Annotated in this window: 44 protein-coding genes and 4 tRNA genes (1 of these 48 running past the window's edge); 40 read left to right on the forward strand and 8 right to left on the reverse strand. The window is 68.3% G+C overall.

Going from position 1 to position 57,671, the window contains the following annotated elements:
• Positions 1 to 238: 238 nt before the first annotated feature.
• Positions 239 to 598, reverse strand: a complete 360-nt coding sequence (locus E1181_RS11045) for a hypothetical protein (RefSeq protein ID WP_132673901.1) — start codon at positions 596 to 598, stop codon at positions 239 to 241.
• Between the two features lie 595 nt (positions 599 to 1,193).
• Here E1181_RS11045 and E1181_RS11050 point away from each other — a divergent pair.
• Both E1181_RS11050 and E1181_RS32075 read left to right on the forward strand, forming a co-directional pair.
• Positions 1,194 to 1,820, forward strand: a complete 627-nt coding sequence (locus E1181_RS11050) for a maleylpyruvate isomerase family mycothiol-dependent enzyme (protein ID WP_132673902.1) — start codon at positions 1,194 to 1,196, stop codon at positions 1,818 to 1,820.
• Between the two features lie 437 nt (positions 1,821 to 2,257).
• Complete coding sequence (locus E1181_RS32075) at positions 2,258 to 2,644, forward strand: hypothetical protein (RefSeq protein ID WP_235876679.1); 387 nt, start codon at positions 2,258 to 2,260, stop codon at positions 2,642 to 2,644.
• Between the two features lie 450 nt (positions 2,645 to 3,094).
• Here the strand turns inward: E1181_RS32075 and E1181_RS11060 are convergent.
• Positions 3,095 to 3,176 (reverse strand) — tRNA-Tyr (locus tag E1181_RS11060).
• Between the two features lie 73 nt (positions 3,177 to 3,249).
• Positions 3,250 to 3,558 carry a hypothetical protein gene (locus tag E1181_RS11065; protein ID WP_235876680.1) on the reverse strand — a complete coding sequence of 103 codons (309 nt, stop codon included), beginning with the start codon at positions 3,556 to 3,558 and terminating at the stop codon, positions 3,250 to 3,252.
• A 73-nt stretch (positions 3,559 to 3,631) separates the two neighbouring features.
• Between E1181_RS11065 and E1181_RS11070 the strand changes: the two genes are divergently transcribed.
• From E1181_RS11070 to rplA, 13 genes are all read left to right on the forward strand, one after another.
• Positions 3,632 to 3,886, forward strand: coding sequence for a hypothetical protein (locus E1181_RS11070; RefSeq protein WP_132673904.1), 255 nt, complete (start codon positions 3,632 to 3,634; stop codon positions 3,884 to 3,886).
• A gap of 51 nt (positions 3,887 to 3,937) precedes the next feature.
• A complete protein-coding gene (locus tag E1181_RS11075; RefSeq protein WP_235876681.1) occupies positions 3,938 to 4,915 on the forward strand; it encodes an alpha/beta fold hydrolase in 978 nt (325 codons plus the stop codon).
• Between the two features lie 312 nt (positions 4,916 to 5,227).
• Complete coding sequence (locus E1181_RS11080; protein ID WP_132673906.1) at positions 5,228 to 7,855, forward strand: putative bifunctional diguanylate cyclase/phosphodiesterase; 2,628 nt, start codon at positions 5,228 to 5,230, stop codon at positions 7,853 to 7,855.
• A 132-nt stretch (positions 7,856 to 7,987) separates the two neighbouring features.
• Positions 7,988 to 8,060: transfer RNA gene (locus E1181_RS11085), tRNA-Thr, on the forward strand.
• Positions 8,061 to 8,162: 102 nt separating this feature from the next.
• Positions 8,163 to 8,238, forward strand: a tRNA-Met gene (locus tag E1181_RS11090).
• 64 nt (positions 8,239 to 8,302) lie between these two features.
• Positions 8,303 to 8,467, forward strand: a complete 165-nt coding sequence (gene rpmG / locus E1181_RS11095) for a 50S ribosomal protein L33 (RefSeq protein WP_132621563.1) — start codon at positions 8,303 to 8,305, stop codon at positions 8,465 to 8,467.
• A gap of 135 nt (positions 8,468 to 8,602) precedes the next feature.
• Positions 8,603 to 9,052, forward strand: coding sequence for a MaoC family dehydratase N-terminal domain-containing protein (locus E1181_RS11100; RefSeq protein WP_132673907.1), 450 nt, complete (start codon positions 8,603 to 8,605; stop codon positions 9,050 to 9,052).
• Positions 9,049 to 9,468 (forward strand): MaoC family dehydratase, encoded by a 420-nt coding sequence (locus E1181_RS11105; RefSeq protein ID WP_132673908.1) that lies wholly within the window; start codon positions 9,049 to 9,051, stop codon positions 9,466 to 9,468. Before E1181_RS11100 ends, E1181_RS11105 begins: the two co-directional genes overlap by 4 nt.
• Positions 9,469 to 9,645: 177 nt before the next feature.
• A tRNA-Trp gene (locus E1181_RS11110) sits at positions 9,646 to 9,718 on the forward strand.
• Positions 9,719 to 9,748: 30 nt separating this feature from the next.
• Positions 9,749 to 10,123, forward strand: coding sequence for a preprotein translocase subunit SecE (gene secE / locus E1181_RS11115; protein ID WP_132673909.1), 375 nt, complete (start codon positions 9,749 to 9,751; stop codon positions 10,121 to 10,123).
• A 79-nt stretch (positions 10,124 to 10,202) separates the two neighbouring features.
• A complete protein-coding gene (nusG, locus tag E1181_RS11120) occupies positions 10,203 to 11,090 on the forward strand; it encodes a transcription termination/antitermination protein NusG (RefSeq protein WP_132673910.1) in 888 nt (295 codons plus the stop codon).
• 154 nt (positions 11,091 to 11,244) lie between these two features.
• The gene (rplK, locus tag E1181_RS11125; RefSeq protein ID WP_132621571.1) at positions 11,245 to 11,679 is read left to right on the forward strand and encodes a 50S ribosomal protein L11; all 435 of its coding nucleotides are present in this window, start codon (positions 11,245 to 11,247) and stop codon (positions 11,677 to 11,679) included.
• 95 nt (positions 11,680 to 11,774) lie between these two features.
• Positions 11,775 to 12,482 (forward strand): 50S ribosomal protein L1, encoded by a 708-nt coding sequence (gene rplA, locus E1181_RS11130; RefSeq protein WP_132673911.1) that lies wholly within the window; start codon positions 11,775 to 11,777, stop codon positions 12,480 to 12,482.
• Between the two features lie 210 nt (positions 12,483 to 12,692).
• On the opposite strand, the gene E1181_RS11135 is transcribed toward rplA, so the two are convergent.
• Complete coding sequence (locus E1181_RS11135) at positions 12,693 to 13,454, reverse strand: hypothetical protein (RefSeq protein WP_132673912.1); 762 nt, start codon at positions 13,452 to 13,454, stop codon at positions 12,693 to 12,695.
• Between the two features lie 294 nt (positions 13,455 to 13,748).
• On the opposite strand from E1181_RS11135, the gene rplJ reads away from it, so the two are divergent.
• The 13 genes from rplJ to E1181_RS11200 all read left to right on the forward strand — a co-directional run bounded on the left by rplJ (position 13,749) and on the right by E1181_RS11200 (position 26,382).
• Positions 13,749 to 14,264 (forward strand): 50S ribosomal protein L10, encoded by a 516-nt coding sequence (gene rplJ / locus E1181_RS11140; protein ID WP_132673913.1) that lies wholly within the window; start codon positions 13,749 to 13,751, stop codon positions 14,262 to 14,264.
• A gap of 133 nt (positions 14,265 to 14,397) precedes the next feature.
• Positions 14,398 to 14,784, forward strand: a complete 387-nt coding sequence (gene rplL, locus E1181_RS11145) for a 50S ribosomal protein L7/L12 (RefSeq protein ID WP_132673914.1) — start codon at positions 14,398 to 14,400, stop codon at positions 14,782 to 14,784.
• A 359-nt stretch (positions 14,785 to 15,143) separates the two neighbouring features.
• On the forward strand, positions 15,144 to 16,385 hold the full coding sequence (locus E1181_RS11150; RefSeq protein WP_132673915.1) for an ABC transporter ATP-binding protein: 1,242 nt from the start codon (positions 15,144 to 15,146) through the stop codon (positions 16,383 to 16,385).
• Positions 16,382 to 17,170, forward strand: a complete 789-nt coding sequence (locus E1181_RS11155) for an MlaE family ABC transporter permease (protein WP_132673916.1) — start codon at positions 16,382 to 16,384, stop codon at positions 17,168 to 17,170. The genes E1181_RS11150 and E1181_RS11155 overlap by 4 nt, the downstream gene beginning before the upstream one ends.
• 22 nt (positions 17,171 to 17,192) lie before the next feature.
• Positions 17,193 to 18,032 carry an MlaE family ABC transporter permease gene (locus E1181_RS11160; protein ID WP_132673917.1) on the forward strand — a complete coding sequence of 280 codons (840 nt, stop codon included), beginning with the start codon at positions 17,193 to 17,195 and terminating at the stop codon, positions 18,030 to 18,032.
• Positions 18,029 to 19,372: an MCE family protein gene (locus E1181_RS11165; protein WP_132673918.1), complete on the forward strand. Its 1,344-nt coding sequence runs from the start codon at positions 18,029 to 18,031 to the stop codon at positions 19,370 to 19,372. Before E1181_RS11160 ends, E1181_RS11165 begins: the two co-directional genes overlap by 4 nt.
• Entirely contained in the window at positions 19,369 to 20,430 is a 1,062-nt protein-coding gene (locus E1181_RS11170) for an MCE family protein (protein ID WP_132673919.1), read from the forward strand. The genes E1181_RS11165 and E1181_RS11170 overlap by 4 nt, the downstream gene beginning before the upstream one ends.
• Entirely contained in the window at positions 20,427 to 21,407 is a 981-nt protein-coding gene (locus E1181_RS11175) for an MCE family protein (RefSeq protein ID WP_132673920.1), read from the forward strand. Before E1181_RS11170 ends, E1181_RS11175 begins: the two co-directional genes overlap by 4 nt.
• A complete protein-coding gene (locus E1181_RS11180) occupies positions 21,404 to 22,597 on the forward strand; it encodes an MCE family protein (protein WP_132673921.1) in 1,194 nt (397 codons plus the stop codon). Before E1181_RS11175 ends, E1181_RS11180 begins: the two co-directional genes overlap by 4 nt.
• A 23-nt stretch (positions 22,598 to 22,620) precedes the next feature.
• Positions 22,621 to 23,793 (forward strand): MCE family protein, encoded by a 1,173-nt coding sequence (locus E1181_RS11185; RefSeq protein ID WP_235876682.1) that lies wholly within the window; start codon positions 22,621 to 22,623, stop codon positions 23,791 to 23,793.
• Positions 23,793 to 24,896 carry an MlaD family protein gene (locus E1181_RS11190; protein WP_132673923.1) on the forward strand — a complete coding sequence of 368 codons (1,104 nt, stop codon included), beginning with the start codon at positions 23,793 to 23,795 and terminating at the stop codon, positions 24,894 to 24,896. The genes E1181_RS11185 and E1181_RS11190 overlap by 1 nt, the downstream gene beginning before the upstream one ends.
• A 12-nt stretch (positions 24,897 to 24,908) precedes the next feature.
• Positions 24,909 to 25,427 (forward strand): nuclear transport factor 2 family protein, encoded by a 519-nt coding sequence (locus E1181_RS11195; RefSeq protein ID WP_235876683.1) that lies wholly within the window; start codon positions 24,909 to 24,911, stop codon positions 25,425 to 25,427.
• Between the two features lie 37 nt (positions 25,428 to 25,464).
• Complete coding sequence (locus tag E1181_RS11200; protein WP_132673924.1) at positions 25,465 to 26,382, forward strand: hypothetical protein; 918 nt, start codon at positions 25,465 to 25,467, stop codon at positions 26,380 to 26,382.
• A 70-nt stretch (positions 26,383 to 26,452) separates the two neighbouring features.
• Here E1181_RS11200 and E1181_RS11205 read toward each other — a convergent pair whose 3' ends face one another.
• Positions 26,453 to 29,719: a CHAT domain-containing protein gene (locus E1181_RS11205; RefSeq protein WP_132673925.1), complete on the reverse strand. Its 3,267-nt coding sequence runs from the start codon at positions 29,717 to 29,719 to the stop codon at positions 26,453 to 26,455.
• A gap of 1,104 nt (positions 29,720 to 30,823) precedes the next feature.
• On the opposite strand from E1181_RS11205, the gene rpoB reads away from it, so the two are divergent.
• Together rpoB and E1181_RS11215 are read left to right on the forward strand one after the other, a co-directional pair.
• Positions 30,824 to 34,318 carry a DNA-directed RNA polymerase subunit beta gene (gene rpoB / locus E1181_RS11210; protein ID WP_132673926.1) on the forward strand — a complete coding sequence of 1,165 codons (3,495 nt, stop codon included), beginning with the start codon at positions 30,824 to 30,826 and terminating at the stop codon, positions 34,316 to 34,318.
• A gap of 116 nt (positions 34,319 to 34,434) precedes the next feature.
• Complete coding sequence (locus E1181_RS11215; RefSeq protein WP_132673927.1) at positions 34,435 to 38,346, forward strand: DNA-directed RNA polymerase subunit beta'; 3,912 nt, start codon at positions 34,435 to 34,437, stop codon at positions 38,344 to 38,346.
• A 100-nt stretch (positions 38,347 to 38,446) separates the two neighbouring features.
• On the opposite strand, the gene E1181_RS32545 is transcribed toward E1181_RS11215, so the two are convergent.
• From E1181_RS32545 to pdxR, 3 genes are all read right to left on the reverse strand, one after another.
• Positions 38,447 to 38,569, reverse strand: coding sequence for a hypothetical protein (locus E1181_RS32545; RefSeq protein ID WP_268952453.1), 123 nt, complete (start codon positions 38,567 to 38,569; stop codon positions 38,447 to 38,449).
• A 155-nt stretch (positions 38,570 to 38,724) separates the two neighbouring features.
• Positions 38,725 to 39,171 carry a DUF6319 family protein gene (locus tag E1181_RS11220; RefSeq protein WP_132673928.1) on the reverse strand — a complete coding sequence of 149 codons (447 nt, stop codon included), beginning with the start codon at positions 39,169 to 39,171 and terminating at the stop codon, positions 38,725 to 38,727.
• Between the two features lie 103 nt (positions 39,172 to 39,274).
• A complete protein-coding gene (pdxR, locus tag E1181_RS11225; protein WP_235876684.1) occupies positions 39,275 to 40,639 on the reverse strand; it encodes a MocR-like pyridoxine biosynthesis transcription factor PdxR in 1,365 nt (454 codons plus the stop codon).
• A gap of 167 nt (positions 40,640 to 40,806) precedes the next feature.
• Here pdxR and E1181_RS11230 point away from each other — a divergent pair, with 167 nt between their 5' ends.
• From E1181_RS11230 to fusA, 10 genes are all read left to right on the forward strand, one after another.
• Complete coding sequence (locus tag E1181_RS11230; RefSeq protein ID WP_207922108.1) at positions 40,807 to 41,340, forward strand: YbaB/EbfC family nucleoid-associated protein; 534 nt, start codon at positions 40,807 to 40,809, stop codon at positions 41,338 to 41,340.
• A gap of 14 nt (positions 41,341 to 41,354) precedes the next feature.
• Positions 41,355 to 41,663 (forward strand): ESX-1 secretion-associated protein, encoded by a 309-nt coding sequence (locus E1181_RS11235; protein ID WP_132673930.1) that lies wholly within the window; start codon positions 41,355 to 41,357, stop codon positions 41,661 to 41,663.
• Complete coding sequence (locus E1181_RS32550) at positions 41,660 to 46,642, forward strand: WXG100-like domain-containing protein (protein WP_132673931.1); 4,983 nt, start codon at positions 41,660 to 41,662, stop codon at positions 46,640 to 46,642. Before E1181_RS11235 ends, E1181_RS32550 begins: the two co-directional genes overlap by 4 nt.
• A 171-nt stretch (positions 46,643 to 46,813) precedes the next feature.
• Positions 46,814 to 48,052, forward strand: a complete 1,239-nt coding sequence (locus tag E1181_RS11245; protein WP_165944591.1) for an ADP-ribosylglycohydrolase family protein — start codon at positions 46,814 to 46,816, stop codon at positions 48,050 to 48,052.
• A gap of 398 nt (positions 48,053 to 48,450) precedes the next feature.
• The gene (locus E1181_RS11250; protein ID WP_132673933.1) at positions 48,451 to 50,460 is read left to right on the forward strand and encodes a type VII secretion system-associated protein; all 2,010 of its coding nucleotides are present in this window, start codon (positions 48,451 to 48,453) and stop codon (positions 50,458 to 50,460) included.
• A 17-nt stretch (positions 50,461 to 50,477) separates the two neighbouring features.
• Positions 50,478 to 54,371, forward strand: coding sequence for an ADP-ribosylglycohydrolase family protein (locus E1181_RS11255; protein WP_207922109.1), 3,894 nt, complete (start codon positions 50,478 to 50,480; stop codon positions 54,369 to 54,371).
• Positions 54,368 to 55,804, forward strand: a complete 1,437-nt coding sequence (locus E1181_RS11260) for a TNT domain-containing protein (RefSeq protein ID WP_132673934.1) — start codon at positions 54,368 to 54,370, stop codon at positions 55,802 to 55,804. The genes E1181_RS11255 and E1181_RS11260 overlap by 4 nt, the downstream gene beginning before the upstream one ends.
• Before the next feature lie 508 nt (positions 55,805 to 56,312).
• Positions 56,313 to 56,687 (forward strand): 30S ribosomal protein S12, encoded by a 375-nt coding sequence (rpsL, locus tag E1181_RS11265; protein WP_009948619.1) that lies wholly within the window; start codon positions 56,313 to 56,315, stop codon positions 56,685 to 56,687.
• Positions 56,687 to 57,157 carry a 30S ribosomal protein S7 gene (gene rpsG / locus E1181_RS11270; protein WP_132673935.1) on the forward strand — a complete coding sequence of 157 codons (471 nt, stop codon included), beginning with the start codon at positions 56,687 to 56,689 and terminating at the stop codon, positions 57,155 to 57,157. Before rpsL ends, rpsG begins: the two co-directional genes overlap by 1 nt.
• Positions 57,158 to 57,253: 96 nt before the next feature.
• Positions 57,254 to 57,671: the 5' portion of an elongation factor G gene (gene fusA, locus E1181_RS11275; protein ID WP_132673936.1), read on the forward strand. 1,685 nt of this gene lie beyond the right edge of the window; only the first 418 of its 2,103 coding nucleotides appear in the window; the start codon lies at positions 57,254 to 57,256; the stop codon falls past the right edge of the window.

Genomic DNA, 57,671 nt, shown 5'->3' on the forward strand with positions numbered 1-57,671 from the left:
CGACATCCCCCACCCGGACTGAAACCCCCGCGTTCGGCGCCACGTTGAATCCTCGGTGGAATTTCCTCCGGTTGAATCGCGTCGAGGCACACGGCGCATGGGCGACAATGTGCGCGTCCAGACATTGTCCAGAAGCTCTCGTAGCGAGCCTGGGGTTCCCTGTGATCCGAGTGATCAGGGACTCCACATGGCCGCTCGGCTTGACGAGCAGAGCCCGGCTCACCTTTCGGATGAAAGATCAGCGTTGGTAGCTGTAGCTGTAGTTGCCATACGGCGTGGTGCAGGTGGTGGTGTTGCCCTTCTGCACACAGCTGGTGCCCGGAGCCCGGTAGCTGAAGGATCCCTCGTCACGCGGGGTCTTCGAACTGGGCTTCTGCGTCGTGGACTTGTTCTTCTTCTTGGAGATCACGGGCTGCTCGGAGATCACCTCGCCGTCGCGGGTGATCACCAACTCCTTGGAGTTGATGGTGTAGACGTGGCCATCGTTCTCCTCGGTCTCGTACGTCCCGGCGGAGATGCGGTGGGCGGGCAGGGTGATCGACCCGGCCGCGCTAGAGCCGCGGTAGTAGACCTGCCCGGAGACCTTGCACAGCTTCACGCGCGACTGCTTGGTCCGATACGTCGCGAAGCAGTTGTCCCTTTTCTCTTGAACTGCCGAGCTATGTGACTGGGCAGGTTGAACCGAGGGGGCCGCAGCAGCGGCCGTAGCCCCGAGGCACAGGCATGAGCCCGCCAAGGCTAAAGCGACGAGAGCATTACGCATCGGTAATCACCTCGGGGTAATTCTTGGCAGATGGCGTCGGGGTGTGAAGAGTCGAAGGGCCTTGGGAGGGCCAACCAGCCGGGCGGGGCGCTTCGGGACCGCACCGAACGGTCGACATTGGACTCTTGGCCGCGCATTTGCCGTGGATCGTCGTGCACGCCCTGGCCGCACCGGACACGGCCGGACTGCAAAGCAAAGACCCCGTGACCGCATCTCTGCTGGTCACGGGGTGCTCACCTCCACATCCCGTCGGTGCAGAGATGAGGAGATGATGGCGCACGGCTTCCGGGGCCATGGCGGTCTGGACTGCACCGATCGAACTTGGCGGCTGGTACGTATCAGAAGCCGAGAAAGCAAGCTCTTGCGATGAGTTCCCGCGTTACCGCGAGTCTGCATCTGGCGGAGACGCTTGCCACCGAAGGAGGAGATCGTGGGCGATGATGTCTGGTCGATCGTGCACGCGGAGCGTGCGGCGCTGATCGACGACCTCGAGAACCTCAACGACGAACGGTGGAACGAGGCGTCGCTGTGCGAGGACTGGAGCGTGCACGACGTGGCCGCCCATCTGGTCAGCTCAGCCCGGACGACGCGGCTCGGTTTCGTGGTTAACCTCGCTCGGGCGCGATTCGACTTTCACCGCCAGAATGCCCGCGGAGTCGAACGTGAGCGCGGTGCCTCACCGCAGGAGACGCTGGAGCGGCTTCGTCAGGTGGCATCGCGGAGGTCGACCCCACCCGGGCCCGTCGACAGCCGGCTTGTCGAACAGGTCGTCCACGGCGAGGACATTCGCCGACCTCTGGGCCTCACCCGCTCCTACCCGAATGAGGCCGTCGTCAGATCGCTGCGCCTGCAGGCTCGCACCCCAGCCTTCTTCGGCGGCGCCAAGGAACTCGCGGCCCGCGCGCGGCTGACAGCAACGGACGCCGACGTGTCATGCGGCGATGGTCCGGAGGTGAGAGGCCCCACGCTGCCACTGCTCCTGGCCATTTCCGGGCGGCGGGTGGCATTGGACTACCTCGACGGACCGGGAGTCGACGAGCTAGCCGCCGCGATGTGACTATCCGCGCCGGCCACACCGCCCGGAGCGGGGACTGTGCGCGCTACGACATGTCCCGTTGGGGTAGCGAGCGTCATCTGGCCGAGGTGATGGTTCACAGACATCAGGCTCCAGAACAGCAGTCCGATCCCAAGCTGGTACCAGCCCGACCAACTGCGGGGGTGCACAGTAGATCACCGACGATCATGCTCGCCCCTGCCAACAGCAGGGCTAGAGTCAATGTCCGGCCTGGCATTCGCTTCACGGGGTTCTCCCAACATCGAGCTACTCCACTTAGCGGCAGGAACAGGCTCGCGAGCGGGCATGATTCAGGGCTGAATCGGCGATGAGAGCGTCTTTAGACGCTGATCGAGCGACCAGAAGGCGGTACGAGCGGCCTTGCGGCGCGGCTTGAACCCCAGTCGCCGAGATGAGGCGCATCCGGCCCAGGTTGAGCGATGGCTTCGTTGGGTGCAGGACAACAGCCGGCGTGGGCTGAGCTCGCTGAGCCAGATGTGCTTCGGGGGCTCCTGGGTGCGCTCGAGCTCAAGCTTGATGGCACGCGAGCGGCGGCCGACACGATCCGTCTGCGGCGGACGACGTTGGGGAATGCCTTGGAGTACGCCGTCGAGACGAAAGCCTTGGGCGAGAACCCGCTATCGGAGGTGCGGGTGAAGAAGCACCGGGCGAAGCTGCATCAGGTCGACCGTCGAAGCGTCGTCAACCCGGTGCAGGCTCGACAGCGGTCGGAGATCGGAGCCGAGTGGACCGACTCTCGAACCCGGAGCGAGCAGCGCTCTCTGAAGCACCGAGAAGACAGCAGAGCTGACGCAGTACTTGCATGACCACCTCACCAAGTTCGGGACATCACCGGACGGTCGTCTCTTCCGAGGACGACGCAACGGCGGCCGGATCTCCAGCACGGCCTACGGCAGGGCCTGGGCGAAGGCCCGAGAAGCAGCGTTCAGTCCGGAGCAGGTTCTGTCGCCGTTGGGGAAGCGTCCTTATGACCTTAGCCATGCTGCGGTGTCCACGTGGCTCAACGGCGGGGTCGAGGCGACTCGCGTCGCGGAGTGGGCTGGCCACAGCGTGGGGGTGCTGCTCCGCGTCTACGCGAAGTGTCTGGACGGCGGCGAGCAGGCAGCCCGCCAGCGGGTGGAACACGCGCTAAGCAGGGCCTGATTTTTGTCCGTGCATTTACCGTGGACCGTCGGACAGCACCGGACACAGCCGGACTGCAAAGCAAAGACCCCGTGACCGCTTTGGTGCTGGTCACGGGGTCTTTTTCCTGCTTGTGCCGGGTGGAGGATTCGAACCTCCGAAGGCAATGCCGGCTGATTTACAGTCAGCTCCCTTTGGCCGCTCGGGCAACCCGGCGTGCTCGCCAGCGTGCTGGCTTGCGAGAAAAGAATACAGACCAGTCGTCGCGGTTCCTCAGCGGGGGTGCGGCTCAGGCTTCTTCTGGGCGGAAGACCAGGTCGTCGGCCTTGGCCTCGCCCGCGCGCAGGATTTCGCGGGCCTCGTCGTCGAGGGTGGCGGGGAAGTCCGGGCCCGCTGCCTTGATCAGGACCATGAGGCGTTTCGCCAGGCCGCGGGCTTGGGTGAGGCGGATCTGGTCGGCCGTCAGCAGCTGGCGGGACTCGTCGAGCATCTTGCGGTAGCGGTGGTTGAGTTCCGCGCGGGAGTCGAGGAGTTCCAGGGCTCGCGTGAGATCCGCGAGTTCCGACGTTTCGACCTGGACGAAGTACGGATCGAGCACGCGCACGACCCTACTGGTGGCGGAACGACGTCGGCGGTGCTGCTCAGCGGCTTCGCCGGGTTAGCGTGGTGGCATGGCCATCGACCGCGCGGCACGCGCGAAGCGGCGCGAGGAGTTGCGGGCCGCCGCGCCCGCACCCGTTCCGGAGCGCTCCAGCGCGGGGAGCGCGGCGATGGAGGTCGAGGGGCTGTTCAACGTGGGGGTCAAGCACCAGCTCGACCACCTCGCCTGGGTCGAGGTGGCGAAGGAGGAGGAACGGGAGTCCGGAGCCGGCCCGCTCGACCTGGACTCCAACGTGGTGCGGCTCAAACCCGCGGATTCGGCCTAGACCAGCCCACGGCTGATGCGCGCGGTCGGCCCGACTCCGTATGTTCGAAGTGTGCCCTCGAGCGCTCCATCCACCCCAGGGTCCGCCACCGACGTCGGCCCCGGCTACCGCGACCACCTGCACTGGCAGCGTTACCAGGCGTTCTTCCCCGGCGCGCTGCGCCTGAGCGCCGACAACGCACCCGACGAGCAGTGGTGGCAGTGGCGCGGGCTGAAGGTGCACGTGGACCGCGTCGAGCGCGCCGGCGCTCCCGCCAAGGTCATCGCGCTGCACGGCGTCGGCACCTACGGGCGGATGCTCGCCCCCTACGGCAGGCTGCCCGCGCTGGCCGACCTCGACTACATCGCCCCCGACCTGCCCGGATTCGGCCTGACCGGGACACCGCTGCTCGGCGCGACCTACTCGGACTGGCTGAACTGCGCGCGCGACCTGGTGGAGCGCGAGAAGGCGCGCGATTCGCGTCCCGTCGTGCTGCTGGGCGTGAGCACCGGGGGCCGGCTCGCCTACGACGTCGCGGCGAGCACCGAGGTCGACGGCGTCATCGCCACTTGCCTGGCCGACCCGTGCCGCGACGAGGTCCGGCGGGTGCTGGCCGCGCGACCCGAGATGGCGCGCTGGGCCGGTCTGCTCTCGCTCGTGCGCGAACCGCTGTCGGCGGTGCGGCTGCCCGTGCACTGGCTGGTCAACATCGCTGCGGTGTCCAACCAGACCCAGTACGCCAACCTCGCTTGGGCCGACGAGCTCGCCGGTGGTGGTTGGATCTCGCTGCGCTTCGCCCGCAGCTGCCTGTCCACCGCACCGGCCCTGCCGCCCGAGCGCTTCAGCGGAACTCCGCTGCTGCTCGCGCACCCCGATGAGGACCGCTGGACGCCGCCGCTGCTGTCGGAGGAGTTCTTCGACCGGATCGCCGGGCCGACCCGCACGACCGCGCTGCGCGGGTCCGGCCACCTGCCCGTCGAGGAGTCCGGGCTGGCCGACCTGGACCGCGCTGTGCGTGACTTCCTGGACGAGTTCGATCTACAAGGATGACTTCTTGTGGTCATACCGAATACGTACCGTTACCTCTATCTGATGTTGTTGCGGTGATCCTCACAAAGTTGTGGGTGAGCCGCGAGAAGCCCAAGGGCTTCTTGCGCTCCACCGTGCTCGGCGAAATACCCGCAGGTCAGAGTGGCCTTGAAGGAAAGCGCTGCCGCGCCACCCGCCGGTTGAACTCATCTGATGCGTGCATCCGGAGTGTGCCGGGAGGGCCATTCGACCCTGGCCATCCGTGCTCTCGTGCGTCACGATCGGCGGACGGACACATATGGTACGGCCGTATCGCCAGCGGGAGGAGCGTGGATGATCGAGCGTCACCGCTCCCTCGGTCCGCATTCCGGTCTGGAACCATCCAGGCCACCGGTCAGAGCCGAAGTCGATCCGGTGCGCCGCCGGATGTTCGCGACCTTCTCCTTCGTGGTGCTCGCCGCGGGCGTGGGGGTCTCCCTGCTCACCGCGGGCGGTCTCGAAGCGCGCTACACCCCTGAACTGCTGTTCATCGGTCCGCTGCTGGCCGTCGGGTTCCTGCTCGCCGAGCAGCTGACCATCGACGTCGACGTCAAGCGCGTCGGCTGGACCATCTCCTTCACCGAGATCCCGCTGCTGCTCGGCCTGCTCACCGCGCCGTTCGAAGTGGTGCTCGCGGCGAACCTGCTGGCCGGGCTCGGCGCCCAGGTGGGAAGGCGCGCCGCCACCCACGTCGTCTACAACGCCGGTGTGCTGTGCCTGGAGATCGCGGTGCCGTTCGCGGTCGCCAACCTGGTCAACCAGGCCCTCATCGGCGTCGCCCCCGACTGGTTCGGTCCCGTCGTCGGCACCCTGACCTCGCCGCTGATCAGCTGCGGGTTCGCGCTGGCCGCGCTGACCGTGCTGGGCGGTGCGATGAAGGTCGCCGCGGGCGCGCGACTGGCCGCGCGCACGCTGGCCGTCGGCCTGCTCAACACCTCCGTGGGCCTCATCGGGTACGAGGTCGCCATCGGCACGCCGTGGGGATGGCTGCTGGTCGGGCTCGTCGCCGTCGCCGTGATCGGCCTCTACCGCGCCTACTCCGACCTGCTGCGCGAGCAGCGCGACCTGGAAGCGCTCAGCGACGTCAGCCTCAGCGTGGCCCGCTCCGGGCAGGGCGCGCAGACCTCGCCCGACCCCGTCGGCGAGCAGGCCGTGCCGGTCGGCGAGTGGGAACCCGTCGCCGAGCGGATCCGCGAGCAGCTCAACGCCACCCGGGTCGTGCTGCGGCTGCGGCTGGACCCGCGCGGCGAGGTCACCACGCTGGTCGCCGGTGAGGTCATGCCGGACGCCGCGGTCCAGGCAGCGCCGGACGCGCTGCGCGACGATCCGCTGCTGCAACTCCCCGGCAGCCACGTGCGGTCCTTCCGGACCCTCGAAGCGCCGGAGGAGGTCCGCCGCGCGCTGCGGCAGCGCGGTGCCTACGAGGCGCTCGTGGTCCCGCTCCGGGGCGCCAGCCAGCTGCTCGGCGCGGTGGAGGTCCACGACCGGGTCAGCCGCTGGCGCGGGTTCGGCCGCGCCGACGTGCGGCTCCTGCACACCCTGGCCAGTCACCTCGCCACCGCGATGGACAACCGCAGGCTGCTGGCCAGGCTGCGGCACGACGCCTACCACGATCCGCTGACCGGGCTGCTCAACCGCACCGGCTTCCGCGAGATCTCCGGAGACGAGCTCCGCGCCGGCCGCGCCGCCGTCGTGCTGCGGGTCGACCTGGACCTGCTCACCACGGTCAGCGAAGCCCTCGGCTACACCTGGGGTGACCGGATGGTGGTCGCCGCGGGGCAGCGGATGCGCGAAGCCCTCGGTGACGCACCGCTGGCGCGCCTGGAGGCCAACTCCTTCGCCGTGCTCCTGCTCGACCACACCGAGGAGCAGGCGCACCAGGTGGCGCTGCAGCTGTGCGACGTGATCGCCATGTCCTACCCGCTGGACCGGATAGTGGTGGAGGCCGCCGGGGTCGCCGGCTACGCCTCCTCGGCACCCGCCGACGGTGAGGCCGAGACCGACGTCGACACGCTGCTCCAGCACGCCGATGTGGCGGTGCGGGCCGCGCGCAACGGCGAGGACGGCGTGCGCTGCTACGCCCCGGCCATGGGCCAGGTGTTCCTGCGCCGCTTCCAGCTGGTCACCCAGTTCCGGCAGGCGCTGGACACCGGTCAGGTCGAGGTGCACTACCAGCCGAAGGTGGCGCTGCCGGAACGTCAGGTCGTCGGCGCCGAGGCCCTGGTGCGCTGGTCGCACCCCGAGTACGGGCGGCTGGACCCGGACGAGTTCGTGCCGCTGGTGGAGGCCACCGGGCTGGTCGACGCGCTCACCGCGTTCGTCCTGGAGTGCGCGCTGGTCAAGATCCGGCAGTGGCTGGACCGCGGGTTGCGGATGTCGGTGGCGGTGAACCTGTCGGTGCGCAACCTCGCCGACGAGACTTTCCCCGAGCGGGTCGCCGAGGCGCTCGAACGCCACGACATCCCGCCCGAGCTGCTCACCCTGGAGCTGACCGAGTCCAGCGTTATGGCCGACAAGGAGCGGTCGTTGCCGGTCCTGCGGAGGCTGCACGCGATGGGCGTGGTGCTCGCGGTGGACGACTTCGGAACCGGCTACTCGTCGCTGGCCTACCTGCGGCAGCTGCCGGTGGACGAGGTCAAGATCGACAAGAGCTTCGTGCTGGGCATGGGAACCGATCTCAGCGATCTGGCGGTGGTCCGCACGATCGTCGAGCTCGGCCACTCCCTGGACCTCGCCGTGGTCGCCGAGGGCGTCGAGGACGACGCCGCGCGCGATCAGCTGGTGGGCATGGGCTGCGACGTGGCCCAGGGCTACCTGATCTCCCGCCCGCTGTCCGAGGAGCGCTTCGAGGCGTGGCTGCAGGCCCGCACCAAGCGCGACCGGGGCAGCCGCGAGGAGACCGTGCTCACACTCCTGCACTGATGTCCGAATTCGCCCGTTCCGGTGGGGTGCCCTGCGAAAAGACGGCCGTGACCTGCGTTTTCGCAAAAAGGCACCCCCCTGTTTCGGGGGGTTCGGCAGGTGTGTAAAGTTCTAATCGCTCCGCAAGGGCACGCCCCAATAGCTCAGTCGGCAGAGCGTCTCCATGGTAAGGAGAAGGTCTACGGTTCGATTCCGTATTGGGGCTCGAAAGGCAGCCGCGGTGCTCGGTAAACTGGGTGCTGTGGCTGTTTTGCGTGGGATATCCTGCGTCGCTTGAGGCAACCGGTGCACACCGCGGCCTCGGCATGGCGGTGTAGCTCAGTCGGTAGAGCAAGCGGCTCATAATCGCTGTGTCGCCGGTTCAAGTCCGGCCACCGCTACCAGTCACGGGTTCGCAAGGATCTCTCCAGCGAACCGACCCGTTACGACCGAGAGAAAGGCACCCCCGTGGCCGCCACCGACGTTCGACCCAAGATCACGCTGGCGTGCGAGGAGTGCAAGAACCGCAACTACATCACCAACAAGAACCGGCGCAACAACCCGGACCGCTTGGAGATGAAGAAGTTCTGCATGAACTGCGGCACGCACAAGCTCCACAAGGAGACCCGCTGACCCCAGCGGTTCCTTCGGAACGCCTTCGAGAGCCCGTCCCCGGTTGATCCGGGGGCGGGCTCTTCTCGTTGCCCTGGCAGCTCGGAAGGTCAAAGCGGGTCCGCCGATCCGGGTCGGACCTAGTAACCTTCCCGCGTGCCGCTCGACCAGTCATTCATCGGACGTGAATACCCGCCCACCGAGCCCTACGAGGTGGGCCGGGAGAAGATCCGCGAGTTCGCCCGCGCGATCAAGGACGACTCCCCGCTGCACCGCGACGTGGAGGCCGCCAAGTCCGCCGGCTACCCGGACGTGATCGCGCCACCGACCTTCGCGGTGATCCTCTCGATGGCCGCGCAGGACCAGATCGTCGAGGACGACCAGCTCGGTGTGGACTACAGCCGGCTGGTGCACGGCCAGCAGGACTTCGTCCACCACCGGCCGATCCGCGCCGGTGACCGGCTGCTGACGGTCGCGCACGTCGACGACATCAAGACCCGCGCGGGCAACGACTTCCTGACCATCCGCGTGGAGATCACCACCACCGACGGGGAGCAGGTCTGCACCGCCACGTCGATGTTGGTCGTGAGGGGGCCTGAGGCGTGAAGCTGTCGGAGATCAACGTCGGGGACGAGCTGCCGCCGCTGAGCGTGCCGCTGGAGCGGTCCGATCTGGTCCGCTACGCGGGCGCCTCGGGCGACTTCAACCCCATCCACTGGAACGAGCGGTTCGCCAAGGAGGTCGGCCTCCCGGACGTGATCGCCCACGGGATGCTGACCATGGCGCTGGCCGGACGGCTGGTGAGCAGCTGGACGGGCGACCCGGGCGCGATCGTGCGCTACGGCGTGCGCTTCACCCGTCCGGTGGTCGTCCCGGACGACGGCAGCGGCGCCGTGGTGGAGCTCGGCGGCAAGGTCGCGAAGATCAACGACGACGGCACGATCAAGGTCAACATCACCGCGAAGTCCGCCGATCAGGGCGTGCTGGGCGGCGCTTCGGCCACGGTCCGCATCCCCGCGTGACGCACTGCGCTCACCAGCGGCGAAGTCGTCTTCTCGCCAACACGGGGGGTGCCGTTGGAGAAGCGTTCTCCACGTGCCGTACACTTTCGAACCTGGGATGCCTGAGCACCTTGAAACCACAGTTTCAGGGCTGGTGAAGGGCGTCCCGACTTTGCGGTCGGGCTTCACAGGCCGCAGAGGGGTGTAGCTCAATTGGCAGAGCAGCGGTCTCCAAAACCGCAGGTTGCAGGTTCAAGTCCTGTCACCCCTGCGTCGATGCGACGGTGAGCGGAGGATGGTCGTGAGCGAGGACCGCGAGCAGGGCCAGGACGGAGCGCGCGAGGGCGCACGTCCGTCCAGCGCCGCGGCGCGGCGCGAGCGTCGTGCTTCCGCCCGTTCCCAGTCGGGCTCCGGTCCGGCGCGCACAACTGAGTCGAAGGGTCGGCCCACTCCCTCGCGGGATGGCCGGCAGGGTCGGGTTTCGCTGTTCCGGAAGATCGGACGCTTCCTGCGCGAGGTCGTCGCCGAGCTGCGCAAGGTCATCTGGCCGACACGCAAGGCGCTGATGACCTACACGCTTGTGGTGCTGGTGTTCGTCAGCATCATGGTGGCGTTCGTCGCGGGCGTGGACGTGCTCTTCGCGAAGGGCGTGGGCTGGCTGTTCGGCACTGGCTGAACCTCCGGGCCCGCCTAAGTGGTGCCGGCGGCGAAACAACGACCCGGCACGCAACGCACGAGAGGAAGCGAGACCGACTGTGACCTCGCACGAGGAGACCTCCAAGGAAGCCACCGGCCTCACCGACGAGCAGGTGCAGCCCGAGGCTGCCGAAGCCGGGGCCGTGTCCGTCGAGGCTGAAGCGGCCGGCGCAGTCGATTCCTCGGAAACCGACTCCGCCGAAGAGGCCGACGACACCGCGGCCGACGACACCGAGGCCGCTGACGGTGAAGAGACCGCGTCCGAGGACGCGGAAGCCGACGAGACCGACGCCGAAGAAGCCGACGCTGACGAGGCGGAAGCCGAAGAGGTGGACCCGGTCGAGGAGCTGCGCGCCGCGCTGCGCCGCGCGCCCGGCGACTGGTACGTGATCCACTCCTACGCGGGTTACGAGAACAAGGTCAAGACCAACCTCGAGACCCGTGCTCAGACGCTCGACGTCGAGGACTACATCTTCCAGGTCGAGGTGCCGACCGAAGAGGTCACCGAGATCAAGAACGGCCAGCGTAAGATGGTGCAGCGCAAGGTGCTGCCCGGCTACATCCTGGTTCGGATGGATCTCAACGACCAGTCGTGGAGCGCCGTGCGCAACACGCCGGGTGTGACCGGATTCGTCGGTGCGACCTCCAAGCCTTCGCCGCTGACCATTGACGACGTGCTGAAGTTCCTCGCGCCGCAGGTCGAGGAGAAGAAGCCGGAAGCGGGCAAGAAGGCCGGCGCGGGTCAGACCGCCGCCGCGACCAAGACCGCGGTCGAGGTCGACTTCGAGGTCGGCGAGTCCGTCACCGTGATGGATGGCCCGTTCGCGACGCTGCCGGCCACCATCAACGAGGTCAACGCCGACGCCCAGAAGCTCAAGGTGCTGGTGTCGATCTTCGGCCGCGAGACCCCGGTCGAGCTTTCGTTCGACCAGGTCTCCAAGCTCTGACCGCTCTCCCGTCTGCGGGAGCGCGGCGGGCTGCGCGTGGATCTGGCAGGACCCGCGCAGCAGGGGCGATTCCACCGTCTCGTGGTCTCGCCAGATTCGGTGCCGCCTTCCGGCGGGATCGAGCAACCGGATAGCGAAGACACAGGAAGCAAACATGCCGCCCAAGAAGAAGAAGCTGGCAGGGATCATCAAGCTGCAGATCCAGGCCGGCCAAGCCAACCCGGCTCCGCCGGTCGGTCCGGCGCTGGGTCAGCACGGCGTCAACATCATGGAGTTCTGCAAGGCGTACAACGCGGCCACCGAGGCTCAGCGTGGCAACGTCGTGCCGGTTGAGATCTCCGTGTACGAGGACCGGTCCTTCGACTTCAAGCTGAAGACCCCGCCGGCCGCGAAGCTGCTGCTCAAGGCCGCTGGTGTGCAGAAGGGCTCCGGCGAGCCGCACAAGTCCAAGGTCGGCAAGGTCTCCATGGAGCAGGTCAAGGAGATCGCGCAGACCAAGATGGAAGACCTCAACGCCAACGACATCGACCAGGCCGCGAAGATCATCGCCGGTACTGCTCGTTCGATGGGCCTGACGGTCGAAGCCTGAGCCGCTGCCGGTTCCACCGGCGCGCACGGGTAGTGGGAGGGCTCATGCGCAGCCCGACCAACCACAACTGATCCAACCTGACTCTTAGGACAGAAATGGCACAGCGCAGCAAGGCATACCAGCAGGCGGCCGAGCTCGTCGACCGGGAGCGTCTCTACACCCCGTCGGAAGCCGCCGAGCTGGCGAAGAAGACCACCAAGGTCAAGTACGACGCCACCGTCGAGGTCGCTCTGCGGCTGGGCGTCGACCCCCGCAAGGCAGACCAGATGGTCCGCGGCACCGTGAACCTGCCGCACGGCACTGGTAAGACTGCCCGCGTCATCGTGTTCGCCACCGGCGACAAGGCCGCTGAGGCCGAGGCCGCCGGCGCGGACGCGGTTGGTTCCGAGGACCTGATCGAGCGCATTCAGGGCGGCTGGCTCGATTTCGACGCGGCGATCGCCACCCCGGACCAGATGGCCAAGGTCGGCAAGATCGCTCGGGTTCTCGGCCCGCGCGGCCTGATGCCGAACCCGAAGACCGGCACCGTCACCCCGAACGTCACCAAGGCGGTCGCGGACATCAAGGGCGGTAAGATCAACTTCCGCGTCGACAAGCAGGCCAACCTGCACTTCATCATCGGCAAGGCGTCGTTCGACACCGAGAAGCTGGTGGAGAACTACGCGGCGGCGCTGGACGAGATCCTGCGCGCCAAGCCGTCGGCGTCGAAGGGCCGGTACCTGAAGAAGGTCACCTTCACGACCACGATGGGCCCGGGCATCCCGGTGGACCCGGCCGCCACGCGCGTGTCGGCTTCCGCCTGACCCGATATCCCTTCGAAAGAGGGCGAGCGCTCCACGAGCGCTCGCCCTCTTTCGCATTCCACGACGATTCTTGTCAAACCAGCATGATCGATATCCCATTTGCTCCGGACGGTTTTGAACAAAACAGACCCGCTTCGGCGAAATGGTGACGGGGAGTGCCGAGGCCATCACTCCGGAACGACGATGGGGGCCGTTCCGACAATTGCGCGGTCAGGGGCAGGCGGAACTGGTCAGGGCGTAAGCGGAGATGGTCCAACCGCCTTGTGGTGTGCGGGTGAGTTTGAAAGTCCCGAGGCCCGGACCGCCGCTGACTCGGATCCGGCAACCCGGCACTTGGGCTTCCGGTCCCGCTTCCACGATGGCGTCGTGGGCGAATTTCGGATTCGCGTAGGCGTTGAGGTCGGTGATCTGGCCGTGCACCGCTCGCGCCGCGCCCGCGCAGTCGGGGGCGCCGTGGGCGGCGGCGAAGTCGGCCTTGCCCTGGTCGTCGAACAGCGCGCACGCCTGCTCCGGCGGTTCGGCCCGCAGGTAGTTGAAGACGCTGCGAATGGCCTGCTGCGGGTTCTGCGCGGTCATCGGCACCGAGTCGACCGGTGCGCTCCCGCCTGAGCCGTTGCCGCTCGACGAGCCGTCGCTGCCGCCGAAGTAGTGGTCGTAGGCGAGGTTCAGCAGGAGCAGCGCGACGAGGACGTAGAGGATCCGCCGCACCCACTTGCGGCGGAGCAGGCCGAGAGCCTTCTTCCACCACGGCTTCTCGGGCGCCGGGGTGGCCGTGCCGTCGCCCTGGGAAGCCTGCCACTCCTTGAACCGCTTGAACTCCAGGAACTCCTGGTACTCCGGGTCGTCGGCCGCCTTCACGGCGTCGCCGCGCGGAGCCGGTTCCGGGGGCCGGTCGTGCTCGGCGACGTCGACGACCTCGGCGTCGACGATCTCGGGCAGGTTGTCGGAGCGCGGTTCCCGCTGATCAGCCACGCACACATGATGCCGGGCGACGGGGGGCCGGTGGAAGCGCCCGTCCCGAGTCGAGTACTCTTGTTGAGGTTCCACCCAAGACCGCTGGTCTTCCTCCCGGCTCGGCAACGAGCGGGACGGAACGAAGGTCCCGTGAGATGCGGGCGGCCCGCGCAGGAGGGACGAGGCTGGTCACGCGTGTCTTGTCGCGCGCGCACCGATTTTCACGCCCCGTGCTGCCCTGCGCCGGGGCGTTTTGTCGTCTCAGGACCGACTGGATGGGTCAGCCACAGTCGGAAACAGAGAGGAGGCGACATGGCGAAGTCCGACAAGGTCGATGCGGTCAGCGAGATCTCGGAGAAGTTCAACAACTCCACCGCTGCCGTTGTGACCGAGTACCGCGGGCTCTCGATGGCTCAGCTGTCTGAGCTGCGCCGCGCGCTCGGTTCGAACGTGAGCTACCGTGTCGCGAAGAACACGCTGGTCAAGCGTGCCGCCGAGCAGTCGGGCGTCGAGGGTCTCGACGACCTGTTCGTCGGCCCGACCGCGATCGCCTTCGTCGAGGGCGAGCCGGTCGACGCAGCCAAGGCGATCAAGGAATTCGCCAAGGGCAACCAGAACCTGGTGGTCAAGGGCGGGTACATGGACGGCCGCGCGCTGTCCGTGTCCGAGGTCGACAGCATCGCCGACCTCGACTCGCGCGAAGTCACGCTGGGCAAGCTGGCCGGTGCCATGAAGGCCAAGATGAACCAGACCGCAGCGCTGTTCGTCGCACCTGCTTCGCAGGTCGCTCGCATGGCCGCCGCCCTTCAGGAGAAGAAGGGCGAGTAAGACTCTCCGCAGTCCGCAGTGGACGGTGCGTGAGAGCGCGCCGCCGATGCGGGTCCGCGGACCGTCTTTCGCGCGACAACCCCCCACCGGGATGCCGACGGCATCCGGGCTTTGAGCAGAAAGGAACGCCGACATGGCGAAGCTGAGCAACGACGAGCTGCTGGACGTCTTCAAGGAGATGACCCTCCTGGAGCTGTCGGAGTTCGTGAAGCAGTTCGAGGAGACCTTCGACGTCACCGCCGCCGCCCCGGCCGCGGTCGCCGTTGCCCCGGCCGCCGGTGGCGAGGCCGCCGCCGCTGAGGAGCAGGACGAGTTCGACGTCGTCCTCGAGGGCGCCGGCGACAAGAAGATCCAGGTCATCAAGGTGGTCCGCGAGATCGTCTCCGGCCTGGGCCTGAAGGAGGCCAAGGAGCTCGTCGAGGGCACCCCGAAGGCCATCCTGGAGAAGGTCGACAAGGAGAAGGCCGAAGAGGCCAAGGGCAAGCTGGAAGAAGCCGGCGCCTCCGTCTCCGTCAAGTGACCCTGCTTTCCTGATCCGGCGCTCCCGCTGCGCGGCGGCGCGGACTGCTCAGGCGGTCCCCGCGCTCGCACTGGGATTGAAACCGGTTCTGGGTCTCTGACTCACGGTAAGAGAACGGGCACTCGCTGTTGCGGGTGCCCGTTCTCTTTTCCTTTGCGCGGAAACAAGGGCCTTTTTTCGGACGAATCCGAGATGGCTCCTTGATTTGTAGTGAACTGATGAGTAACCCTGCTGCGTCGAGCTCGTTGCATAGGTGTGACGCCAACTACCTTCGTTAGGCGCGTCACGTGTGCAAGGGTGCTCCTTCGGGGATGGATTGCCTCCCCGAAATCGGTGTAATCGAGGACGCGGAGGTTCCGATGGGCGTCGAGGTGGTTGTCGACGGGCTCTCGAAGTCCTTCGGCCCGCAGACCATCTGGCGGGACGTCTCGCTGAATCTGCCCCAGGGCGAGATCAGCGTGCTGCTCGGGCCTTCCGGCACCGGTAAGTCGGTGTTCCTGAAGTCGCTGGTGGGTCTGCTCAAGCCGGATGAGGGCAAGGTCGTCATCAACGGGACGGACATCTGCACTTGCTCGGAAAAGGATCTCTACGAGGTCCGGAAGCTTTTCGGCGTGCTGTTCCAGGACGGCGCGCTGTTCGGTTCGATGAACCTCTACGACAACATCGCGTTCCCGCTCCGCGAGCACACGCGCAAGAGCGAGTCCGAGATCCGCAACGTCGTGCTCGAGAAGATGGAGATGGTCGGTCTCATCGGTGCGGAGGACAAGCTCCCCGGTGAGATCTCGGGCGGCATGAAGAAGCGAGCCGGTCTGGCCCGCGCCCTCGTGCTCGACCCGGAGATCCTCCTGTTCGACGAGCCCGACTCCGGTCTGGACCCCGTCCGGACCGCGGTGCAGAACCAGCTGATCGTCGATCTCAACGCGCAGATCGACGCGACGTTCCTGATCGTCACCCACGACATCAACACCGCGCGTACCGTGCCGGACAACATCGGCATGCTCTACCGCCGCAACCTGGTGATGTTCGGCCCGCGCGAGGTGCTGCTGACCTCCGACGAGCCCGTGGTGGTGCAGTTCCTCAACGGCCGCCCCGACGGCCCGATCGGCATGAGCGAGGAGAAGGACACCGCGCTGGTGGAGGCGGAGCTGGCCAAGCACGGCCGGCCCCAGGTGCCGCCGATGATGCCGCAGCTGGAGGTCAGCCCCGGACTGCCGGACCGCACCGCGGTGCACCGCCGCAAGGACCGCGTGCTGCGCCAGCTGCGCTCGCTGAACCCCTCCGCGCAGGAGGAGATCCTCAAGAGCCTGACGCCGGACGAGCTCGCCCTGTACGGGTTCGCTTCCCCTGCGACCGGTTCCTGGCCGCAGCAGCAGGCCGCCCCGCAGGCTCCCGCTCCGCAGGCGCCGCCGCAGCAGTTCCCGCCGCCGCAGCCGGCGCCGGCGCAGCAGCCCGCTCCTTCCCAGCCCCAGCAGCAGATGCGGCCCTCGCCGCACCCGCGCCAGCCGGAGGAGGAGCCGGCCTGGCCCGGTGGGCTGCAGGCCGAGGAGGAGACGGCGGGTTCTCGTCGTCGTTGGTTCGGCCGCAAGCGGGGTGAGCAGTGAGCGCGTCCCGGGCGCAGTTCCCCGGTGCCGGTGGGCTGCGCCAGACGGGTCGCCTGTTCGCGTTGGGGATGGACATCGTGCGGGCCATGCCCTCGCGACCGTTCCAGATCCGCGAGTTCATCCAGCAGTGCTGGTTCATCGCCAGCGTCACGATCCTGCCGACGGCGCTGGTCTCGATTCCCTTCGGCGCGGTCATCGCGCTTCAGCTGGGGTCGCTGACCAGGCAGATCGGTGCGCAGTCGTTCACCGGTGCCGCCAGCGTGCTGGCGATCATCCAGCAGGCCAGCCCGATCGTGACGGCGCTGCTGATCGCCGGTGCCGGTGGTTCGGCGATCTGCGCCGACCTGGGATCGCGCAAGATCCGCGACGAGATCGACGCGATGGAGGTGCTGGGCGTCTCGCCGATCCAGCGCCTCGTGGTGCCCCGGGTGCTGGCCGCGATGCTGGTCGCCGTGCTGCTCAACGGCATGGTCAGCGTCGTCGGCGTGGTCGGCGGTTACACCTTCAACGTGATCATGCAGGACGGTACGCCGGGCGCGTACATGGCCAGCTTCAACGCGCTGGCGCAGCTGCCGGACCTGTGGATCAGCGAGCTCAAGGCCCTGATCTTCGGCTTCTTGGCAGGCGTGGTGGCCGCCTTCCGGGGTTTGAACCCGCCACCAGGCCCGAAGGGCGTCGGGGACGCCGTGAACCAGTCGGTGGTGATCACCTTCCTGCTGCTGTTCGCGGTGAACTTCATCCTCACGACGCTGTACATGCAGCTGGTCCCGCCGAAGGGAATGTGATGGCCGCCAGGGGAATGGGAACATGGTGACGATCTCGCAGCGCGCCAAGCGCGCGGCCCGACGGCCGGTGGAGATGCTGGACGACCTGGGTGACCAGATGTCGTTCTACATCCGATCGCTGGCGTGGATTCCGCGGGCGATCCCGCGCTACGCCAAGGAAACGCTGCGCCTGCTGGCCGAGGTCAGCTTCGGCAGCGGCGCTCTGGCGGTCATCGGCGGCACGGTCGGCGTGATGATCGGTCTGACGCTGTTCACCGGAACGGTCGTCGGCCTGCAGGGCTTCGCGGCCCTCGACCAGCTGGGCACCTCCGCCTTCGCCGGCTTCATCTCGGCGTACTTCAACACGCGCGAGATCGCGCCTCTGGTGGCCGGTCTGGCCCTGTCGGCGACGGTCGGTTCCGGGTTCACCGCCCAGCTCGGCGCGATGCGGATCTCCGACGAGATCGACGCGCTCGAGGTCATGGGCGTGCCGAGCCTGCCCTACCTGGTGACCACCCGCGTGATGGCCGGCTTCGTCGCCGTCATCCCGCTGTACGTGCTGGGCCTGCTGACGTCCTACGTCGCGGCCCGGGGCGTCACGGTCTACCTCTACGGCCAGTCGGCGGGCACCTACGACCACTACTTCAACCTGTTCCTGCCTCCCGAGGACGTGCTGTGGTCCTTCGGGAAGGTCCTGATCTTCAGCGTGGTGGTGATCATGACGCACTGCTACTACGGATACCGCGCCAGCGGCGGCCCCGCCGGGGTCGGCGTCGCGGTGGGACGCGCGGTGCGGACCGCGATCGTGACCACTGCTCTGCTGGACTTCTTCCTCAGCCTCGCGATCTGGGGCACCACGACGACCGTTCGGATCACCGGATGAGCGCGCGGGGAGCGGTCACCACGGTCAAGCGCAGGGTGATGGGTCTGGCGCTGCTGATGAGCATGGTCATGTTCGTCGTGCTGTGCCTGGCGTTCTACAACAAGGCGTTCACGGCGTCCTCGGACGTCATCCTCAAGGCGGCCTCGACGGGCAACCAGCTGCTGCCGGACTCCGACGTCAAGGTGCGCGGCATGATCGTCGGCCGGGTCGTCGAGGTGAAGTCCGACGGCAAGGGCGCCGAGCTGCACCTGGCGCTGCAGCCGGACATGGCCGAGAAGATCCCGGCCAACGTCTCCGCGCAGCTGCTGCCGCGCACCCTGTTCGGCGAGCGCTACGTGGCGCTGGACATGCCGGACAAGCCATCGTCGAAGACGCTGGCCTCCGGCGGCGTGATCGAGCAGGACCGCACCCGCGCGGGCCTGGAGCTGGAAACCGTGCTGGCGGACACCATGCCGGTGCTGCAGGCGGTGAACCCCGACGACCTGTCGGCCACGCTCAACGCGCTGGACCAGGCGCTGTCGGGCCGCGGTGAGCAGGTCGGCGAAACGCTGTCCCAGCTCAACACCTACCTGGACGGGCTCAACCCGTCGGTGCCGGCCCTGCGGGACAACCTGCGGGAGCTGGTGGGCGTCGCGCAGACCTACGAGCAGGCCGCGCCGGACATCATCTCCGCGCTGGACAACTTCTCCACCACGGCGCGAACCCTGGTGGACCAGAAGCAGAACCTGCAGAAGATGACCGGGCAGCTCACCACCACGTCCGGTGACCTGACGACGTTCCTGGACGCCAACGGCCAGAACATCATCCAGCTCGCCGACGCCCAGCGCCCGACGCTCGACGTGCTGGCGAAGTACTCGCCGTCCTACCCGTGCTTCCTCGGCGAGATGGCGGAGTTCGTCCCGCGCATCCGCCAGGCGTTCGGCGAGGGCACCAACGAGCCCGGCCTGCACGTGACGCTGGAAGTCGCGCCGCACCGCGGCAAGTACCGCCCGAACCAGGACGAGCCGGAGTTCGGCGACACGCGCGGACCCCGTTGCTACAACTTCATGGAGCACCTGGACCCGATGCCGGAGTACCCGCCGGACGGCCCGTTCAAGGACGGTTCGGTTCCCCCGCCCGCATCGCGTCCGGCCAACGGCGGCCTGAACCCGCCGGCGGGCAGCACTCCCCAGTCGGCGCCGGCGGGCACCGCGGCCCAGTGGGTCAACTCGCCGGCTGAGCGCGACATGGTCGCCACCGTGCTGGCTCCCGCTCTGGGCCGTCCCTCCTCGGAGGTTCCCGGCTGGGGCAGCCTGCTGGTCGGCCCGGTCCTGCGAGGTGCGGAGGTGAGCTACCGATGAACGGGATCAGCATTCGCGGACCACTGGTCAAGTTCCTGGTCTTCGTGGTGATCACCTCGCTCGCGACCGGCCTGCTGATCATGACGATCGCCAACCAGGACCTGCGCTCGGCGAGCTCCTACACCGCGCGGTTCACCGATGTCACCGCCCTCAACGAGGGCGACGAGGTGCGCATCTCCGGTGTGAAGGTCGGTGAGGTCGAGAACATCGAGCTCGTCGACAACAAGGTCGCCGAGGTCAAGTTCAACGTCGCCGACCGGCGGCTGCCGTCCTCGGTGACCGCGACGATCAAGTACCGGAACCTGGTGGGGCAGCGCTACATCGCGCTGGAGCAGGGCGCCACGCCCACCTCCGGTTCCGGCGGCGCCTCCGGCCGCACCGTCCAAGGTGGGTACCTGCCGGTGGGCGGCACGATCCCGCTGGAGCGCACCAAGCCGGCGCTGGACCTGACCGTGCTGCTGGGCGGCTTCAAGCCGCTGTTCCAGGCGCTGTCGCCGGAGGACGTCAACAAGCTGTCGTACCAGATCATCCAGGTGCTGCAGGGCGAGGGCGGCACGGTGGAGAGCCTGCTGTCGCACACGGCTTCGCTGACGACCACCATCGCCTCCCGCGACCAGGTGATCGGCGAGGTCATCAACAACCTCAACGGCGTGCTGGACACCGTGAACACGCGTGACCAGCGGCTCTCCGAGCTGGTCGGCCAGCTGCGGCAGGTGGTGTCCGGACTCGCCGAGGACCGCGACTCCATCGGCAGCGCGATCACCGCGATGGACGGGCTGACCAACACCACCGCCGGGCTCCTGCAGGACGCCAGGCCCGGGTTGCAGCAGGACATCGCCGGCCTCGGCGAGGTGTCGAAGAACCTCAACGACCACGAGCAGCTGGTGGACCGGGTGCTGCGCAACATGCCGAACAAGCTGGAGAGCTTGAGCCGGACCGCCTCGCACGGGTCGTGGTTCAACTTCTTCCTGTGCAAGACCTCCGGCAACGTCGGCGTCGGCGACATCAACCTGCCGCTGCCGCTGATGCCGGTGACCCAGCCGAGGTGCCAGCCATGACATCCTTCTCCCAGCGCGACCCCCTCAAGATCGGTGTCGCCGGCATCCTGGTGCTGGTGCTCGCGTTCCTGCTGGTGGCCAACTACGAGCGGCTGCCGCTGATCAGCGGCACCACCTACACCGCGCAGTTCACCGAGGCCGCGGGACTGCGCGAGGACAACGAGGTCCGGATCGCCGGGGTCAAGGTCGGCACGGTCTCCGACGTCGAGCTCGAAGGCGACCACGTGCTGGTCAGCTTCCGGGTCTCCGACGCCGAGCTCGGTGACCACACCACCGCGGCGATCAAGGTCAAGACCCTGCTCGGCCAGAAGTACCTGGCGCTGGACTCGCAGGGCTCCAAGGAGCTCGACAACGACCAGCCGATCCCGCTGAGCCGGACCATGTCGCCCTACGACGTCATCGAGGCGTTCAGCGACCTGTCCAAGAACGTCGACCAGATCGACACGAGGCAGCTGGCGAAGAGCTTCGAGACGCTGTCGAGCACGTTCAAGGACACCCCGGGCGAGGTCAGCGGGGCCCTCAACGGGCTTTCGCAGCTGTCCAAGACCATCTCCTCGCGCGACGAGCAGATCGAGCACCTGCTGAACAACACCACGCAGGTCTCCCAGCAGCTCGCGGACCGCAACGAGGACTTCGAGAAGCTGCTCTCCGACGGCAACCTGCTGCTGCAGGAGCTGCGGGCGCGCCGCGACTCGATCTCGTCGCTGCTGACCGGGACCCAGGAGCTGTCGCAGCAGCTGACCGGGCTGGTCGACGACAACCAGGCGCAGCTCGGGCCGACGCTGCAACAGCTGGACAAGGTGACCAAGATGCTGCAGCGCAACCAGCAGAACCTGGACCGGAGCCTGAACACCTTCGCACCGTTCACCAGGCTGTTCTCCAACGTCCTCGGCAACGGGCGCTGGTTCGACACCTACATCTGCGGTCTGCTGCCGCCCGCCGTGGGACCGATCAACCAGGAGGGTTGCAAGCAATGACGAACGCACCCTCGAAGAGCTCGAACCTGGCCAAGGTCCTCACCATCGGGATCGTCGTCGTGCTGCTCGGCGCGGTCGGCGGCTGGTGGCTGTTCTACGGAGCGGCGGAGCGCAAGGTCACCGCCTACTTCGACGCCGCGGTCGGCCTGTACCCGGGCGGTGACGTGCGCGTCCTCGGCGTCCCGATCGGCACCATCGACGAGGTCACGCCGCAGGGCAAGCAGGTCAAGGTCACGCTGAGCGTGGACCGCGACACCGCGATCCCCGCCAACGCGAGCCTGGTGGCGGTCTCTCCCAGCATCGTCTCCGACCGGTACGTGCAGTTCGCGCCGGTCTACAAGGGAGGACCGAAGCTGGGCGACGACGCGGTGATCCCCGCCGAGCGCACCGCGACGCCCGTCGAGCTGGACAACATCTACCGCAGCCTCAACGACCTGACCAAGGCGCTGGGACCCGACGGGGCCAACAAGAACGGCGCGCTGACCGACCTGCTCAACACCGGTGCCGCCAACCTGGAGGGCAACGGCAAGGCGCTGTCGGAGACGCTGCGCAACCTCGGCGAGGCGGGGACGACGCTGTCGGGCAACAGCGACGAGCTGTTCAAGACGGTCGACAACCTGCAGCGCTTCACCGGGATGCTGGCCGAGAACGACGGCCAGATGCGCAGGTTCAACACGCAGATGCAAGAGGTCAGCAGCAACCTCGCCGGGGAGCGCAACGACATGAGCGCGGCCCTGGCCGAGCTGTCCGTGGCGCTGGGCAAGGTGGAGTCCTTCGTGCGGGACAACCGCTCCGAGGTGCAGTCCAACGTCAGCCAGCTCCACGACGTGGCCGCCGTGCTGGTCAAGCAGAAGGCGGCGCTCAACGAGTCGCTGACCACCGCGCCGCTGGCGATGAGCAACCTGAACAACTCCTACAACGGCGCTTCCGGAACGCTGGACCAGCGCGCGATGTTCAACGAGCTCAACCAGCCGCCGCTGGTGGCGGTGTGCAAGCTGCTCGACCAGTCCACGCCGCAGCAGGTCCCGCTCGAGGTCAGCAGCGCCTGCGACGCCCTGCGCCCGGTGCTGGCCGGCAGCGAGAAGCTGCCGACGCTGGCCGAATCGCTCAACGCGGTGCAGAACGGCAAGCTGCCGCCGTTGCCGCTGCCGCTGACCAACGGACTTCAGCCCGCTGGAGGTGGCCGGTGATGCGGTCCGGTTTGACTCGTCTGGTGCGATCCGTCTTCACCCGCTCCTCGGCCGTCAAGGTCGGCGCGGTCGCGACGGTCGGCCTGCTGGCGCTGTCGGGTTGTGCCTCCCGCGGCGTCTACGACATGCCGCTGCCGGGTGGCGCCGACGTCGGCAGCCGCCCCTACGACGTGAAGGTCCGCTTCGCCGACGTGCTGGACCTGGTGCCCAACGCGGGCGTCCGGGTCAACGACGTCGCGGTCGGCCGGGTCTCCAACATCGCCCTCGCGCCGGGGACGTGGGAGGCCGAGGTGACCGTCACCGTCAACGGCGACGTGAAGCTGCCGGCCAACGCCATCGCCCGGCTGCGCCAGTCCAGCCTGCTCGGTGAGAAGTACGTCGAGCTGGCCGCTCCGCCGCAGGCGGCCTCCGGGCGGCTGACCGACGGCGCGACCATCGGGCTCAACCGCTCCAACCGCAACCCCGAGGTGGAAGAGGTCCTCGGCGCGCTGTCGCTGCTGCTCAACGGCGGTGGTGTCGCGCAGCTGCAGAGCATCACCCAGGAGCTCAACAAGGCGATGAGCGGGCGCGAGTCCGACATCCGCGGCCTGCTGAACAACCTCGACGAGCTCGTCTCCGGGCTCGACGCGCAGCGCAACGACATCGTGCGCGCGCTGGACAGCATCAACCGGCTCTCGGCGAAGCTCAACGAGCAGCGCGGCAGCATCGACACCGCGCTGCGCGACCTCGGCCCCGGTCTGCAGGTGCTCAACGAGCAGCGCGGGCAGCTGGTGACCATGCTGCAGTCGCTGGACCGGCTCTCGGGCGTGGCCACCAACGTCGTCGACAAGTCGCACGACGACCTGGTGCACGACCTCAACCAGCTCGCGCCGACGCTGCACCAGCTCGCCGCCGCCGGTGACTCGCTGCCGAAGTCGCTGGAAACCCTGGTCACCTTCCCATTCCCGGACAACGCGGTGAACGGCATCGGGGGCAGCGACTACAACAACCTGTACCTCAAGGTCGACCTGAACCTGAGCACGATCGTGGAGAACCTCGGGCGCTCCCGCCAGCCGCTGCTGCCGGCGCCCGACGGACTCCCGCTGCCGCTGAACGGACAGACGCAGCAGCCCCAGCAACCCGCACCGCCCCAGCCGAAGCCGGAAGAGGAATCCGGTGGCGGACTGCTGGGCAGGCTGTTCGGAGGTGGCAACTGATGCTCACCCGTCGAGCCCGATTCCAGATCATCGGCTTCGTGCTGATCGCGCTGATCGGTTGCAGCTACGCAGGGTTCAAGTACGCGGGCCTGGACCGGCTGTTCGGCAACCGCGGCTACGAGGTGGCGCTCAACCTGGCCAGCACCGGTGGTGTCTTCGAGAACGCGGAGGTCACCTACCGGGGCGTGCCGATCGGCCGGGTCGGCGAGCTCAAGCTCACCGACGACGGCGTCCAGGTCCCGCTGGACATCGAGGAGAACGCCCCGGCCATCCCGGCCGACGTGGAGGCCGTGGTCACCAACCGGTCCGCGGTCGGTGAGCAGTACGTGGACCTGCGCCCCAAGCAGAACAAGGGCCCGTACCTCGAGGAGGGTTCGGTCATCGCCGAATCCCGCACCACCACGCCGCTTCCGGTCCAGGACCTGATGATGAACCTGGACTCGTTCGCCAACTCGGTGCCGCAGGACTCGCTGCGCACCGTCGTCAGCGAGCTGGGGACCGCGTTCCGCGACAACGGCGGTCACCTGCAGACGATCCTGGACACCTCGCGGGAGTTCACCGCGCAGGCGCAGAACCACCTGCCGCAGACGGTGCAGCTGCTGGAGGACGGCAAGACCGTGCTGGCCACGCAGAACGACCAGGGCTCGGCGATCAAGTCCTTCAGCAAGGACCTGAACTTGCTGTCGCAGTCGCTGGAACGCTCCGACGGCGACCTGCGCGGCGTCATCCAGAAGGCGCCGCCCGCCGCGGTGCAGCTGTCCGGCCTGATCAAGGACAACCCCCGGCTCGGGCCGCTGCTGGCGAACCTGACCACGACCTCGAGGCTGCTGTCGGCGCACACCGACGGCATGGAGCAGCTGTTCATCAGCTACCCGGCTCAGGTCGCGGTCTCCAACACCGTCGTCCCCGGGGATGGCACCGCTCACTTCGGACTGGTCCTCAACCTGTTCGACCCGATGCCGTGTACCAAGGGGTACGAGGGAACACCCGAGCGGACCGGTACCGACATGTCGCCGGCACCGCTCAACAAGAACGCGCACTGCGCGGAGCCTCCGGGCAGTCCGACCTCAGTGCGCGGCGCGCAGAACGCACCCGGGCAGTAAGAGAGGCAACACGTGACCGTTCAAGCCGACACCGCTCGCCGGCGGCCCAAGCTGTCGCTGGTGCTGTTCGTGGTGAGCCTGGTGTGCGCCCTGGTCCTCGGGGTGCTGTGGGTGCTGGCCATCAACAACTCCTCGGTGGCCTACGCCGGGACGCGTGACGAGGCGCTGCAGCAGGGTCAAGAAGCGATCGTCAACTTCAACAGCCTGGACCACAAGGACATCGACCGCGGTCTGCAGCGGTGGGAGGACAACTCCACCGGTGCGCTGCGGGACGAGGTCCGGAAGGGCCGCAAGGACTACGCCACCCGGATCCAGCAGGCCAAGAGCAGCACCACCGCTCGCGTGCTGGACGCGGGCATCGTCGAGCTCGACGAGAACGCGGGCAAGGCCCGGATGATCGCGGTCGTGCAGATCACGGTCACCGTGGAGGGCCAGCCCCCGGCCAACAAGCAGGATCGCTACCAGGCAGAACTCACGCGTGAGGGCGACGTCTGGAAGATCAGCGGCCTGGGCACCGTCCCGGTCGGCTGAACGGCGAGACCCGAAAGCGATTCGAGGAGTACAGCCAGTGCCTACCAACCGCCGTTCCGGCACGAACCGGCAGCCAGCGGCCCGCCGGCCGAAGGTGGCCGGCCTGCGCAAACGCCCCACTTCACCCGCCTCCTCCGAGGAGGCCGCGAAGGCGGAGGAAGAGGACCAGGTCAACGGCACTGCGGTGACCGAGCAGCCGGAGGCCGCCGAGCCCGAGGCCGTCGAAGCTGCGACCGCTGAGACTGCGACCGCTGAAACTTCGGCCGCCGAGCCGGAGACCGCCAAGAGCGAGACCGCTGAGACCGACACCGCTGAGCCGGAATCGCAGGTCAGCGAGGCTGTTTTGGCCGACGAACCGTCGTCCGCGCAGGACTCGCCCGCCGTCGAGCCGGAGAAGACCGAGACCGATGACGCCGAGCCCGAGAGCTCGAAGTCCGACGTCGCGGAGTCCGGCGACGCCGGCAAGCCCTGGGTGCTGTGGGGCGTGACGGCCCTGCTGTTCGCGCTGGCGATCTTCTTCGGCGTCTCGACCTACACGACCTACAACACCGGTCCCGCCGCGAACGAGGCGTTGACCTCGGCGGGTGCGACCAGCGAGGTCAACGGCCAGGTCAGCGACGGCATCGAGAAGCTCTTCTCCTACGACTTCAACGACACGGCCAAGACCGAGAATGCCGCCAAGGACCTCCTGGTCGGCCCTGCCGTGCAGAAGTACGACGAGCTGTTCGCCCTGGTCAAGCAGCAGGCCCCGCAGCAGCAGCTGATCGTCACCACCACGGTGAAGAACAGCGCGGTGACGCGCCTGGAAGGCGACCGGGCCGAGGTCCTCGTCTTCGTCGACCAGCACGCGATGCGCGCCAACACAGGCGAGTCCAACATCGGCCCCGCTCAGCTCTCGGTCAGCGCCGAGAAGCAGGGCGACAAGTGGAAGATCACCCAGCTCACGCTGCGCTGATCCGGTCTGCTGAACGACGAGGGCGGTTCTGGTCCGACCAGAACCGCCCTCGTCGTGCGTGACCGCTTCCTCAGGGCCCTACGTGGATGTGGGCGCTCCAGGTCGCGTGGTCGTTCGGACGCGCGTTGCGGAGCTCCCGGGCCGCGTTGTGCAGCGCGTAGGCGGCACCGTCGGTGCCGTACCCGCTCTGCCCGAACACCTCCGAGTAGAAGTCCGCGTGCGCCTCGATCGCGCTGTTCACGTCGACCTCCCACAGGGTGCCGATGACGTGCGTGAACCCGGCGAACCCCAGCGCCGAGGCCAGCGACAGCGCAGCCGCGCACGGCTGGTCGGCGGCGGTCGCGACCTGACCCAGGTAGCAGAACTCCGCCTTGTCCAGCGCGACCTGACCCAGCTCGACCAGGCCCAGCGGCCGCTGGCCGTCGCGGTCCAGCAGCATCCCGGCGGCGGGCTGGGCGGGGAACTGCGAGCTCGGCTCGCAGATGTGCACCCACGGGTAGTTCGGCAGCATCCGCAGCACGTCGGTGGCGCTGGCGCTCTCGGTGGAGATGATCTCCGCGCCCGGCCAGTGCTGGGCCAGCACCTGGTTCTGCGGCGGCAGCTCGCGCGAGACCTGCTCGGCGGATCCGGCCGCCACCAGCGCCTCGCCCTCCGGCACCGGCCGGGTGCGGGCGCGTAGCAGGCAGCCGAGCGTCGGCGTGTGCGACGAGACGACGCGGTCCAGCGCCGAGGCGCCGGCGTGCGCCGTCGCGGAGTGCAGCGGCAGGTAGGCCGGCGCGCCGAAAGCGCTCCACCAGACCCGGGGCCAGCGCGCACCCGCGGCCGGGGTGTTGAGGTATCCCATCCGGTCCAGCACCGGGCGCACCAGCCGCACCCACGTCCAGTCCAGCACCTCGGCCATCGAGGCGTGATCGTCCTGCTGCGCGGCGGTCAGCAGCGCGAGGGCCTGCTCGCCCGCCTTCTCCGGGGTGGCGTGCGGGATCGGCACGGTCAGCACGCGGCCGCCGAAGATCACCAGCACGTCCGAGCGGTACCGGCTGAGGTTGACGATCGCCACCGACCCGTCGCCGCCGACCCCGCTGAGCTCGGAGAACCGCTGGACCCGCAGGTGCGTCGGCTGGACCTCGCGGACCTCGTCGATCAGCGCCGCCCAGGCCTCGGCCAGCCGCATGCGGTCGTCGGCGTCGCCCAGGTCGGGATCTTCGGCCGGGCGGTCCAGCAACCGCCGCAGCCGCACGATCTCGTCGGCGAGCTCCGGGTGCTCGCGGTGCAGCGAGCCGAGCTCGCCGCCGCTGGGCAGGAAGTCCGCCAGGATCGCCGACCTGCCGTGCTCGATGAGCTCCACGGCCCTGTCCGGCTCGCCGGCCTCGATGGCGCTGGCCGCCGCATCGGCCACGATCGAGGCCCAGCGCTGCTGCGCGCTCGGCGAGGCCACGACCCGCTTGCCGCGGGTCATCAGCGGCAGCAGCTCGACGGCGGTGGTGAACGACTCCAGGGCCTCCGACCAGCGCTGCTCCTGAGCGCTGATGCGTCCGGCGAGCGCGGCCGCCCGAAGCCGCTGCTCGGCGGGCGCGTTGGCCTGGGTGGCCGCCTCGGTGAGCACCTTGCGCGCCCAGCGGTGGTACCGGCGGCGACCGGTGCGCTGGTGCAGCGCCTGCAGCGCCCGGCCGAGCTGGATGGACACCGCAGCCCGCCCGGGAGTGGTGTCCGGCATGCCGATGAGCGCCTGGTCGAACAGCTCGATCGCGGTCTCGACGTCCTGCGCGCGCCCGGCCCGCTGGAACCGGTGCGCGAGCACCGCGCCCAGCTGCACCCACGCGATGTGCTGGGTCTGGGAGTCCGAGGACTTCGCCGCCTCGCGTGCCAGTTCGCCCGCGCGGTCCAGGTCGTCGCGGTTCTCGACGTGCTCGTAGCGCACCAGCAGGCTCGTGTTGAGCGCGGTGATCATCCGCGCGCGCTGGGAGGGAGCGGCGGCCTCGACCGACGCTTCGCCCGCGGTGACCGCGGTGTCCAGCGCCTTGGCCTCGCCGCCGTGCATGAAGTGCCTGCGCAGCAGGATCGCGTAGCCGCCCAGCGCCAGCGCGCGGTGGGTGTCCTCGGTGGCCAGCGCCCGCACGGCGGGTGCGATCGGTCGCAGCACCCGGCGCAGCTGGCCGGCCTCGCCGGTGGCGTCGACGTGCTCGGCGGTGGCGGCGGACAGCTGCCAGACGGCCATTCCCAGCTGCGGGTTCCCGGCTTCGAGGACGCCGAGGACGCCGATCAGCTCGTTGATCGCGGAGTTGAGGTCGGTGAGGTCGCCGTTGCGCTGGAAGCGCAGCCGCAGCGCCTCGGCGTACCGGCACAGGCCGCCGCGGCGGGCGTCGCCGTCGGGCAGCGCACCCGATCCGGCGGACAGGTGCTTGATCGCCTCGTCGAGGTCGTCCTGGTCGCCGTTGCGCTGGTAGCGGCGCATCAGCGCGGCACCGAGGTTGATCAGCAGCTCGGAGGTGGTGGCGTCGCTGGCCGGGGAGATCCGCGCGGCTTCCCGGAACACCGCGATGGATTCCTCGTCGGATTCGGCCGAGTCCGCGAGCTGGGCGTGCAGCTTGAGCGCGTTGGCCAGCCGCAGCAGCACCATCGGGCGCCGCTGGTCGCGCTTGGGCGTCTTCTCGACGGCTTCGCGCGCGACCTGCGCGCTGTCGGCTGCGAACTGGGCCTGACCGGTCTTGCCCGCGAGGTCGGTCAGGGCCAGTGCGAGGTTGCAGTAGTAGAGGATGCGGTCGCGGTCGCCGGAGTGCGCGGAGTTCGTCGCCGCGCGGTAGTAGCCGATGGCGTCTTCGAGGTCGGCGAGCTCGCGGCTGCGCACGTAGGTCAGCTGGACGGCGCTGCCGAGGTTGTTGAGCACGCCCGCTCGGGCGGGGTCGTCCTCGCGCAGCACGCCCGCGGTGGTGCGGAAGACCTCGGTGACCCACTGCAGGTTGCTGAAGTCGAGCGTGGTGACGATCTGGTTCATCGCCGCGATGGCGTCCGCGTAGCGCTGCTCGGCGCTGCGGCGCTCGGTCCCCCCTGGTTTGGCGCCGACCGCGCTGTGCCCGCCGGTCGCGGGGCCCCCGGTGCCGGGGGGTCCGCTGCCGAAGCCGGGGTTGGTCCCGAACCCGGGGTTGGTCCCGGTGCCCGGGTTGGTGCCGGTGTGCGGACCGCCGGGTCGTGCGTCGGGGCCGTCCGCGGTGACTTCACCGTCGTCCTCCGGCGCGAACCAACTGGATTGAGGGGGTTGAGGGCCGCTCTGGTCCTTGCCTCCGGTCCAACGCTGCAGCCCGCGGAACCGCTCGCTCGCGCGGCTTGCATCGTCTGTCATCGGTCGTTTCTCCTGTGGCCTGCCGGGCACCGGTCGGGGAAGCCGGTGGTCGTCTCACGTTACCGGCGGAGGTATTTGTCGAGTAGCCCATGTGTTTACTAGGTGGGATCGCCACAGAGGTGACGCGTCCCCCCGTTGGATGTAATTGCTGAGCTTCGGTTGGTGAAACTACTAGCTCTGCGCGACGGCATCAGCCCCATAGGGGAAGGTTTGCGGCATCTTGGGGTCTCGATGTGGTCAAGCCGCGTCGATGGTCGCCCGGAGTCGATGTGGAGCCTCGGAGCGTTACGACGTTCGGGTGGCGGCCGTCCAGGTCACACCGCATGCCGCCACTCACAGTAGTTGTTCATGAACGGGCGTTTCCAGATTTCCCGATCCCGGCGAGTGGTCTCGGGTGGTCCCGCTAAATGGTCTGGGCCAATCTTTTCAAGATCGCGAAAGCGGGCCCTACGAAATTCGCGCACGAGTTCTGGGGTGATTCCACTCGGGGTGCGTGCGAAATGGTGCTCATGGGGCTCGTGGGAATTGTGTGGCGTGCGTCGCGGAAGGGGCAGGCGGACTGAGAATGACCACTTTCAGGTGGAGATCGCCCGGGTCGAGGTGGTCCCGGGTGGTCTCGCGGCGACCGCGGGCGGGCCGGAAGTGTGTTCCGGGTCCCTCCTCTGTGGTCCGAAAGGGGTTTCTGAACGGTTGTCAAGAGCCGATCGGAGGGGGTTCGCCGAGGGCGTGAAGGAACTGCCTCATGTGCTGATCAAAAGGCCCTGACCAGGTTAAAAGCACCCCTCGGTGGTCACGCGAGGTGATCGTGTTTTCCGCCACGAGAGTGATCGATCGGTGATCTCTTGACTGAGAGCGCGCGCGGGTTCACTCTGGTCCTCAACGCGGGGCTGGGCCGCCATCGGTGGGCCCCCTCGACAGCTGGCGTCCTTCCGGCTAGACTGCTACTTTGCGCTGCCCTCCTATAGGTCTGCCCGCACTGGACCGTAGGATGGTCGGCGCCATTGCACCCTTGACAGCTGTGCTAGTGATCTGCGCGCTTGCCTGACGCGCGCTTTTCGCCGTGAGCATGGCTGTAGCCAGTTCAGAGTCCCGGAAGGACGCATCTTGGCAGTCTCCCGCGCGACCAAGGTCTCTGCAGCTTCCAACTACACGTCGGGGATCCCTGGGGCACCCAAGCGGGTCTCGTTCGCGAACATCCGCGAACCGCTGAACGTGCCGAACCTGCTAGACCTGCAGATCCAGTCCTTCGAATGGCTTGTCGGTAACGAGGCCTGGTTCCAGCGCCGGGTCGACGCCGGCGAGGACAATCCGGTTGGTGGTCTTGAGGAGGTCCTCAGCGAGATCTCCCCGATCGAGGACTTCTCCGGATCGATGTCGCTGTCTTTCTCCGATCCGCGCTTCGACGAGGTCAAGGCCTCCGTCGGGGAGTGCACGGACAAGGACATGACCTACGCGGCGCCCCTGTTCGTCACCGCTGAATTCACCAACCACTCGACTGGCGAGATCAAGAGCCAGACGGTGTTCATGGGTGACTTCCCGATGATGACCGACAAGGGCACCTTCATCATCAACGGAACCGAGCGGGTCGTGGTCTCCCAGCTCGTGCGTTCCCCCGGTGTCTACTTCGACCAGTCGGTCGACAAGACCACTGACAAGGACGTCTTCAGCGTCAAGATCATCCCGAGCCGCGGTGCGTGGCTCGAGTTCGACGTCGACAAGCGCGACACCGTCGGTGTCCGCATCGACCGCAAGCGCCGTCAGCCGGTCACCGTGCTGCTCAAGGCGCTCGGCTGGTCCACCGAGGCCATCCGCGAGCGCTTCGGTCACTCCGAGACGCTGATGGCGACCCTGGAGAAGGACCACACCGGCGGCACCGATGAGGCGCTGCTGGACATCTACCGCAAGCTGCGCCCGGGCGAGCCGCCGACCAAGGAGAGCGCGCAGACCCTCCTGGAGAACCTGTTCTTCAAGGAGAAGCGCTACGACCTGGCTCGCGTCGGCCGCTACAAGGTCAACAAGAAGATCGGTCTCTCGCAGTCCTACGAGACCGGCGTGCTGACCGAAGAGGACATCGTCACCACGATCGAGTACCTGGTCCGCCTGCACGCAGGCGAGGTCGAGATGCCCGCTCGCGGTGAGGACGCCGGCGACACCATCCCGGTCGAGGTCGACGACATCGACCACTTCGGCAACCGCCGCCTGCGCACCGTCGGCGAACTGATCCAGAACCAGGTCCGCGTCGGCCTGTCGCGCATGGAGCGGGTCGTCCGCGAGCGGATGACCACCCAGGACGTCGAGGCGATCACGCCGCAGACCCTGATCAACATCCGCCCGATCACGGCGGCGATCCGGGAGTTCTTCGGCACCTCGCAGCTCTCGCAGTTCATGGACCAGACCAACCCGATCGCGGGTCTGACGCACAAGCGTCGTCTCTCCGCGCTCGGCCCGGGCGGTCTGTCCCGTGAGCGCGCGGGCATGGAAGTCCGAGACGTGCACCCCTCGCACTACGGCCGCATGTGTCCGATCGAGACGCCGGAAGGCCCGAACATCGGTCTGATCGGCTCGCTGGCCACGTTCGCGCGGGTCAACCCGTTCGGCTTCATCGAGACGCCGTACCGCAAGGTCGTCGACGGCCGGGTCACCGACCAGATCGACTACCTGACGGCCGACGAAGAGGACCGCTACGTCAAGGCCCAGGCCAACGCGGTGATCGACGACGACGGCAACTTCGTCGACGAGCGCGTCCTGGGTCGACGCAAGGGCGGTGAGGTCGAGCTGCTCGCCCCCACCGAGATCGACTACATGGACGTCTCGCCGCGGCAGATGGTCTCCGCCGCGACCGCGATGATCCCGTTCTTGGAGCACGACGACGCCAACCGCGCCCTGATGGGTGCGAACATGCAGCGTCAGGCGGTGCCGCTGCTGCGCAGCGAGTCCCCGCTGGTCGGCACCGGCATGGAGCTGCGCGCCGCGGTCGACGCCGGTGACGTGATCACCGCTGACAAGGCCGGAGTGGTCGAGGAGCTGACCGCCGACTTCGTCACGATCATGGCCGACGACGGCACCCGCCGCTCGTACCGGATGGAGAAGTTCTCCCGGTCCAACCACGGCACCTGCATCAACCAGAAGCCGATCGTCAACGAAGGCGACCGGATCGAGGCCGGGCAGGTCATCGCGGACGGACCGTGCACCGAGAACGGCGAGATGGCCCTGGGCAAGAACTTGCTCGTGGCGATCATGCCGTGGGAGGGGCACAACTACGAGGACGCGATCATCCTGAGCCAGCGCCTGGTGCAGGACGACGTGCTCACCTCGATCCACATCGAGGAGCACGAGGTCGACGCTCGCGACACCAAGCTCGGTGCCGAGGAGATCACCCGGGACATCCCAAACGTCTCCGACGACGTGCTGGCCGACCTCGACGAGCGCGGCATCATCCGCATCGGTGCCGAGGTCCAGGGCGGCGACATCCTGGTCGGCAAGGTCACGCCGAAGGGCGAGACCGAGCTGACCCCGGAGGAGCGGCTGCTGCGCGCCATCTTCGGCGAGAAGGCCCGCGAGGTCCGCGACACCTCCCTGAAGGTGCCGCACGGCGAGACCGGCAAGGTCATCGGCGTCCGCGTGTTCAACCGCGAGGACGACGACGAGCTGCCCCCGGGCGTCAACCAGCTGGTGCGGGTCTACGTCGCGCAGAAGCGCAAGATCCAGGACGGCGACAAGCTCGCCGGCCGCCACGGCAACAAGGGCGTCATCGGCAAGATCCTGCCCGCCGAGGACATGCCGTTCCTGTCCGACGGCACCCCGGTCGACATCATCCTGAACACCCACGGTGTTCCGCGACGGATGAACATCGGCCAGGTGCTGGAGACGCACCTCGGCTGGATCGCCTCGCGCGGTTGGACGATCGACCCCGATGCCGAGTGGGCCAAGCGCCTGCCGGAGGAGCTGCTCGACGTCGAGCCCGGGACCAACACCGCCAGCCCCGTCTTCGACGGTGTGCGGGAGGAGGAGATCACCGGTCTGCTCGGCTCGACCAAGCCGAACCGCGACGGCGACCGGATGGTCGGCGGAGACGGCAAGGCCCAGCTGTTCGACGGCCGCAGCGGTGAGCCGTACCCGTACCCGACCGCGGTCGGCTACATGTACATCCTCAAGCTGTCGCACCTGGTGGACGACAAGATCCACGCCCGTTCCACCGGCCCGTACTCGATGATCACCCAGCAGCCGCTGGGTGGTAAGGCGCAGTTCGGTGGTCAGCGCTTCGGTGAGATGGAGTGCTGGGCCATGCAGGCCTACGGCGCTGCTTACACGCTGCAGGAACTGCTGACGATCAAGTCCGACGACGTGGTGGGCCGCGTCAAGGTCTACGAAGCGATCGTCAAGGGCGAGAACATCCCCGAGCCGGGTATCCCGGAGTCGTTCAAGGTGCTGCTGAAGGAGCTTCAGTCGCTGTGCCTGAACGTCGAGGTGCTCTCCAGCGACGGCGCCGCGATCGAGATGCGCGACACCGAGGACGAGGACTTGGAGCGTGCCGCTGCCAACCTCGGCATCAACCTGTCCCGCAACGAGAACCCGTCGGTCGACGACATCGCGCACTGACCCTCGCCGCCGGCCCGCGGGCCTAGTCCCGCGGGCCGGCGACCGACCCAACCTGGCACTTGCTTCAACCGGTGGCACCGGGAGAGGCACCATTCGACCAAGGGAGAAGACCCGACGTGCTTGACGTCAACTTCTTCGATGAACTCCGCATCGGCCTCGCCACGGCCGACGACATCCGCCAGTGGTCGTACGGCGAGGTCAAGAAGCCCGAGACCATCAACTACCGAACCCTGAAGCCGGAGAAGGACGGGCTCTTCTGCGAGAAGATCTTCGGTCCGACCCGGGACTGGGAGTGCTACTGCGGTAAGTACAAGCGGGTCCGCTTCAAGGGCATCATCTGCGAGCGCTGCGGCGTCGAGGTCACCCGCGCCAAGGTGCGTCGTGAGCGGATGGGCCACATCGAGCTGGCCGCCGCGGTCACCCACATCTGGTACTTCAAGGGCGTTCCGTCGCGGCTGGGCTACCTGCTCGACCTGGCCCCGAAGGATCTCGAGAAGATCATCTACTTCGCGGCCTACGTGATCACCGGTGTGAACACCGAGCTGCGTCACAACGACCTGTCGACGCTCGAGAGCGAGATCAGCGTCGAGCGCAAGCGGACCGCTGACCAGCGCGACGCCGACCTGGAGGCCCGGGCCCAGAAGCTCGAGACCGACCTGGCCGCGCTCGAGGCCGAGGGCGCCAAGAGCGACCAGCGCCGCAAGGTCAAGGAAGGCGCCGAGCGCGAGATGAAGCAGCTGCGCGACCGCGCGCAGCGCGAGCTCGACAAGCTCGACGAGATCTGGGACACCTTCACCAAGCTGGAGCCCCGTCAGCTCATCGCCGACGAGGTCCTCTACCGCGAGCTCTACGACCGGTACGGCGAGTACTTCACCGGTGGCATGGGCGCGGAGGCGATCCAGACCCTGCTGTCGAACTTCGACATCGGCGCCGAGGCCGAGTCGCTGCGCGAGACCATCCGCAGCGGCAAGGGCCAGAAGAAGCTGCGCGCCCTCAAGCGGCTCAAGGTCGTGGCGGCCTTCCAGGCCACCGGCAACGACCCGAGCGGCATGGTGCTCAACTGCGTGCCGGTCATCCCGCCGGACCTGCGTCCGATGGTGCAGCTCGACGGTGGTCGCTTCGCGACCTCCGACCTCAACGACCTGTACCGCCGCGTGATCAACCGCAACAACCGCCTCAAGCGACTGATCGACCTCGGCGCCCCCGAGATCATCGTCAACAACGAGAAGCGGATGCTGCAGGAGTCCGTGGACGCGCTGTTCGACAACGGCCGTCGCGGGCGTCCGGTCACCGGCCCGGGCAACCGGCCGCTGAAGTCGCTGTCCGACCTGCTCAAGGGCAAGCAGGGTCGTTTCCGCCAGAACCTGCTGGGCAAGCGAGTCGACTACTCGGGCCGTTCGGTCATCGTCGTCGGCCCGCAGCTGAAGCTGCACCAGTGCGGTCTGCCGAAGGAAATGGCCGTCGAGCTGTTCAAGCCCTTCGTCATGAAGCGGCTGGTCGACCTCAACCACGCGCAGAACATCAAGTCCGCGAAGCGGATGGTGGAGCGCCAGCGCCCGCAGGTGTGGGACGTGCTGGAAGAGGTCATCGCCGAGCACCCCGTGCTGCTCAACCGTGCTCCCACGCTGCACCGCCTCGGCATCCAGGCCTTCGAGCCGCAGCTGGTGGAGGGCAAGGCCATCCAGCTGCACCCGCTGGTCTGCGAGGCGTTCAACGCGGACTTCGACGGTGACCAGATGGCGGTCCACCTGCCGCTGTCGGCCGAGGCCCAGGCCGAGGCCCGGGTCCTGATGCTGTCCAGCAACAACATCCTGTCGCCGGCCTCCGGTCGGCCGCTGGCGATGCCGCGTCTGGACATGGTCACGGGCCTGTACCACCTGACCCGTCTGGTCGAGGGCGCCAAGGGTGAAGGTCTGGCGTTCTCGTCGGTCGGCGAGGCGATCATGTCCTTCGACCGCGGTGTGCTGGACCTGCAGGCCAAGGTCAAGATCCGCCTGCGGGACCTGGTCCCGAACGCGCAGCAGATGCCGGAGGGCTGGGAGCCGGGTCAGGCGTGGATCGCCGAGACCACGCTGGGCCGCGTCTGGTTCAACGAGCTGCTGCCGGAGGACTACCCGTTCGTCGACGACCTGCTGCCGAAGAAGAAGCAGGCCGCGATCGTCAACGACCTCGCCGAGCGGTACCCGATGGTCACCGTCGCCCAGACGCTGGACAAGCTGAAGGACGCCGGTTTCCACTGGGCCACCCGTTCCGGTGTGACCGTGTCGATCACCGACGTGGTCGTGCCGCCGAACAAGACCGAGATCCTCGACGGCTACGAGGCCAAGGCCGACCAGGTCGAGAAGCGGTACCGCCGCGGTGCGCTGTCCTACCAGGAGCGCAACGCGGAGCTGGTCAAGGTCTGGACCGCGGCCAAGGACGAGGTCGCCGAGGCCATGGAGACCAACTTCCCCGAGGACAACTCGATCAGCACGATCGTGAAGTCCGGGGCGGCCGGTAACATGACCCAGGTCGTTCAGCTGGCCGGTATGCGTGGTCTGGTGTCGAACCCCAAGGGTGAGTACATCCCGCGCCCGATCAAGGCGAACTTCCGCGAGGGCCTGTCCGTGCTGGAGTACTTCATCTCCAACCACGGTGCCCGCAAGGGTCTGGCGGACACGGCGCTGCGTACGGCCGACTCGGGTTACCTGACCCGTCGTCTGGTCGACGTCTCGCAGGACGTCATCGTCCGCGAGACCGACTGCAGCACCGAGCGCGGCGTCAAGATGCCGATCGCGGAGCTGCTGCCGGACGGCAAGCTGCTGCGCGACCAGCACGTCGAGACCAGCGTCTACGCCCGCACGACCGCCGAGGACGTCACCGACTCCGACGGCAACATCGTGCTGGCCCGCGGGTCCGACCTGGGCGACCCGGCGATCGAGAAGCTGCTCGCCGCGAAGATCACGAAGGTCAAGGTCCGCAGCGTCCTGACCTGTGAGTCCGCGGTCGGCGTCTGCTCGGTCTGCTACGGCCGTTCGATGGCCACCGGCAAGCTGGTCGACGTCGGCGAGGCTGTCGGCATCGTCGCCGCCCAGTCCATCGGTGAGCCCGGCACGCAGCTGACGATGCGCACCTTCCACCAGGGCGGTGTCGCAGGTGACGACATCACCACCGGTCTGCCGCGTGTGCAGGAGCTGTTCGAGGCCCGCGTCCCGAAGGGCAAGGCCCCGATCGCCGACACCTCCGGCCGCATCCGGCTGGAGGACAACGACCGCTACTGGAAGATCACGATCATTCCGGACGACGGCGGCGAGGAGATCGTCTACGACAAGCTGTCCAAGCGTCAGCGGCTCGCGGCGATCTCGGTGGACGGCACCGAGCGGCAGATCTCCGACGGCGACCACGTCGAGGTCGGTCAGCAGCTGCTCGAAGGTGCGGTCGACCCGCACGAGGTGCTGCGCGTGATGGGCCCGCGCGAGGCCCAGCTGCACCTGGTGAACGAGGTGCAGGAGGTGTACCGGTCGCAGGGTGTGGGCATCCACGACAAGCACGTCGAGGTCATCGTCCGCCAGATGCTGCGCCGGGTCATCATCATCGACTCGGGTGCCACCGAGTTCCTGCCCGGTTCGCCGGTCGAGCGCTCGCAGTTCGAGGCGGAGAACCGCCGCGTCGTCGCCGAAGGCGGGGACCCGGCCTCCGGCCGTCCGGTGCTGATGGGCATCACCAAGGCGTCGCTGGCCACCGAGTCGTGGCTGTCGGCGGCTTCCTTCCAGGAGACGACCCGCATCCTCACCAACGCCGCTATCGAGGGCGCGAGTGACAAGCTGGTCGGCCTGAAGGAGAACGTGATCATCGGTAAGTTGATCCCGGCTGGTACGGGCATCAACCGGTACCGCAACATCCAGGTGCAGCCGACCGAGGAGGCACGGGCCGCGGCCTACGCGATCCCGTCCTACGACGACAGCTACTACACCCCGGATGTGTTCGGCGCCGGCACCGGTGCGGCCGTCCCGCTGGACGACTACGACTTCGGCCGCGACTACCGCTGAAGTCCGAAGTAACCAGGCGCCCCCTGCCCGACTCCTCCGGGCAGGGGGCGCTTTCTTCGCTTCAACCGATGTTCGTCGTGGGTGTTGTTGCGCGCTATTACTAGCGCTGGGTTTCGTCCGCGGTGGTGTCCGCGGGCGAGGACTGGGCGTCGTAGTGGTCGGCGAGGGCTTCCGCCTCGATCTTGGGCATGGGGAGCGTCTGTTCAGCGGGGGCTGGACTCATGTGACGGAAGTTAGTGCAGATCCATGGTCATGCGGAACCGCTGTTGATCATTTCGTTGACTTTCGAGCATGAAAAAGCCCCTGCTGGGCAGGGGCTTTTTCATGTCCAGGGGGCCATGCCTGGGAGGGGACCACGGCGCCCCGGGAGTCCTCGGGTCAGCCTTCGAGCTCGGCGAGGGCCTTGCGGACTCGCTCGACCTCGGCTTCGAGCTCGGCGAGCTTGGCCTCGTGCTGCTGGCGGGCTTCGTTGATGACGCCCTCGATTGTCTCGGAGATCTCCGGGTTGAGCTCGGCGGCGGCCTTGGACACGGCGGCGGCCGCGACCGGCAGGGCCTGCACGACGCGCTTGCCCTGGTGTAGCAGGTCGGCCTGCCACTCGCCGTCGGCGGTGCCGGTGACGGTGAGCGTGAGCTCGACGGTGCGGGTCTTCTTCGCGGTGCTCTTGCGGGTCTGGCGCTTCTTGGGCGCCTCAGCCTGAGCCTCGGAGGTCTCGGTGGCCGCCGGAGCCGGGGTTTCGGACGAGGGGGCCTCGGTCGCGACAGCGGAGGGCGCCGTGCTGTCCGCGCCGCTGGTCTCGGCCGGAGTGGTCTGCTCTTCGGTCAACTCTGTGCTCCTGTTTATCGCGGGAGGGGACACCAGAATAGAACAGGTGTTCCCCTTCTGTTGCAGTGGACACGCCGACGACGCGCAGTGTCGCCTGATCGGGTCACCGTTCGAGGACGGTGACCAGGGCTTGCAGTGCGGGACGGAACGCGCGGTCGGAGGGCGCCGCGTACCCGACGATCACGCCGGGTGGGTGCGATCCGGCGCTGAGCCAGTGCGGCCCCAGCACCTGGAGCTCCACCGACCGCCGCCGCGCCCTGTCGAGGACTTCGAGTTCCGTGGGTCCTTCCGGATCCAGCTGCAAGGTCACGTGCAGTCCCGCCGAGATCCCGGCCGGGTGGGGCCGGTGGTTCGCACGCATCCCGCGCAGCGCTTCACCGAGCTGCTCGCGGCGCTGACGGTAGGTGGCGCGCGATCGGCGGACGTGCTGATCGTAGGCCCCCGACAAGATCAACTCCGCCATGGCCAGCTGTTCGAACAGCGGGGCGTGCAATCCGCTGTGCCGCTTGAGCTCCCGGACCGGTTCCACCAGCCGCGAAGGCAGCGCCAACCAGGCCAAACGCAGCGCGGGCGCCAGGGTCTTGCTCGCCGTCCCGGCGTAGACGACGTTGTCCGGCGCCATCCCCTGCAACGAGCCCATCGGCTGCCGGTCGAAGCGGAACTCGCCGTCGTAGTCGTCGTCGATGACCAGCAGGTCCTCGTCCTTGGCGCGCCGCGCCAGCTCCGCCCGCCGCGCGGAGCTCATGCTGACGCCGAGCGGGAACTGGTGGGCCGGGGTGACCACCACCGCTCGGCTGCGCAGCAGCGACACGTCGAGGCCCTCGCCGTCGACCGGGATGCCGTGCACCGCCATCCCGAACCCGGCGGGGATGTCCCACAGGTGCGGCGCCGACGGGTCCTCGAAGTCGACGGAGGGCTCGCCTTGATCGGCAAGGGCATTGCTGAGCAGTGACAACGCCTGCGTGTAGCCGTTGCAGACGATGATGTTGGACGGTGTGGTGGCCACCGCCCGCTCGCGCGCGAGGTAGCCGGCGAGCGCCTCGCGCAAGCGCGGATGCCCCTGCGGATCGCCGTAGTCGAGGTCGTCGGTGGGCACGTCGCGCAGCGCGCGGCGGCTGGCCGCCAGCCAGTCCCGGCGCGGGAACGAGCTCAGGTTCGGCCGACCCGAGCGGAAGTCCCAGCGCGCGACGTCCGGTTGCGCGGGCTCGGGCGCGTCCGGCTGAGCGGGGGTCGCGAGCAGTTCGGCGACGACCGTGGGAGCGCCCTGCCGGGCCACCAGGAACCCCTCGGCGACCAGCTGGTCGTAGGCGCGGGTGACGGTGCCGCGCGCGATCCCGAGCTCCTGGGCGAGCGAGCGCGTCGAGGGAACCCGGCTGCCGGCCGCCAGCGACCCGTCCCGGACGGCGGACCTGAGGGCCTCGGTCAGCTGCCTGCTGTCCGGGTGAACCAGCCCAGCGAACCATCCCACCGTCACGGTCCAGACCTTAGTACCTGGAGCAGCGCTCGGTCCGCGCAGCGGTGCCTCCCGGCCCGTCGTGATTATCGCCTCGGTGGGAAAAATCCGATCGGCCCTGCCGGTGCACGATCGATTGATAACGTGCTCAGCCGCTGGACAGTTGATCGACGGGGAGTGTCGTGGCGGAGGATTTCGGCAGGGACATCGGTGCCGCCGAGCGGATGGTTCGCGAGTGGCAGGACCGGGCGGCGGAGAAGGCCGAGAAGTTCAACCGCCTGCAACAGCAGGTCGAGCAGATCTCGGTGACCGAAACCTCCCGCGATGGCGCGATTCGGGTGACCGTGGCGTCCACCGGGATGCTGCAGGACCTGCAGCTCGCCGACAACGCCAACAACCGGCCGATGCCCAGGCTCGGCGCGGAGATCATGCGGCTGGTGCAGCAGGCGCAGGCCAAGATCCCCGGTCAGATGCAGGAGGCCGTCGAAGGCACCGTCGGGCTCGCCGACTCGGCCGCGCAGCACGTGCTCGACCAGGCCCGCAAGCACTTCCCGGAGCCCCCGCCCGAGGAGGAGCCGCCGCGCGGCACCCGGTCGAACGAGATCCGCCCGGCCGTCGAGGACGACTACCAGCCGCCGCAACGCCGGCAGTCGCCCGGCCGCCGCAGGCCCGACGACTTCGACGACGACTTCGGCAACGGCTCCTTCCTGCGCTGACCTGGGGACTGCACATGCCTGACGAGATGAACGTCGCCATCGAGAACCTGCGCACCCACGCGTCCAAAGTGGACGGTGTGGTGGATCAGCTGAGCACGGCCGTCGACGCCTCGCAGCAGGTTTCGCTGAACAACGACGCCTACGGCATCCTGTGCCGCCCCTTCGCGTGGATGATCGACCCGGTCGAGCAGATCGGCGTCGAGGCGCTGCGCGGGGCCGTGACGTCGATGCAGAAGATCGCCGACGACGTCCGCGCCACCGCCGAGGACTACCAGCAGGTCGACGACTCCAACAGCGCGCTGATCCGCGGAGTGCAGCCGTGACGAACCCGCTCGTCGAGAAGCAGCCGGAGAGCAACGACGGCTTCATCACCCAGGGCAGCGGTGACGCGGGCTGGGCGAGCGGCATCGGCATCGCCGAGTCCGTCAACGACGTCTCCAGCCTCAACGAGGGCTCGAGCTGGGTCGAGTCCGGCCTCGCCTACGGCGGGCTCGCGATGGAGGGCATCAGCCTCGCCGTCGACCCCATCGGCACCCTGCTCTCCTACGGGTTGTCCTGGCTGATCGAGCACGTCCAGCCGCTCAAGGAAGCCCTCGACTGGTTCGCCGGAGACCCCGACGGCGTCGCCGCCTACGGCAAGACCTGGGAGAACGTCTCCAAGGCGGTCGAGCAAGCCGCGAGCCAGTACAAGGACGCCGTCAAGGCCGACACCGCGAGCTGGACCGGTGCCGCCGGCGACGCCTACCGCAGGACCGCCGCCGAGAAGGGCGAAGCCCTCGACGGAGCGGCGAAGCTCGCGGGGACCATCAGCTCGGTCGTGACGATCATGGGCGAGGTCGTCTCGTTCGTCCGCGAGTTCGTTCGCGACCTGGTCGCCGACTGCATCTCGCGCCTGATCACCTACGCGCTGGAAGCCCTGCTGCCGCCGATCGCCTCGCTGGCCTGGGTGATCCCGCAGGCGATCGCGTTCATCTCCAAGACGGTCACCAAGATCGCCGACATCGTCGGCAAGCTGACCAGGACGATCAGCAACGTCTCCCCGAAGCTCGCCAAGCTCGCCGAGGTCTTCGGCGACATCATGAAAACCCTCGGCGACAAGGGGAAGGCCGGTGCTGGGGCGATCGGCAAGGTCGCCGAGAAGCTCGACGTCGCCGAACACCTGGCGAAGAAGACGTGGCAGAAGGTCGACGACACCTTCGGCACCGACGTCGTCGGCAAGCACAACGCCAAGTTCGGCGGCGGCCCGGACGCCCCGAGTTCGGGGGACAGCGACTCGTCCTCGGGGGATTCGTCTTCCGGTGGTGGCGAGTCCGGCCCTCGACCGTCGAGCGGTGCTTCGGGGCAGGGGGAAGCGCCGTCGTCGGCGCGATCGGAATCCACTGGGGACACCGGTGCTCCGCGCCCCGGGTCCACTTCGGACGGTACTGGTTCAGGGAGTTCCGCTGGTGGCCGCGGCGACGTGGCCCCGGATTCGCGATCGAGCGCTGATCCGGGTGGATCGACGCGGACCGATTCCGGTTCGGGGTCGCAGGACGGCTCGAGCTCCGGAGATTCGGCTCGGTCCGACACCGGTTCCCAGTCGCAGGACGGTTCGGGCTCGGGCGGATCGAGCCGCACCGACTCCGGTTCTGGGACGCAGGATGCTTCGAGCTCGGGCGGTTCAACGCGATCCGACTCCGGTTCGGGAGCGCAACCGCATGCCGATCCCGGTCCGAGCTCGGGCTCTAAGCCGCACGCGGACTCCGGCGGACCGCAGGCTCGCCCCGATGCGGGGACGGGCTCCCAGCCGCACCCGGACTCGGGTGGATCGACTCGCGCCGACGCGGGGTCGAGCAACGCCGGCTCGGGCGGTTCGACGTCGGGGCCGCACACCTCCGACGTTCCGCGAGCCCCCGCCAGCACCTCGGCGGCCGCCGTCGACGCCCCGGCGAGGCCGGACGCGGCCGCGCCGCAGTCGACCCCCGCGGCCCCGCGCCCGGACCAGCCGTCGGGCAACGCCCCGGCCGGTGGCCCGGGTGCCCCGGCGAGCCCGTCGGCCCCCGGCAGCGCAACGCCGTCGCCGCGCGGTGGACGCCAGGGCCCGGGTGGCTGGACCGGTACCTCGGGACATCCGGGTGCTGTCCGCGACCTCCCCGGCAACGCGCCTCGGACTCCGCGTTCCCCGAGCCACCCCGCGGGCCCGCGCCCGGACGCCCCCGCGCACGCGCCCAGGGGCGGGATGCCGCCTCGCCAGGCCCCGCACGCGCCCGCGCCGATGCGGCCCGTCCGGTCCGGTGCGCCCCACGCTCCGGTCCGGCAGGGAACGCCGGTGCAGCGCCCGCAGAGCGCCCCGCCCCGATCGCCCCACCTGCGCACCGCGGATTCACCCCGCACGCCGATCCCCGCGCAGCGGCCCCCCGAAACGCCGAACAGCCTTCCTGAGCGGTCAAAACTCGATGAGCCGAAGGTTTCGACGGCGGAGTCGATGGCGGCCGAGACCCCGCCGAAGGACCAGTGGCAGGCCGGGCACCACATGGTCGACCACACCCCTCGCCTCAACATCTCGCCCGAGCTCCGGGACAAGCTCGGACCGTTCCGGCGCGACATCGAAGCCACCGGCGCAGGTCTGTCGTTCACCAAACCTCCGGTGAAGGACTACTTCGGGCGGGCCGAATGGGCGCACAAGCGGCCCAGGTGCTCGGTCGACCCCAACCGGTTCACGGTCGAGATGCACGGCGGCCCGAACGGAGTGAAGTTCAAGCACATCGATCTCGACGCGAAGGAACTCGCCGAGATCATCAGGGGCTCCTCGGGCTACAAGGAGGGCACGCCGATCCGCCTGGTCTCCTGCGAGACCGGCGCCGACGTTCCCGACGGCTCCAAGAACTTCGCCCAGCAGCTCTCCGAAGAGCTGGGCGTCGAGGTGCTGGCCCCGAACACCAACGCCTGGGTCGACAACCACGGCAACATCTACGCCAGCGAATCCAGCGCCAAGTTCGACAAGGACGAGTCAGGCTCCCCGAAGCCCCGCCTCGACTCCCCGGGCGAGTGGACCGCCTTCCGCCCCGACGGCACCAAAGCCGTCCACAGCAGCCCCTACCCCCCAGGCCACCAACCGGAATGGGTCCGCCACGGCGTCCAAGCCGAACGCGCCCAAATCCGAGGCATCTTCGGCCGACGCAAGGACGAAGACTTCTCCATCGACCCGGTCACCGGCCACAACTACAGCAACGCACCCCCACAAGGGCCGCTCAGCCCGACGCAGGGCCAACCATCACCTCATCCGGCCCCACCGCAACAGAGCCATCCCCAGCAAGGGTTCCCGCAGCAGGGCCACCCGCAGCAGCACGGCTTCCCGCCGCAGAACTACCCGCAGCAGCAGGGATTTCCGCAGCAGGGCTACGCGCCGAACCCGCAGCAGGGCTTCGGTCCTGCGGGCCACCAGGGCTTCGGCCCGACCGGCCAGCCCTCGCACGCACCGAACCAGGGCCAGTTCAACCCGCCTCAGCAGGCAGGTCCGTACCAGGCGCACCCGCAGCACAGCCCGTACCAGCAGCCGCACCCGCAACAGGGCTGGAACCAGCAGGCGACGGTCGCGAACAACCCGTACGCACAACCGCACCCCCAGGCAGGTCCTCCGCACCAACCGGGCCCGCCACACCACGGCGCTCCCCAGCAGCCGCACAACCAACCCCACCCGCAGCAAGGAGCCCCGCAGCAACCACCCCGCCAGCAGGCTCCGGCGCCGCCGCACGCCCAACACCGGCCCCACCCCCAGAAAGGACCCCAGTCACCAGCACAAACACCCCGGCCGCAGGCTCCGGAGACGCCGAGGCGAGTGCTGGAGGACTTCGACCCGGGTCCTCCCGTCAACAGACCGGCGCACCCCCATACCCCGAACCGGGTCGGGAACGACTTCGACCCGAGGAACCCGTCGAAGACGCACCAGAACGCACCCGAAACTGGATCTCACGCGGCAAGGGTCCGCTCCGACTTCGACCCACGTCCGAACACAGGACAGACACCGCCAGGGCCGGGCGTTCCAAGTGGTCATCCGCACCCGCAGACTCCGCTCGGATCACGAGCAGGAAACCCGCAGGACCCGTCCCACGGCGCGTTTCCCGGCGCACGCACCGACGGTGGTTTCGGCCCGCGAGGCTCGCAGGCGTTCGACCAGGGCGGAATGATCGGGCATCAGCAGAACGTGGGACCGCGAACCGACGGCGGCTTCGGGCCACGGGGATCACAGTCCTTCGACGAGCCGTTCAACCCCAGGCCCGTGGAACGGCCTGCTGCGGACACTGGTTTTGATCGCCATCGGGACACGTACCACCATGGCGAGCCAAGTTTCCTGGAAGATCCTGACTATCACGACTGGGATCCCGGTACTCGACGGGAGGAACCCGGCACTACTCGGCCCGAGCCTGAAGATCACGACTCGGCCCCCACCGATGACGGTCCGGGCGGCCTCAAGGACGATCAAGACGTTCCGGCAAGCGGCGAGCCAGACCCTCTGGTTGGCGAGCCTGTTCCGAGGGATATCCGCAAGTGGGATTGGCTTCGTCACCTCGATGACGAAAACATGCCCCAGGTCGGCATCACCGCGGGCGAAAGACGCTGGCTGGCGCAGGTCGAAGACCGGACCGACTACGTGTCCGAGGAGCTCAGTGAAGGGTCGACTCGTCCGAGGTATGTCAGGTTCCAAGACGGGACCGAGGGTGTTTACAAGCGGTACGAGGACAGGGCTTTCACTTTTGGTGACACCCCGAAGCGGGAAGTCGCTGGTTCACGTTTAGCTGAGGATCTCGGGTTTGGGCGGATGACGCCCAAGTCGGTTGAGTGGGATGGCCCAAAGGGGCAGGGCGTTCTGCAGGAATGGGTCGGAGATGCCGTTCCGTTCGACAAGTTGGAGAGAAGCGGCTCCGCCAGAATGTCAGAATTCCCCATCGACGATAGGCAGCGCGCTGCGATCTTCGATTATGTCTCGGGGAACGTCGACAGGAACATGGGGAACTTCATGCGACGCGATGGTTATAACGGCCTCGTGCTGATCGACCACGGGTACTGCTTCCCCTCGTCCGTCGACCGCGCCAACTATGCGCTTGACTCACCTTTCATCACGGAGTTCAAGGACAAGCCGCTTTCTGACGAAGTCCTTGCCGGCATCAGGAGCGTGGACACCGGGCGCATGGAGGAGAGGCTCCGGCTGTCCGGACTCAGCGACGATGAGATCAACGGCGCTCTCTCGCGGCTCCGAGAAGTTCAACAGAGCGGAATGATCACCGGTCAGGCGTGGGGCGGTGACATTCGTGGGCTGCGCTAGGCTGGGTTGCTGCGCTGCTGAGAATTCTCCGAATCGGTGTGGGCCTGCTGACGAAAGTGAGATGTGATGTGGGACGAGCGGATTCGCCCCAGGGGATGGCCTGCCGATAGCGATGGGCGGCGGAGCCGTAAAGCCCTCCTCTGGCACACGGAGTGGACAGAGCGGCTCGAGATGCGGAAGAGCTTTCCGGAGAACCTCGATCCTAATCTGGCCGCTGCGTTGGAGTTCGCCCCGAAGGCCCGGGAATTGCAATGGCTTGATCCCGAGACAAAAGAGCCGTTGACGGTCGCCAACACCTTCGAGCGACACCGCGGTGCCTTCCTCGCAGCTGCGATCGGTGATGCTTATGGTGCTGCGGTCAACGCCGGTGCGGCGCACCGATTTCCATGGCGGCCGATCATCATGCTGGAAGAGGACCTGCTCATCGAGTTCGTCCCGCACAACGTCCTGTTGCCCACTGCTGTCACGCAGCTGACCGCGTTCGGTCTTGAAGCAATCATCAGAGCGCAGCTGGCGAGCAGACTCCAAGGTGAGGACAGGCAGCCGTTGGCCGAGGTGCAGCACGCGTATCAGCGCTGGCTGTACACCCAGGTCGTTGGCTGGGGGCAGCAGGGCAGGTGGCCGGAATGCGGAGGTCCCTTCGCGGCCCAGACTGCAGAGCCGGACGGCTGGCTTGTCGGGGACCGGCGTCTTTACACGCGGCACCTGCCCAATCCCGGTGTCCTTGAGACGCTGACGAACTACGCCAGGACGGGTGCTCCCTCGACTCTTCAGAACCCTGTCGGGCGTGCTCGCGGTGGTGATGTGCTTCCCCGTGCCGGGCTCGGTGAACTGTGGGCGGAGCAGCCCAGGGAGGCTTTCTCGATCGGCGCTGGGCTTGCGGCGCTGACCCACGGGCACCCGGATGACTACCTGGCGGGTGGTGTTGTCGCGCAGATCCTGCGGCTGAAGGTCAAGGCGGTTCCGTTCACGATGTGTGTCGGAGTCGGGCTTCAGGAGCTGGAGCGCTGGCCTGGGCACGAACGCACGATGGCACTGGTCAAGCGGGCCATGGAGCTCATCGAGAGCGAGTACACGCCGATGCGGACAGCGCAGTTGCGGGACGAGCTCGGGGATGGATCCGACGGCGCCTCGGCGCTGGCTATCTCGGTCTACGTCGCATTGGCCAGTGACTATGTACGTGAGGCGATCCTGCTGGCGATGAACTACAGCCCGCATCGGTCGGTCGTGGGTGCGGTCAGCGGGATGTTCCTGGGAGCCGAACTCGGCGTGCAGGGAGTCCCTCGCAGCTTGCGTGCTCCCTTGCAGCTGGGGGAAGTCCTGGACACCCTGTTCGACGACTTCGAGCGCGAGGTCAACCCGGAACCCCCGAGGGATGACGAATGGATGCGCCGGTATCCGGGCTGGTGACAGGTGATTGAGAGTGCGCAGGGGTCGGTGACCGAGCTTGAGCAGGCGATCGAGCGGTAGGTCAACGATTCTGAGGCGATCTACCTGGAGTTCCTGGACGCCGAGTTGTTCCTTGTCAGCTGACAGAACGTGCCTGACCCCGTCATGGTGAGCGTGGAGGGTCAGGCGATCAACTACAGCCCGCACCGTTCGGCTCTGGATGCGATCAGCGGACTTATGTTGGGGGCAGAGCTCGGGGTTCAGGGGGTCCCGCGCAGCATGAGCGCTCCGTTGGATCTAGGCGACTTCCGCAGCGCCTTTTCAACGACGTGGAGATGGGATTCAGCGCCGACGTTCCGGCAGATGACGCTTGGCTGCGCCGGTATCCGGGTTGGTGATGCGTGAGTACGGAGGACCAGATGACCGCGCTGGAACAGGCCATTGAGCGGTATGCGAATGACCCCGAGGCGATTGGTGAGGTCTACAAGGAGTTCTTGAGGGCGCGGTTGTTCCTGGTGAGTTCGGAGGACGCGCAGGAGCCGGTCTTGGTGAGTGTTGAGGGCCAGGAGAAGAAGCAGATCTGGGTGTGCACGCGCAAGGACAACGTGCCGGACTTCGCTCCCGGCAGCACCTTGGTGATCGGGTACAAGCTGCTTCCGAGACTCGCTGACCTCAACGTGCACGTTGTCGCGTCACCCCACACGTCTGACGTGATGCTGATCGGTTCGCGGGCGATCATGCATTCGGCGCCCGACAGCACCGACGAGATGCGTGCGGCGGCCCGGCAAGCGCCGGGCACGTGGATCGGTGCTCCGGATGTGATGTATCAGGGACACCCGCGCGAGAGCATTCCCGGTTACGCGTTCGTCGGCGCGTACTGGGCGGACGAGGCGGGTGAGCTCACCACTCGGTACGGGCCGAACTCTGAATACCGCCCGTCGCCGCGAACCCTGGGGTATCCCGAGCCGGTCAGCGAGTTGGAGAAGGTGCTGCATCTGTACGCGACCGGCTACGTCTCGGCCGACGCGCTCGTGGCAGTGCTCTCCGGCAGCGACTTCGCGCTGGTCGTGGACGAAGAGGGCGTTGCTGCGGGCTTTCCTCTTGGAGAGCGGCCGGTGCTGGTCGCGGCTTCGGCTGTCAAGTACGTGCCCGACTTCGCCAAGGGAGCCAACAAAGCCAACCTGGGCTCGATCGAGCCGCTTCTGGACGATGTGGACCTCGTGATCGACCTGGGAACAGCACACCAGGCTCACATCGAGGGAACGGTGCTCAAGAAGGTGCTGGAGCAGCACCGAGCGGCCGCGCAGGCTCCGAAACCCGCCCCCGAACCCGCCAAGCCCATCGACGCCCACGAGCGGTTTCTCGGTTCAATGCTTGGTGGGGCGATGGGGGATGCGCTGGGGTATGCGGTCGAGTTCAGCGACATCGGGATGATTCGGCGGCATCACGGGGCTGATGGGGTGACCGGGCCGGTGTCGCGGGACGGGGTCGCTCAGATCTCTGATGACACCCAGATGATGCTGTTCACGCTCGAAGGGTTGATTCGGGCGCATGTGGCTCGGCGGATGAAGCCGACCGACAACGATCCGGTTCCTGAGGTGCAGCACGCGTATCAGCGCTGGTACCACACGCAGGGGCCGGAGTGGCGCACCGCTGGCGGGCCGTATGCGCAGCACCTGCAGCGGCCTGACGGGTGGTTGATCACCAACTGGGAGCTGTTCGCGAGTCGGGCTCCGGGCAGCACGTGCATGTCGGCGTTGGCGAACTTCGCGCAGACCGGGGTTTCGGCGACTCCGCACAACCGGATCAACGACTCCAAGGGGTGCGGCGGAGTGATGCGGGCTGCGCCGGTGGCGGCGTGGTCGAACGATCCGGCCGAGGTGTTCTACGCAGCTGTCGGGACTGCTGCGTTGACGCACAGCCATCCCAGCGGGTTCTTGTCCGCCGGTGTGTTGGCGGTGATCGTGCATCAGCTGATCCGGGAGGTTCCGCTGCGCGAGGCCGTGCGGTTGGCTCGGGAACTGCTGACGCGGTGGCGGGAGCACGAGGAGCAGCTGCGGATTCTCGACAAGGCGGTCGCGCTGGCCGAGCGCGGAGTCGTTTCTCCTGAGGAGATCGCGCAGGAGTTGAGTGGTGGCTGGGTCGGTGAGGAGGCTCTCGCCATCGGCCTCTACGCCGTGCTGGCCACCGACGACCTGCGGGAGGCACTGCTTCTTTCGGTGAATCACTCGGGGGACTCGGATTCCACCGGGATGGTGTGCGGCAACATTGGCGGGGCGCTCTACGGGACTCGGGCCATTCCGCCGGAGTGGCTGGAGACCCTCGAACTGCGCGGACTGGTCGAAACCGTGGCCGAGGACGCGCTGGCGGAGTTCAGCCCGGGACCACCGACGGACCCGGGGTGGGCGCAGCGCTACCCCGCCTGGTGAGCAACGAGGAGAAGGCGATGACCGACCCGCAACGGCAGCTGAGCTGGGCCGATCGTTTCCGAGGTGCGCTGCTCGGCGGCGCCGTGGGCGATGCCCTCGGTGCCGGGGTTCGGCACACCTCGACCGCCGAGATACAGCAGTGGTTCGGTCCGCGCGGCGTCGCCGACTACCTCCCCGTCTACGGGAGGCGCGGCGCCGTCACCGACCTGACGCAGCTCACCGTGTTCACCCTCGAAGGCCTGCTGCGCGCCAAGGCCGAGGGCTGCACCGGCTTACCCACCGAGTTCGTCTTCGCGAACCACCTGCGCTGGCTGCACACCCAGGGCGTGCCGTGGGAGTACGCGATGTCGGCGTTCGCGGCGACCGAACCCGCGCCCACCAGCTGGCTGCTGGAACGCCGCGAGCTGTACTCGACCCGCAACCCGGCCGGCAACGCCCTCGGACTGCTCGGGCGCATGGCGGCGCGGTCGCCGCTGGGACCCGACGGTCGTCTGCACCCGCCGGTGGACGTCGACGGTTCCGCCGACTACCCGGTGCTGGCAGCCCCGGCGATGGTGTGGTCCAACGTGCCCGAAGGCGTGTACGCGGCGGGCGCGGGCATCGCGAACCTCTTCACCTCCGGCGCCAACTCCGTTGCCGCGGCCGGTGTGCACGCCGACGTGCTGGCGCAGCTCATCCGCGGCATCCCGCTGTGGGACGCCGTCACCAGCTCCGATCAGCGCAGGCTCAACGCCGCCTACCGGGTGGCCGGGGTGCCCGCCGACGTGCGGCGGACCGTTCACGCGGCCATGTTCACCGGTCAGCGCGGCGGAACCCCCGGCCCGCTGGACATCGACATCGAGTTCGACGTCGTCGACAAGCCCGGTGAGCTCGGCATCGCGCTCGCCGCGGTCGGCAGCACCCGCACCTTCGCCGACGCCGTGCAGGTCGCGGTGAACAACTCCGCCGACAGCGCCGTCACGGGTGCGCTCGCCGGGCAGCTCGCCGGTGCGCTGCACGGTCCCGCCGCGATTCCCGCGCAGTGGCTGGACGAACTCGAACTCCGGCAGGTCATCGAGACCCTGTGCGGCGACGCGACCGAGGCGTTCGCGCCGCCGCCACCGCCGCAGTGGGCGCAGCGCTACACGCGCGGACCCCAGCAGACCGGACCTCGCCAGATCCCCGCCGGACCGGCGAAGACCGTCGAGGGCTCCGCCGAGCAGACGATGGTGATGCCGGCGATCACGGCCGACACCCCGCCGCCCTCCGCCCAGCCCGCCTCGCCGCAGCCGGTCGCACCGGAGCCGCCGGTCGCGCAGACCCCCGCGCCCGAACCGGTCGTCCAGCCGGAACCGCCTGCGCGGGAGGAGATTCCGCGGTTCGAGACGCGGAGCACCGGCCAGATCGGTGCCCCGACGTTCCCGGCCTCCGCGCCCGCTCCCGAGCCCGAGCGGGAAACCGAGACCACCGCGGTCTTCGCGGCCATCGGCTCCGAGCCGGAACCGGATCGAACCCCCGTCGACCTCGAACCGCGTCCCCGCACGCCCATCGACCTCGACCCGGGCGAAGCCGACGAGCCCGAACCGGAGATCGCCGAACCCGCGCCGATCCCCGAAACGCCCGTGGTCGACCTCGAACCCGAGCCGGAACCCGAGTCGGAGACCGAAACGACGCAGGTCGTCGAGGCCGTGTCGGACTCCGGTGAGCCCGCCGGCTCCACCGTCGTGGACGTGAGCGGCATCGGTTCGCCCTTCGACCTGATCGCCGTGCCCGCGCGCGACGACAACGAGCCCGAGCCGGACGCCCGCTTCACCCGCGACTCCGACCCCGAACTCCGCTTCGCCGACGCCGAGCCGGAACCGTCGCCGATCGACCTGAGACCGGACCCCGACGTGATCCCCGATGTGGTCCCGGCTCTCGCGAAGATCTCGTCGATCCAGCCGGAACCCGAACCGGTCGAGGTCGCCGAGGAAGCGGACGAGCCCACCGCCGAGCCGGAGGACTCCGACGCCGAGGCCGACGGACCGGAAGTTGAGGCCACCGAGCCGGAAGTTGCCGAAGCCGAGGCCACCGAGCCGGAAGACGCCGAAGCCGAGTTCGCGGAGTCGGAAGGCGCCGTAGCCGAGTTCGCCGCGCCGGAGGACGTCGATGCTGAGGGCAGCGCGCCGGAAGACCTCGAAACCGAAGTCGCCGACGACGTGGAGAACGAGGCGACGGAAGAACCGCAGGAAGCCGAACCGCGCGGAACCGAGCTGAGCGAAGTCGAACGGGACGAACCCGAGCTGCACGAACTCGCGCGGGACGAAACCGAGTCGGACGAGGCCGAGCGGGACGAGGTCGCCTTCACCGAGGAGCCGGAGGAAGTCGAGCCGGCCGCACTCGTCGAGGAGCGGGAGGAGGACGTCGCTCGCACCGTCGTCGAGGAGCTGGCAGAGGATGTTGCCTCCGACCTCGACGAACCCGAAGAGGTCGTCACTCCCGCCACTGAGGACACCGCCGCAAGCGCGGAAGACACCACGCCAGACGCCGAGGACACCACCGCGGACAACGCTGCGGACGCCGAGGACACCGCGGTCGACGACGCCGAGGACGTGCCCGCCGAGCCGGAACCGCAGGTGGTCGAGGCCCTTCCGATCTCGGCCGGCCGTCGCGTGCACGGCAAGACCGAGGGACCGGGCGATGCCGCCCCGTCGCTGACCGAGCGGGTCCTGGGCTGCTTCCTCGGAGGCGCTCTCGGCGACGCGCTGGGCGCCGACCTGGAGTTCATCACCGCCGCGCAGATCACCGAGCGCTTCGGCGCGACCGGCCCCAGCGGCCTGCGCGAGGCGTACGGCGTGCACGGGGCGATCACCGATGACACGCAGATGACGCTGTTCACCGCGGAGGGCCTGATCCGAGGCAGCGTCGCCGCGCGCACCCTCGGCGCCGCGGACCCGCTGCCCGAGGTGCAGCTGGCCTACCAGCGCTGGCTGCACACCCAGGGCGTCGAGTGGGACGCGGCGGCCGGTGAGTTCTTCGCCGACCACCCGGTGCCGGACGGTTGGCTGGTCGAGGTCCCGGGCCTGTTCCACACCCGCGCCCCCGGCAAGACCATCTTCCGGGCGCTGACCGCCTTCGGCGACGGCCACCGGGCCGGTTCGCTGACCGAGACGATCAACGACTCCAAGGGCTGCGGTGGCGCGATGCGCGCGGCACCGGTCGCGCTGACCTCGACCGATCCGGCCGAGGTGTTCGAGCTCGCGGCGCGCACCGCCGCGCTCACCCACAGCCACCCGGCCGGATACCACTCCGCGGGTGCGCTGGCGGTGATCGTGCAGCAGGCGCTGCTGGGTCGCAGCCTCGACGACGGCGTGTGGCTGGCCCTGCAGGTGCTGGAGACCTGGGACGACCACGAGGAGACCACCGCCGCGATCAAGGCCGCCGTGGACCTGGCCGCCGAGGGCGTGCCGACGCCGGAGCGCGTCGCCGAGGTCCTCGGCGGTGGCTGGGTCGGCGAGCAGGCCGTGGCGATCGCGGTGTGCGCGGCGCTGGTGGCCGGTGAGGACGTGGAGCTGGCGCTCAAGATCGCCGTGCACCACGACGGCGACAGCGACTCCACCGGCGCGATCTGCGGCAACATCGTCGGCGCGCTGCAGGGCGTGGGTGCGCTGCCGCTGGACTGGCTGGCCGAGCTGGAGCTGCGCGACGTCATCGAGCAGATGGCGCTGGACTGCGTCGCCGAGTTCGGCCGCGGCGGCTTCCAGCCCGGCCGCGCCGCCATCGACCCGCCGTCCGACCAGGACTGGGACGAGCGCTACCCGGTTCGGCCGCAGTGGTCGGCCGAACCGGCGACAGTCGGTGCCGACGCCGGGGGTTTCCCGTCGCCGAAGCCGGCACCCCGCCGCCGCCTCGACGGGGTGGCGAGCACCGAAACCGTTGAGGGGGACAGTTGATCAACGTCAGGCAGGGTGACCCGTTCCCGGTGCACCCGCCGTTCCCGGCGCCGGCCGCGTTCGGCGCGTTCCCGGACCGCACCGCGCAGCTGGCGGAACTGCTGCAGGCGCTGCGTGCGGCGGTGGGGTCCGCCGAGGTCCGCTGCACCGCGCTGGGGACCCGGTTCGAGACCGACGCGAGCGATGAGGTCTTCGAGCTGCTGCGCCGCATCCGCGACGTCGGCTACCGCCCGGAGACCGGCGCCTGGACCTCCGCGGTGTTCTCCGGAGGTGAGCTGCACACCTCCCACGCCGAGCCGCAGTGGCAGAACGCGCCCGAGGACGGACGCGCTCACCTGGACGAACTGCGGTTCTACCCGCGCCGCAACCCCGAGCAGTGGCTGCTCGCCCCGGCCTGGGACCACTTCGTCGACGCCGTCACCTACCCGGACGGGGCGACCGGCCCGCTGCGGATGCTGCCGGTGTTCGACGGCCGCGACGCGCAGGGCAGGCCGCAGGTGTTCCGGCCGGCGGTGCCGTGGATCGAGAAGCGCGAGGTGTTCAGCTACCTCAACGGCGGCGAGATCGTGCTGTCGGCGATGTCCACCGACGCCGACGAGCTCGACCCGGCGCGCGGCTCCGAGGTGCCCAAGCAGTTCCACACCGACGGCGTGTGGGTGTGGCCGCAGGCGATGGCCTACTACCTAGAAGAGCACGACATCGCCCCGCCGCCGGAGTTCCTCGACCACATCCGCCGCGCCCGCTACCAGGCGCCGACGACGGTCGCCGACGTGAAGTCGGCCGAGGCCAAGTCGCTGATCCTGGCCACCGACCCGGCCTCGATGCTGGCCCACCGGCCGGAGGACGCCTTCGTGGCGGTCGGCGCGCACCTGGCGGCCCAGGGCGTGAGCAGCCGGTTCTACAGCTTCGACGAGCCGGTCGGCGGCGGCTGGAGCATGCGGCCCGAGCCGGACGGCTGGTGGGCGGTGGAGGCCCACGACGACCGGCCGAACCCCAAGCACCGCTTCCCGGACCCGTGGACGGCGGGGTTCTTCCTGATCGGCGCGATGACCGTCGAGCGCGACCGCTACCTCCGGGAGCCGGACGAGGCGCTGCTGGACTTCGAGTGCCCGTGGCCGGAGATGGCCGACGAGCCGCCGCTGTCGTCCTACGACCAGAAGTTCGTGGTCCAGCTGCAGCCCGGCGACGAGATCGACCGCTTCGGCGAACCGGTCGGCAACACCGCGTTCGTCGCGGGCACCACGATCCCGCAGCGCAGCATGCCGCCGGGCCGCCAGCCGGGGCAGTACCGCCGCTACCGGGTGGTGAAGGCGTTCGACGCCATCACCGGCGTCGCCAAGCCCGAGCACGGCCAGGTCGGCGGCGGGACCGCCTACGTCCTGCCCAACTCCCTGAAGGTCCTGACCGAAGAGGGCTGGCTGGCCGAGGCCTGAGCCGTCGCCGGGAGAACGGGGTTGTCCGCGCGGACACCCCGTTCTCGGTTGGCGGGAGGGGCTTGTCACACGGGGTAGAATCTTGTGAGAAGTCGATGATTGCTCGCACCTCATCTGTGGCGCGGAGCCCGCGCCGGGTGATCGAGCAGGTCAAGGGGACCCCCGTTTTGACCCTCTGAGAACGGGGCGGGTATCTTTGTTTATCGGACCCGACGCCAATCGGGTCGATCCGCATGCCCGTGCATGACGTGGCCGCCCGAGTGGAGGGCCGCGGCAGCGCCGAGGATGTGTGGAACTCTTCCGAAAACCCTCTGGGGTCTACCTCGGTTTCGGCCGGAACGGGCGCTGTGAGGGCCGAGGAGCGGGCGACACGCCCGACCTCGTGTGCGGGGGAGTCCCGAAACACAGTGCCTGACAGGTGCTCGACGCCCAGGGCACGCCGAAGCTCGAACGAGCGGCTGCTTGGTCGAGTACCTAAAAGACGCGAACGCTGACAGAAAGCCGGTCCATGCCCACCATCCAGCAGCTGGTCCGTAAGGGCCGCCAGGACAAGGTCGCCAAGACCAAGACCGCGGCGCTCAAGGGGAGCCCGCAGCGGCGTGGCGTGTGCACCCGCGTGTACACGACCACCCCGAAGAAGCCCAACTCGGCCCTGCGCAAGGTCGCTCGTGTCAAGCTGACCAGCGGCATCGAGGTCACGGCCTACATCCCGGGTGAGGGCCACAACCTGCAGGAGCACTCGATCGTGCTCGTTCGTGGCGGCCGTGTGAAGGACCTGCCCGGCGTGCGCTACAAGATCATCCGTGGTTCCGCTGACACCCAGGGTGTGAAGAACCGCAAGCAGGCTCGCAGCCGCTACGGCGCGAAGAAGGAGAAGAGCTGATGCCCCGCAAGGGTCCGGCCCCGAAGCGGCCGCTGCACGCTGATCCCGTGTACGGCTCGCCGCTGGTCACGCAGCTGGTGAACAAGATCCTCGTGGACGGCAAGCGTTCGCTGGCTGAGAAGATCGTCTACGCGGCCCTGGAAGGCTGCCGGGAGAAGACCGGCACCGACCCGGTCGTCACGCTCAAGCGTGCCCTGGACAACGTCAAGCCGACCCTGGAGGTCCGCAGCCGCCGCGTCGGTGGCGCGACCTACCAGGTGCCGATCGAGGTGCGGGCCGGCCGGTCCACCACCCTCGCCCTGCGCTGGCTGACCACCTACTCGCGGCAGCGTCGCGAGAAGACCATGGTCGAGCGCCTCATGAACGAGCTGCTGGACGCGAGCAACGGCCTCGGCGCGAGCGTCAAGAAGCGCGAAGACACTCACAAGATGGCGGAGTCCAACAAGGCCTTCGCGCACTACCGCTGGTGACATCTGGTGGGTCTTGCCCGCCAGCCGAACCGATTCGACAGCTTTGCACCTGTCACCGCGACTTGCACCTGCTGTTAGGGAACGGGGAAGAATCTCGTGGCACGCGACGTGCTGACTGACCTGACCAAGGTCCGCAACATCGGCATCATGGCCCACATCGATGCGGGCAAGACCACCACCACCGAGCGGGTCCTGTACTACACCGGGATCACGCACAAGCTCGGCGAGACGCACGACGGTGCTTCTCAGATGGACTGGATGGAGGAGGAGCAGAAGCGGGGTATCACCATTACCTCGGCTGCTACCACCACGTTCTGGGGCGACACCCAGATCAACATCATCGACACCCCCGGCCACGTCGACTTCACCGTCGAGGTCGAGCGCTCGCTGCGCGTCCTCGACGGCGCGGTCGCGGTGTTCGACGGCAAGGAAGGTGTCGAGCCCCAGTCCGAGCAGGTCTGGCGCCAGGCGGACAAGTACGACGTCCCCCGCATCTGCTTCGTCAACAAGATGG

The sequence above is a fragment of the Saccharopolyspora terrae genome (assembly GCF_004348435.1).
GTDB classification, from domain to species: Bacteria; Actinomycetota; Actinomycetes; order Mycobacteriales; family Pseudonocardiaceae; genus Saccharopolyspora; species Saccharopolyspora endophytica.

Excerpts from the sequence above, each read along its gene's own strand:
- rplK (WP_132621571.1), top strand. The coding sequence starts at position 11,245 with ATGCCGCCCAAGAAGAAGAAGCTGGCAGGGATCATCAAGCTGCAGATC.
- E1181_RS11070 (WP_132673904.1), top strand. The coding sequence starts at position 3,632 with ATGGCCATCGACCGCGCGGCACGCGCGAAGCGGCGCGAGGAGTTGCGG.
- E1181_RS11165 (WP_132673918.1), top strand. The coding sequence starts at position 18,029 with ATGAGCGCGCGGGGAGCGGTCACCACGGTCAAGCGCAGGGTGATGGGT.
- rpsG (WP_132673935.1), top strand. The coding sequence starts at position 56,687 with ATGCCCCGCAAGGGTCCGGCCCCGAAGCGGCCGCTGCACGCTGATCCC.
- E1181_RS11080 (WP_132673906.1), top strand. The coding sequence starts at position 5,228 with ATGATCGAGCGTCACCGCTCCCTCGGTCCGCATTCCGGTCTGGAACCA.
- E1181_RS11235 (WP_132673930.1), top strand. The coding sequence starts at position 41,355 with ATGCCTGACGAGATGAACGTCGCCATCGAGAACCTGCGCACCCACGCG.
- rplJ (WP_132673913.1), top strand. The coding sequence starts at position 13,749 with ATGGCGAAGTCCGACAAGGTCGATGCGGTCAGCGAGATCTCGGAGAAG.
- E1181_RS11150 (WP_132673915.1), top strand. The coding sequence starts at position 15,144 with ATGGGCGTCGAGGTGGTTGTCGACGGGCTCTCGAAGTCCTTCGGCCCG.
- rplL (WP_132673914.1), top strand. The coding sequence starts at position 14,398 with ATGGCGAAGCTGAGCAACGACGAGCTGCTGGACGTCTTCAAGGAGATG.
- E1181_RS11190 (WP_132673923.1), top strand. The coding sequence starts at position 23,793 with ATGCTCACCCGTCGAGCCCGATTCCAGATCATCGGCTTCGTGCTGATC.
- E1181_RS11180 (WP_132673921.1), top strand. The coding sequence starts at position 21,404 with ATGACGAACGCACCCTCGAAGAGCTCGAACCTGGCCAAGGTCCTCACC.
- E1181_RS11170 (WP_132673919.1), top strand. The coding sequence starts at position 19,369 with ATGAACGGGATCAGCATTCGCGGACCACTGGTCAAGTTCCTGGTCTTC.
- E1181_RS11175 (WP_132673920.1), top strand. The coding sequence starts at position 20,427 with ATGACATCCTTCTCCCAGCGCGACCCCCTCAAGATCGGTGTCGCCGGC.
- E1181_RS11160 (WP_132673917.1), top strand. The coding sequence starts at position 17,193 with ATGGTGACGATCTCGCAGCGCGCCAAGCGCGCGGCCCGACGGCCGGTG.
- E1181_RS11205 (WP_132673925.1), bottom strand. The coding sequence starts at position 29,719 with ATGACAGACGATGCAAGCCGCGCGAGCGAGCGGTTCCGCGGGCTGCAG.
- E1181_RS32075 (WP_235876679.1), top strand. The coding sequence starts at position 2,258 with ATGGCTTCGTTGGGTGCAGGACAACAGCCGGCGTGGGCTGAGCTCGCT.
- E1181_RS11245 (WP_165944591.1), top strand. The coding sequence starts at position 46,814 with ATGCGGAAGAGCTTTCCGGAGAACCTCGATCCTAATCTGGCCGCTGCG.
- E1181_RS11250 (WP_132673933.1), top strand. The coding sequence starts at position 48,451 with ATGACCGCGCTGGAACAGGCCATTGAGCGGTATGCGAATGACCCCGAG.
- rplA (WP_132673911.1), top strand. The coding sequence starts at position 11,775 with ATGGCACAGCGCAGCAAGGCATACCAGCAGGCGGCCGAGCTCGTCGAC.
- rpsL (WP_009948619.1), top strand. The coding sequence starts at position 56,313 with ATGCCCACCATCCAGCAGCTGGTCCGTAAGGGCCGCCAGGACAAGGTC.
- E1181_RS11255 (WP_207922109.1), top strand. The coding sequence starts at position 50,478 with ATGACCGACCCGCAACGGCAGCTGAGCTGGGCCGATCGTTTCCGAGGT.
- E1181_RS32545 (WP_268952453.1), bottom strand. The coding sequence starts at position 38,569 with ATGAGTCCAGCCCCCGCTGAACAGACGCTCCCCATGCCCAAGATCGAG.